Source organism: Leeia aquatica (assembly GCF_012641365.1).
GTDB lineage: Bacteria > Pseudomonadota > Gammaproteobacteria > Burkholderiales > Leeiaceae > Leeia > Leeia aquatica.
Genome location: NZ_JABAIM010000001.1, coordinates 1,119,805 through 1,175,809 on the forward strand (window position 1 = coordinate 1,119,805; position 56,005 = coordinate 1,175,809).

General features: G+C 59.6%; 58 protein-coding genes (2 of these 58 running past the window's edge). 15 read left to right on the top strand and 43 right to left on the bottom strand.

Annotation, left to right across the window (positions count from 1 at the left end; all coding sequences use genetic code 11):
* The 22 genes from lpxB to HF682_RS05890 form a co-directional block, all read right to left on the bottom strand.
* Positions 1–332: the start of a lipid-A-disaccharide synthase gene (gene lpxB / locus HF682_RS05785; protein ID WP_168876264.1), read on the bottom strand. It extends 829 nt beyond the left edge of the window; 332 of the gene's 1,161 nt are visible here — the first part of the coding sequence; it begins with the start codon at positions 330–332; the stop codon falls past the left edge of the window.
* Positions 333–386: 54 nt separating this feature from the next.
* Positions 387–1,163: an acyl-ACP--UDP-N-acetylglucosamine O-acyltransferase gene (gene lpxA, locus HF682_RS05790; protein ID WP_168876265.1), complete on the bottom strand. Its 777-nt coding sequence runs from the start codon at positions 1,161–1,163 to the stop codon at positions 387–389.
* A 2-nt stretch (positions 1,164–1,165) separates the two neighbouring features.
* Complete coding sequence (gene fabZ / locus HF682_RS05795; protein WP_168876928.1) at positions 1,166–1,618, bottom strand: 3-hydroxyacyl-ACP dehydratase FabZ; 453 nt, start codon at positions 1,616–1,618, stop codon at positions 1,166–1,168.
* Between the two features lie 5 nt (positions 1,619–1,623).
* On the bottom strand, positions 1,624–2,646 hold the full coding sequence (gene lpxD / locus HF682_RS05800) for a UDP-3-O-(3-hydroxymyristoyl)glucosamine N-acyltransferase (protein ID WP_168876266.1): 1,023 nt from the start codon (positions 2,644–2,646) through the stop codon (positions 1,624–1,626).
* 88 nt (positions 2,647–2,734) lie between these two features.
* Complete coding sequence (locus tag HF682_RS05805; protein WP_240947056.1) at positions 2,735–3,235, bottom strand: OmpH/Skp family outer membrane protein; 501 nt, start codon at positions 3,233–3,235, stop codon at positions 2,735–2,737.
* A gap of 49 nt (positions 3,236–3,284) precedes the next feature.
* On the bottom strand, positions 3,285–5,585 hold the full coding sequence (gene bamA, locus HF682_RS05810) for an outer membrane protein assembly factor BamA (protein ID WP_168876267.1): 2,301 nt from the start codon (positions 5,583–5,585) through the stop codon (positions 3,285–3,287).
* Positions 5,582–6,928, bottom strand: coding sequence for an RIP metalloprotease RseP (gene rseP / locus HF682_RS05815; protein WP_168876268.1), 1,347 nt, complete (start codon positions 6,926–6,928; stop codon positions 5,582–5,584). The genes bamA and rseP overlap by 4 nt, the downstream gene beginning before the upstream one ends.
* Positions 6,922–8,118: a 1-deoxy-D-xylulose-5-phosphate reductoisomerase gene (ispC, locus tag HF682_RS05820; protein WP_168876269.1), complete on the bottom strand. Its 1,197-nt coding sequence runs from the start codon at positions 8,116–8,118 to the stop codon at positions 6,922–6,924. The genes rseP and ispC overlap by 7 nt, the downstream gene beginning before the upstream one ends.
* Positions 8,118–8,978, bottom strand: a complete 861-nt coding sequence (locus HF682_RS05825; RefSeq protein WP_168876270.1) for a phosphatidate cytidylyltransferase — start codon at positions 8,976–8,978, stop codon at positions 8,118–8,120. The genes ispC and HF682_RS05825 overlap by 1 nt, the downstream gene beginning before the upstream one ends.
* A complete protein-coding gene (gene uppS, locus HF682_RS05830) occupies positions 8,972–9,730 on the bottom strand; it encodes a polyprenyl diphosphate synthase (RefSeq protein ID WP_168876271.1) in 759 nt (252 codons plus the stop codon). Before uppS ends, HF682_RS05825 begins: the two co-directional genes overlap by 7 nt.
* Positions 9,731–9,841: 111 nt before the next feature.
* The gene (gene frr / locus HF682_RS05835) at positions 9,842–10,399 is read right to left on the bottom strand and encodes a ribosome recycling factor (protein WP_168876272.1); all 558 of its coding nucleotides are present in this window, start codon (positions 10,397–10,399) and stop codon (positions 9,842–9,844) included.
* Between the two features lie 35 nt (positions 10,400–10,434).
* Positions 10,435–11,154, bottom strand: coding sequence for a UMP kinase (gene pyrH / locus HF682_RS05840; RefSeq protein ID WP_168876273.1), 720 nt, complete (start codon positions 11,152–11,154; stop codon positions 10,435–10,437).
* A 92-nt stretch (positions 11,155–11,246) separates the two neighbouring features.
* Positions 11,247–12,125, bottom strand: a complete 879-nt coding sequence (gene tsf / locus HF682_RS05845) for a translation elongation factor Ts (RefSeq protein WP_168876274.1) — start codon at positions 12,123–12,125, stop codon at positions 11,247–11,249.
* 148 nt (positions 12,126–12,273) lie between these two features.
* Complete coding sequence (gene rpsB / locus HF682_RS05850) at positions 12,274–13,014, bottom strand: 30S ribosomal protein S2 (protein ID WP_168876275.1); 741 nt, start codon at positions 13,012–13,014, stop codon at positions 12,274–12,276.
* A gap of 210 nt (positions 13,015–13,224) precedes the next feature.
* Positions 13,225–14,109: an NAD(P)-dependent oxidoreductase gene (locus HF682_RS05855; protein ID WP_205881913.1), complete on the bottom strand. Its 885-nt coding sequence runs from the start codon at positions 14,107–14,109 to the stop codon at positions 13,225–13,227.
* Between the two features lie 45 nt (positions 14,110–14,154).
* On the bottom strand, positions 14,155–14,949 hold the full coding sequence (locus HF682_RS05860) for a transporter substrate-binding domain-containing protein (protein ID WP_168876276.1): 795 nt from the start codon (positions 14,947–14,949) through the stop codon (positions 14,155–14,157).
* A 73-nt stretch (positions 14,950–15,022) separates the two neighbouring features.
* Entirely contained in the window at positions 15,023–15,607 is a 585-nt protein-coding gene (gene lpcA, locus HF682_RS05865; protein ID WP_168876277.1) for a D-sedoheptulose 7-phosphate isomerase, read from the bottom strand.
* 27 nt (positions 15,608–15,634) lie between these two features.
* A complete protein-coding gene (gene ltaE / locus HF682_RS05870; protein WP_168876278.1) occupies positions 15,635–16,684 on the bottom strand; it encodes a low-specificity L-threonine aldolase in 1,050 nt (349 codons plus the stop codon).
* A gap of 65 nt (positions 16,685–16,749) precedes the next feature.
* The gene (locus tag HF682_RS05875) at positions 16,750–17,196 is read right to left on the bottom strand and encodes a GNAT family N-acetyltransferase (protein ID WP_168876279.1); all 447 of its coding nucleotides are present in this window, start codon (positions 17,194–17,196) and stop codon (positions 16,750–16,752) included.
* Positions 17,197–17,203: 7 nt separating this feature from the next.
* Positions 17,204–17,533, bottom strand: coding sequence for a DHCW motif cupin fold protein (locus HF682_RS05880; RefSeq protein WP_168876280.1), 330 nt, complete (start codon positions 17,531–17,533; stop codon positions 17,204–17,206).
* Positions 17,534–17,573: 40 nt separating this feature from the next.
* Positions 17,574–18,461, bottom strand: coding sequence for a DMT family transporter (locus HF682_RS05885; RefSeq protein ID WP_168876281.1), 888 nt, complete (start codon positions 18,459–18,461; stop codon positions 17,574–17,576).
* Positions 18,458–19,372 (bottom strand): PhzF family phenazine biosynthesis protein, encoded by a 915-nt coding sequence (locus HF682_RS05890; protein ID WP_168876282.1) that lies wholly within the window; start codon positions 19,370–19,372, stop codon positions 18,458–18,460. Before HF682_RS05890 ends, HF682_RS05885 begins: the two co-directional genes overlap by 4 nt.
* A gap of 113 nt (positions 19,373–19,485) precedes the next feature.
* On the opposite strand from HF682_RS05890, the gene HF682_RS05895 reads away from it, so the two are divergent.
* The gene (locus tag HF682_RS05895) at positions 19,486–20,943 is read left to right on the top strand and encodes an aminotransferase-like domain-containing protein (protein ID WP_168876283.1); all 1,458 of its coding nucleotides are present in this window, start codon (positions 19,486–19,488) and stop codon (positions 20,941–20,943) included.
* Positions 20,944–20,954: 11 nt separating this feature from the next.
* Positions 20,955–21,425: a hypothetical protein gene (locus HF682_RS05900; RefSeq protein ID WP_168876284.1), complete on the top strand. Its 471-nt coding sequence runs from the start codon at positions 20,955–20,957 to the stop codon at positions 21,423–21,425.
* Positions 21,426–21,446: 21 nt separating this feature from the next.
* On the opposite strand, the gene alr is transcribed toward HF682_RS05900, so the two are convergent.
* On the bottom strand, positions 21,447–22,511 hold the full coding sequence (alr, locus tag HF682_RS05905) for an alanine racemase (RefSeq protein ID WP_168876285.1): 1,065 nt from the start codon (positions 22,509–22,511) through the stop codon (positions 21,447–21,449).
* Between the two features lie 99 nt (positions 22,512–22,610).
* Here alr and HF682_RS05910 point away from each other — a divergent pair, with 99 nt between their 5' ends.
* Both HF682_RS05910 and HF682_RS05915 read left to right on the top strand, forming a co-directional pair.
* A complete protein-coding gene (locus HF682_RS05910) occupies positions 22,611–23,270 on the top strand; it encodes a DedA family protein (RefSeq protein WP_168876286.1) in 660 nt (219 codons plus the stop codon).
* Between the two features lie 280 nt (positions 23,271–23,550).
* Positions 23,551–24,849, top strand: coding sequence for a hypothetical protein (locus HF682_RS05915; RefSeq protein WP_168876287.1), 1,299 nt, complete (start codon positions 23,551–23,553; stop codon positions 24,847–24,849).
* Between the two features lie 22 nt (positions 24,850–24,871).
* On the opposite strand, the gene HF682_RS05920 is transcribed toward HF682_RS05915, so the two are convergent.
* The 5 genes from HF682_RS05920 to HF682_RS05940 form a co-directional block, all read right to left on the bottom strand.
* A complete protein-coding gene (locus HF682_RS05920) occupies positions 24,872–26,302 on the bottom strand; it encodes a DNA recombination protein RmuC (protein ID WP_168876288.1) in 1,431 nt (476 codons plus the stop codon).
* Between the two features lie 60 nt (positions 26,303–26,362).
* On the bottom strand, positions 26,363–27,958 hold the full coding sequence (locus HF682_RS05925) for a cyclic-di-GMP receptor FimW-related protein (RefSeq protein WP_168876289.1): 1,596 nt from the start codon (positions 27,956–27,958) through the stop codon (positions 26,363–26,365).
* Between the two features lie 227 nt (positions 27,959–28,185).
* On the bottom strand, positions 28,186–28,755 hold the full coding sequence (locus tag HF682_RS05930) for a YceI family protein (RefSeq protein ID WP_240947060.1): 570 nt from the start codon (positions 28,753–28,755) through the stop codon (positions 28,186–28,188).
* Positions 28,756–28,820: 65 nt separating this feature from the next.
* Entirely contained in the window at positions 28,821–29,369 is a 549-nt protein-coding gene (locus HF682_RS05935) for a YceI family protein (protein WP_168876290.1), read from the bottom strand.
* Between the two features lie 3 nt (positions 29,370–29,372).
* On the bottom strand, positions 29,373–29,912 hold the full coding sequence (locus tag HF682_RS05940; RefSeq protein WP_168876291.1) for a cytochrome b: 540 nt from the start codon (positions 29,910–29,912) through the stop codon (positions 29,373–29,375).
* A 384-nt stretch (positions 29,913–30,296) separates the two neighbouring features.
* Here HF682_RS05940 and astE point away from each other — a divergent pair, with 384 nt between their 5' ends.
* Complete coding sequence (astE, locus tag HF682_RS05945) at positions 30,297–31,322, top strand: succinylglutamate desuccinylase (RefSeq protein WP_168876292.1); 1,026 nt, start codon at positions 30,297–30,299, stop codon at positions 31,320–31,322.
* A gap of 15 nt (positions 31,323–31,337) precedes the next feature.
* On the opposite strand, the gene fliR is transcribed toward astE, so the two are convergent.
* The 7 genes from fliR to HF682_RS05980 are packed head-to-tail and all read right to left on the bottom strand — an operon-like array spanning position 31,338 to position 35,631.
* The gene (gene fliR, locus HF682_RS05950) at positions 31,338–32,126 is read right to left on the bottom strand and encodes a flagellar biosynthetic protein FliR (RefSeq protein WP_168876293.1); all 789 of its coding nucleotides are present in this window, start codon (positions 32,124–32,126) and stop codon (positions 31,338–31,340) included.
* A gap of 10 nt (positions 32,127–32,136) precedes the next feature.
* Entirely contained in the window at positions 32,137–32,406 is a 270-nt protein-coding gene (gene fliQ, locus HF682_RS05955; RefSeq protein ID WP_168876294.1) for a flagellar biosynthesis protein FliQ, read from the bottom strand.
* Positions 32,407–32,415: 9 nt separating this feature from the next.
* Entirely contained in the window at positions 32,416–33,183 is a 768-nt protein-coding gene (fliP, locus tag HF682_RS05960; RefSeq protein WP_168876295.1) for a flagellar type III secretion system pore protein FliP, read from the bottom strand.
* Positions 33,164–33,601, bottom strand: coding sequence for a flagellar biosynthetic protein FliO (fliO, locus tag HF682_RS05965; protein ID WP_168876296.1), 438 nt, complete (start codon positions 33,599–33,601; stop codon positions 33,164–33,166). The genes fliP and fliO overlap by 20 nt, the downstream gene beginning before the upstream one ends.
* Entirely contained in the window at positions 33,598–34,044 is a 447-nt protein-coding gene (gene fliN, locus HF682_RS05970; RefSeq protein WP_168876297.1) for a flagellar motor switch protein FliN, read from the bottom strand. The genes fliO and fliN overlap by 4 nt, the downstream gene beginning before the upstream one ends.
* Complete coding sequence (gene fliM, locus HF682_RS05975) at positions 34,037–35,038, bottom strand: flagellar motor switch protein FliM (protein WP_168876298.1); 1,002 nt, start codon at positions 35,036–35,038, stop codon at positions 34,037–34,039. Before fliM ends, fliN begins: the two co-directional genes overlap by 8 nt.
* A 35-nt stretch (positions 35,039–35,073) precedes the next feature.
* Entirely contained in the window at positions 35,074–35,631 is a 558-nt protein-coding gene (locus HF682_RS05980; protein ID WP_168876299.1) for a flagellar basal body-associated FliL family protein, read from the bottom strand.
* A gap of 285 nt (positions 35,632–35,916) precedes the next feature.
* Here HF682_RS05980 and HF682_RS05985 point away from each other — a divergent pair, with 285 nt between their 5' ends.
* The 4 genes from HF682_RS05985 to ispH all read left to right on the top strand — a co-directional run bounded on the left by HF682_RS05985 (position 35,917) and on the right by ispH (position 41,195).
* Positions 35,917–36,891, top strand: a complete 975-nt coding sequence (locus tag HF682_RS05985) for a bifunctional riboflavin kinase/FAD synthetase (RefSeq protein ID WP_168876300.1) — start codon at positions 35,917–35,919, stop codon at positions 36,889–36,891.
* A 77-nt stretch (positions 36,892–36,968) separates the two neighbouring features.
* A complete protein-coding gene (gene ileS, locus HF682_RS05990; protein WP_168876301.1) occupies positions 36,969–39,782 on the top strand; it encodes an isoleucine--tRNA ligase in 2,814 nt (937 codons plus the stop codon).
* Positions 39,775–40,269: a signal peptidase II gene (gene lspA / locus HF682_RS05995; RefSeq protein ID WP_168876932.1), complete on the top strand. Its 495-nt coding sequence runs from the start codon at positions 39,775–39,777 to the stop codon at positions 40,267–40,269. Before ileS ends, lspA begins: the two co-directional genes overlap by 8 nt.
* Entirely contained in the window at positions 40,266–41,195 is a 930-nt protein-coding gene (gene ispH / locus HF682_RS06000; protein ID WP_168876302.1) for a 4-hydroxy-3-methylbut-2-enyl diphosphate reductase, read from the top strand. The genes lspA and ispH overlap by 4 nt, the downstream gene beginning before the upstream one ends.
* A gap of 73 nt (positions 41,196–41,268) precedes the next feature.
* On the opposite strand, the gene HF682_RS17945 is transcribed toward ispH, so the two are convergent.
* From HF682_RS17945 to acs, 7 genes are all read right to left on the bottom strand, one after another.
* Positions 41,269–41,670: a type IV pilin protein gene (locus HF682_RS17945; protein ID WP_205881914.1), complete on the bottom strand. Its 402-nt coding sequence runs from the start codon at positions 41,668–41,670 to the stop codon at positions 41,269–41,271.
* A gap of 22 nt (positions 41,671–41,692) precedes the next feature.
* The gene (locus HF682_RS06010) at positions 41,693–42,220 is read right to left on the bottom strand and encodes a pilus assembly PilX family protein (protein WP_168876304.1); all 528 of its coding nucleotides are present in this window, start codon (positions 42,218–42,220) and stop codon (positions 41,693–41,695) included.
* A gap of 2 nt (positions 42,221–42,222) precedes the next feature.
* Entirely contained in the window at positions 42,223–43,008 is a 786-nt protein-coding gene (locus HF682_RS06015) for a PilW family protein (protein ID WP_168876933.1), read from the bottom strand.
* Complete coding sequence (pilV, locus tag HF682_RS06020) at positions 43,005–43,472, bottom strand: type IV pilus modification protein PilV (protein WP_168876305.1); 468 nt, start codon at positions 43,470–43,472, stop codon at positions 43,005–43,007. The genes HF682_RS06015 and pilV overlap by 4 nt, the downstream gene beginning before the upstream one ends.
* Positions 43,466–43,978 carry a GspH/FimT family pseudopilin gene (locus HF682_RS06025; RefSeq protein ID WP_168876934.1) on the bottom strand — a complete coding sequence of 171 codons (513 nt, stop codon included), beginning with the start codon at positions 43,976–43,978 and terminating at the stop codon, positions 43,466–43,468. Before HF682_RS06025 ends, pilV begins: the two co-directional genes overlap by 7 nt.
* An 11-nt stretch (positions 43,979–43,989) precedes the next feature.
* Positions 43,990–47,232: a pilus assembly protein gene (locus HF682_RS06030; RefSeq protein ID WP_168876306.1), complete on the bottom strand. Its 3,243-nt coding sequence runs from the start codon at positions 47,230–47,232 to the stop codon at positions 43,990–43,992.
* A gap of 225 nt (positions 47,233–47,457) precedes the next feature.
* On the bottom strand, positions 47,458–49,425 hold the full coding sequence (acs, locus tag HF682_RS06035) for an acetate--CoA ligase (RefSeq protein ID WP_168876307.1): 1,968 nt from the start codon (positions 49,423–49,425) through the stop codon (positions 47,458–47,460).
* Positions 49,426–49,666: 241 nt separating this feature from the next.
* Between acs and HF682_RS06040 the strand changes: the two genes are divergently transcribed.
* Positions 49,667–50,548 (top strand): LysR family transcriptional regulator, encoded by an 882-nt coding sequence (locus HF682_RS06040; protein ID WP_168876308.1) that lies wholly within the window; start codon positions 49,667–49,669, stop codon positions 50,546–50,548.
* A 19-nt stretch (positions 50,549–50,567) separates the two neighbouring features.
* Here the strand turns inward: HF682_RS06040 and HF682_RS06045 are convergent, their stop codons facing one another.
* Positions 50,568–52,562, bottom strand: a complete 1,995-nt coding sequence (locus tag HF682_RS06045) for a methyl-accepting chemotaxis protein (protein WP_168876309.1) — start codon at positions 52,560–52,562, stop codon at positions 50,568–50,570.
* A gap of 227 nt (positions 52,563–52,789) precedes the next feature.
* Between HF682_RS06045 and HF682_RS06050 the strand changes: the two genes are divergently transcribed.
* The 5 genes from HF682_RS06050 to HF682_RS06070 form a co-directional block, all read left to right on the top strand.
* Positions 52,790–53,617, top strand: a complete 828-nt coding sequence (locus HF682_RS06050; protein ID WP_277346154.1) for an alpha/beta hydrolase — start codon at positions 52,790–52,792, stop codon at positions 53,615–53,617.
* Between the two features lie 78 nt (positions 53,618–53,695).
* The gene (locus tag HF682_RS06055) at positions 53,696–53,962 is read left to right on the top strand and encodes a PepSY domain-containing protein (RefSeq protein ID WP_168876311.1); all 267 of its coding nucleotides are present in this window, start codon (positions 53,696–53,698) and stop codon (positions 53,960–53,962) included.
* 43 nt (positions 53,963–54,005) lie between these two features.
* Entirely contained in the window at positions 54,006–54,527 is a 522-nt protein-coding gene (locus tag HF682_RS06060) for a cytochrome b/b6 domain-containing protein (RefSeq protein WP_168876312.1), read from the top strand.
* 28 nt (positions 54,528–54,555) lie between these two features.
* The gene (locus HF682_RS06065; RefSeq protein ID WP_168876313.1) at positions 54,556–55,218 is read left to right on the top strand and encodes a response regulator; all 663 of its coding nucleotides are present in this window, start codon (positions 54,556–54,558) and stop codon (positions 55,216–55,218) included.
* A protein-coding gene (locus HF682_RS06070) for an ATP-binding protein (protein ID WP_168876314.1) crosses the window boundary here: on the top strand, positions 55,215–56,005 show its 5' portion. It continues 541 nt past the right edge of the window; 791 of the gene's 1,332 nt are visible here — the first part of the coding sequence; it begins with the start codon at positions 55,215–55,217; its stop codon lies off the right edge, out of view. The genes HF682_RS06065 and HF682_RS06070 overlap by 4 nt, the downstream gene beginning before the upstream one ends.

Genomic DNA, 56,005 nt, shown 5'->3' on the forward strand with positions numbered 1-56,005 from the left:
TTCAGCGCCAGCTCCAGATCCAGGTTGAAGTCCGGCGCGTCAATGCCGATGAACACATCCGGCGGCTCACGCAGCAAGCGCTGGCGCAGGGCCTTGCGGATGCCAACGATTTCGCGGTAATGCTTCAGCACCTCTACATAACCGCGCACGGCCAGTTTTTCCTGTGGCCACCAGCTTTCCATGCCTTGGCTGATCATGCGTGGTCCACCAATGCCCACAAAACGGGCCTGCGGAAATCGCTCTTTCAGCGCCGCCAGCAGGTGACCACCGAGCAGGTCGCCCGAAGCTTCACCCGCAACCAGTGCAATGGTAAAAGGCCGTGTGTCGACCATTTACCCCTCCCTTTGTATTTTTGTTCTGTTATCCCGCATACCGCGACAAGGCGGTCAGCGGATGATGCCGCGTGTTGCCCGCAGCAGTGAATCGGCCAGCACTTGCAAGGCTGGCTCTGCTTGGGCCTGTCGCACAATCTCATCGCGTGCTTCGGCAAAGGTCAGCCCGGCTTTGTACAGCGTCTTGTACGCGCGCCGGATGGCTTGCACCTGCTCCGGACTAAAACCGCGACGCTTCAGCCCTTCGGCATTGATACCGTGCGGTTGTGACGGATTGCCGGAGGCGGTGACATAGGCCGGCACATCCTGCAGCAGGATGGTGCCCATGGCGGTCATGCAGTGCGCACCGATCTGTACAAACTGGTGTACCACGGTAAAGCCGCCCAGAATGGCATAATCACCCACCACCACATGCCCGGCCAACTGGGCATTGTTGGCAAAGGTGGTGCGGTTACCCACCTGGCAATCATGCGCCAGATGCACATAGGCCATGATCCAGTTATGGTCGCCCATGCGGGTGACACCACCATCTTGCGCAGTGCCACAGTTGAAGGTGCAGAACTCACGAATGGTATTGTCGTTGCCGATTTCCAGCCGGGTCGGCTCCCCCGCGTATTTTTTGTCTTGCGGGATGGCACCGATTGAGCTGAACTGAAAAATACGATTACGTTCGCCAATGCGGGTATGCCCCTCGACCACCACATGCGGGCCTATCCAGCTACCGGCACCGATTTCAACATGCTCACCGATCAGGCTGTATGCACCGACTTCGACATCCTCCGCCAGTCGGGCGGCCGGATGAACGATGGCGGTGGGATGGATGCGCGCCAAGGTCAGGCCTCCGCTGCGGCTGGCAGGTCACGCTGGGCACACATCAGGTCCGCCTCGGTGACCACTTGGCCATCCACCCGGGCCTCGGCCTTGTATTTCCAGACGCCGCGCTTGTGAGCCTGCACGGTGACGTGCAGGTCCAGGCGATCACCCGCCGACACCGGCTTCTTGAAGCGGGCCGCATCAATGCCCACAAAGTAATACACCGAGTCATCGGTCGGCAGCGTACCCAGGGTCTTGAAGCTGAGGATGGCCGCTGCCTGGGCCAGTGCTTCCAGAATCAGCACCCCCGGCATCACCGGGTGATGCGGGAAGTGCCCCGGAAAGAAGGGCTCATTGATGGTCACATTCTTGTAGGCGTGAATGTGTTTGCCGGCCTCCACATCCAGTACCCGGTCCACCAGCAGGAAGGGGTAGCGGTGTGGCAGGTACTTGAGGATCTGATGGATGTCCATGGTGTTCATGCGTCGTTATCTCCGGGTTGCCTCTGCTGCTCCAGCGCTTTCAGGCGACTGCTCAGCTTGTCGTATTGTTTCAGCTGCGCAGCATGTCGCAGCCAGTCTTCATGGGGTTCAAACGGGTAGGCACCGGTGTAGGTACCGGGTTGCCGTATAGATTTGGTAATCAGCGTTGCTGCCGAGACGTGAACATGGTCTGCCAGGCTGAGGTGGCCCAAAATGATGGCACCGCCCCCCACCGTACAGTGGGCACCGATTTTGGCGCTGCCCGCCACCCCCACACATCCCGCCATTGCGGTATGGTCGCCCACCTGCACGTTGTGCCCAATCTGGATCTGGTTGTCCAGCTTGACGCCGTTGCCGATCACGGTATCGGCCATGGCACCCCGGTCGATGGTGGTGTTGGCGCCGATCTCGACATCATTACCTATCCGTACAATACCAATCTGGGGGATTTTCTCCCAGCGACCGCCATCGTTGGCCACACCAAAGCCGTCGGCACCAATCACCGCACCACTGTGAACCAGGCCCCGCTCCCCGATGATGCAGCCATGCTGTATCACCACGCGCGCCATCAGCCGGGTATGCGCACCAATGCTGGCCCCTTCACCGACATAACACTGGGGGCCAATCAGGGCATGCGCGCCAACCATGGCATTGGCACCGATATACGCCAGTGCGCCCACTTCAGCACTGGGGTCCACCACCGCTCCCACTTCCACCACGGCTGAGGGATGAATACCTGGACGTATTGGCGGTACCGGGTTCAGCAGCTGTGAAACCCGGGCGAAATACAGATAGGGGTTATCCGCAACGATGCAATGGCCCGCATGGCCTGCTGCCAGATCAGCAGGCAGGATCACGGCTGTCGCCTGAGTCGTGGCCAACTGACGGGCATATTTGCGATTGGCCAGGAAACTGATCTGCCCGGCACCGGCGAGTTCGAGCGGCGCCACCTGGATGACGTCAACATCCTCGCCTTGCAAACACCCACCCAGCAGGCTTACCAGTTGGCTTAATCGCATGCTTATCCTGTAAACACGGAATGCCCCAGCGGGGCATTCCTTGATTCACCTGGCCATCGCCAAGGTGACACCTGCATGGCTGGCGGCCTTATTTGCCGCCCAGCATCTTCAGCAGTTTATCGGTGACATCCACTTGCGGACCGTAATACGGCAACTCATCGCCTTGCACAATCAGGTCATACTTCTCCGTACTGGCCAGCTGCTTGATGGCCTTGCGCAGCAACTCACCGGTACGACTCTCGTCCTCGGCCTGCTTGGCGCTGACATCTTCACGAAACTCACGCAGTTTGCGCTGGAACTGGGTGCTCAAATCACGCAAGGCTTTTTGCTTCTTGGTTTTGTCGGCCTCCGACATGGTGGCCTCGTTCTTTTCCAGATCAGCCTGCATGTCCTTGGCTTGAGACTCCATCCTCTGGAGCTCTGCCTGGCGCCGGGCAAACTCTTCCTTGACCTTCTTGTCATCTTTCTGATTCGACACCGCCTGAACGATGCGCTCCAGACTGAACACCCCGATCTTGGTTTCCGCCGCTGCGCCAGTCGCTACCGCCAAAGCCAACAGGCCGCCCATTACCTTGGAAAACTTGCTCAACTTGTACTCTCCATCACATCTGTCGCCAGCGCCAGGCTGACAAAGGAAATCAAAACACGCTGCCAATCTGGAACTGGAAACGCTGCTTGCGGTCGCCACTCTTCTTGCGAATCGGCTGCGCCATGCTGAACTTCAAGGGCCCCAGCGGGGAAATCCACGACAAACCGACCCCCACAGACGCACGCAGCTCGCCTAGGCTGAATTTGTTGCTAGCCAATCCACTGACATCATTCGGACCAAAAACGTTCCCGGCATCCAGGAAGGCACTCAGTCGCAGCGTCCGGTCATGCTTCATGCCCGGGAAAGGGAAGAACATTTCGGCATTCAGCACCAGACGCTTGTCTCCACCTATGCTGGCGCCCGTACTGTCACGCGGACCCAGTGAGCTACCGTCAAAGCCCCGCACCGAGCCAACCCCGCCCGCAAAGTAGTTGCGGTAAAACGGCAGATCCTTGCCACCGGTCGCCTTACCCATGGCGATTTCACCGTTCAGCATCAGCGTCACTTCGCGCGACAGCGGGAAGAACTGCTGGTACTGATAACCCAGCTTGTAGTATGGCACCTTGGTACCGACACCCGTTTCGAAGGTTGCACTCTGGTAACGACCCTCATTCGGTGCCACTGCACTGTCGCGGGTATCACTGGCCCAGCTGGCGCTACCAATAATGGTACGAATCCGGTTGCCGTTCTGATTGATGAAGGCATTGGCAATCGGCGAACCAGATATCGGGTCACTGGTCAGCTTGGTCTGATCGAAGGTCAGTCCGAAGTTGATCACGTCCTCTTCCGAGATCGGCATCCCCAAACGGGCGCCGATACCGGCCGTTGCCATCACATACTTGCCGGTGTCAATTTTTTCCGGCTTAGCATTATTCACATACAGGTCATAGCCCAGGCTCAAGCCATCCACCGTGAAATACGGGTCGGTATAAGACAGGTTGAGGCCACGCTGGCTCTTGCTGGTATTGATCGAGGCCGACACATACTTGCCGGTACCAAAGATATTGCTCTGCGTGATGCCGGCCTGTATCACGGCCCCCTCAGACTGGCCATAGCCGACACCAAACTGGATGTTGCCGCTCGGCTTTTCCTTGACCTTGACCTCAACGTCCACCTGGTCAGTGGTGCCTGCAACTGCTGGCGTATCCAGCCCCACCTCGGTGAAGTAGCCCAGGTTATCCACCCGGTTACGCGAGCGCTTGACCTTGTCACCATCGTACGAGGCATTTTCCATCTGCCGCATTTCCCGGCGGATCACCTCATCTTTGGTACGGGTATTGCCGCTGATATTGATACGGCGCACATACACCTTGCGGCCCGGATCCACATAGAAGGTAAACGAAGCGGTCTGCTTGTCGCGATCCAGTTGCGGTACCGCATTGACATTGGCAAAGGCGTAGCCATCGTTGGACAGCCGGTCCGCCATGGCGCTGTTGCTGCTCACCAGTTTGTCGCGGTTGAACACATCACCGGGCACCAGCTGAATCAGCTTGCGCAGTTCTTCTTCCGGCACCAGTAACTCACCAGCCAGCTTCAGCTCACCCACCTTGTACTGCTTGCCTTCCGTCACGTTGACGGTAACGTAGATGTCTTCCTTGTCCGGCGAGATGTTGACCTGGGTCGAGTCCACATTGAACTCAAGATAGCCCTGATTCTGATAGAAAGAACGCAAGGTTTCCAGGTCAGCTTCCAGCTTCTGCTTGGAGTACTGGTCTGCCTTCGACAGCCAGGTCATCCAGCCGCTGGTCGACAGGCGCATCTCGTCGATCAGGTCATCTTCCGAAAAAGCCTGGTTACCGACAATGCTGATGCGCTTGATCCGCGCCACTACGCCTTCGGAGATATCGAAGTTGACAGCGACCCGATTACGCTCCAGCGGCGTCACCGAGGTCTTGATGTCCACACTGTATTTGCCACGGTTGAAGTACTGACGCTTCAACTCCTGCTCAGCCTGTTCCAGCAAGGACTTGTCAAAGATCAGCGACTCAGCCAGACCGGCACCCTTCATCGCCTTCTTCAGCTGATCCGCGTTGAATTCCTTGGCGCCGGTGATGTTGATCTGGGCAATGGAGGGACGCTCGACCAGTGTCACCACCAGCACATTGTCTTCCACTTCCAGACGCACATCCTTGAAGAAGCCGGTGCCATAGAGCGCCTTGACAGCGGCACTGGCCTTGCTGTCATCAAAGGTCTCACCCACCTTGACCGGCAGGTAGGTAAAGATGGTACCGACCTCGGTTCGCTGCAGGCCCTCGACCCGGATGTCCTTCACCACAAAAGGCTCCAGCGCCCAGGCTGGAGCCGCAAAGGCGGCGAGTAACGCAACCGCGAGGGTTTTTTGTTTGATCATGCGTGTAGAAACAGTCGTTGAACGTCGTTATACAACGCGATGGACATCAGCATCAGCAGGACGGCAACGCCGACATACTGGCCAATCTCCTGTGCGCGCACAGATACCGGGCTGCCCTTGATCAGCTCGGCGACATAATACATGAAATGCCCACCATCCAACATCGGCACCGGCAACAAGTTAAGCACACCCAGGCCGATACTGACAAACGCAATGGTCAGCAGGTAAGGCACCCAGCCAATGGCGGCCGCCTCACCCGACACTTTGGCCACCGAACCTGGCCCACCCAGATTCTCCACCCCCACCCGTCCGGTCAGCATCTTGCCCAGCATCTGCAAGGACAAGCTCGCTGTGATGCGGGTACGCACCATCGCATGTTGCAGCGCCTGCCACGGCCCAAGCTGCAGCACCATGGCCTGCTTGCGGGTGGCTTCGACATCCCAGCCCAAGGATACTCCCAGCTTGCCGATTCGCTGACCATTCTCTTGCACGACATCAGGGGTCGCTTGCAGCGTCAGCACTTGCCCCTGACGCTGTACCTGCAACGTGATGAGCCGCCCGGCTGTCTGCTGAATCCGGTCGATCAGCATCCCGCCATCCAGCACCTTTTGCCCATTGATCGACAGGATACGGTCCCCTTCCTTCAATCCTGCTTTAAGTGCTGCCCCCTTGGGTTCTTTGCCCACCACCGTTGATCTGAACTCGGGAATCAGCCCCAACCGGTCTACCAGCCCAACATCGATCTTCTCTTGCCCTGCAGAAAAATCCAGCACCCGCGTGGCACGCGCCCCGCTCTCAGTCTGCACCTCCAGCGCTACGCGCTCATCGCCCAGCGCCGCACCGAACAAACGAAGACGAAAATCTTCCCAAGACAGGATTTCGGTGCCATTCATGGTCAGGATACGATCCCCACTCTGAAACCCGGCCTGAGCGGCGGGCGTGGATGGGAATACTGAGCCTAGACGCGGCTGGAAATCCGCCATGCCAACCAGCAGCATGCCGCTGTAGATCAGGATCGCCAGCAGAAAATTGGCAAACGGCCCGGCCAGCACCACCAGCATGCGCATCCAGACCGGTCGGCGGTTGAAGGCACGATGCACCTCATGCGGCTCGACTGGAGCCTCCCGCTCGTCCAGCATGCGCACATAGCCGCCCAAGGGCAGCATGCAGATGGCGAACTCGGTCTGGTCCTGACCAAAACGGCGCAACCAGATCGGTTTGCCAAAGCCCAGCGCAAAACGCAGCACCTTGACACCGCAACGGCGCGCCACCCAGTAATGACCGAACTCATGGATGGTCACCAGCACCGAGATCAGCCCGAGAAAGGCAAACAGGGTCAGCATGCCAAAGCCTTCATTTGCACCATTGCCTGACGGCGCGCCTCTGTGTCCACCGCCAGCGTACTCTCCATATCGCTCGGGGCAGCCGGCTGATAATGCTCCAGCGTGGTTTCCACCAGCCGCGCAATGTCGGTGAAGCGGATACGGCGTGAGAGAAAGGCGTCTACCGCCACCTCGTTGGCGGCATTGAGCACCGCGGGCATCGCCCCTGCCGCACGCAGGGCATCAAACGCCAGTCGCAGACAGGGAAAACGCTGCAGGTCGGGCGGGTAGAAATTCAGCGCACCGAACTTGCCAAACTCCAGCGGGCTGACGCCGGCTTCAATCCGCTGCGGGTAATCCAGGGCGTAAGCAATCGGCGTACGCATATCCGGGCTACCCAGCTGGGCCAGGATCGAGCCATCCAGATACTCCACCATCGAATGCACGATGCTCTGCGGGTGAATCACCACATCAATCAGTTCCACCGGCGTCGAGAACAGCCAGTGCGCTTCGATCACCTCCAGCCCCTTGTTCATCATGGTGGCGGAATCGACCGAAATTTTGCGGCCCATCGACCAGTTGGGATGCGCGCAGGCTTGCTCCGGCGTCACCTCGTGCAAGGTGGCCGGGTCACGGTCACGGAAGGGGCCACCGGATGCCGTCAGCAAAATACGCCGGATACCATGGCTGCGCGGATGTTCCCGCACCAGCGCATTGCGATAGTCACGTGGCAGGGTCTGGAAAATGGCGTTGTGTTCGGAATCAATCGGCAGCAACTGTGCACCCGATGCCTGCACGGCATCCATGAACAGCTTGCCTGCCAGCACCAGGGTTTCCTTGTTCGCCAGCAGCACCCGCTTGCCAGCCTGAGCGGCAGCAAAGCTGGATGGCAACCCCGCCGCGCCGACGATGGCCGCCATCACGGTATCGACGTCCGGATGCGAAGCCACTGCCACCAGCCCTGCCTCGCCCGCCAGCACTTCGGTGCTCAAGCCGTGCTCGCGCAACTGCTGCTGCAGCTGGGCCGCCAGCGCTTCGTCCCCCAGCACCGCATAGCGGGGATGAAACTGCAGGCATTGCTCACGCAGTTTGTCCAGTTGGCGATGCGCGGTCAGCGCAAACACCTGAAAGCGTTCCGGGTGACGTGCCACCACATCCAGCGTGGATACCCCAATCGAACCGGTCGCCCCCAGTACGGTAATCTGCCGCATTACAACCCTTTCACCAGCAACAACAGGGCGAAACTCACCGGCAATACCGCCAGCAAGGCATCCACCCGATCCAGCACACCGCCATGTCCCGGCAGCAGCTGGCTACTGTCCTTGATCCCGGCGCAGCGCTTCAGCCAGGATTCATACAAATCACCCATGATGGACAAGGGGGTCAGCAACACAGCCGCCAGGACCGCCTGCCCCAGGCTCAACTGCAACAGTCCCAGCCAGCCCCAATGCCAAGCCAGCGCGGCATACAGCGTGGTACCGGCAAACGCCCCGGCCACCCCTTCCCAGGTCTTGCCGGGGCTGATGGCAGGCGCCAGCTTGTGTTTGCCAAACGCGCGGCCCGCAAAATAGGCCGCCGAATCCGCCACCCACACCAGCGCCATCACCGCCAACGTCAGCTCCGCACCAGCCCGCCCGCTCGCCAATCCGAAACGCCAGCTGACCAGCGACCAGGCAAACGGCAGCAGCGCCAGCACACCGGCCAGCCACAAAAACCATGTTTGCTGGATTTTCAGCTGGCGCGCCAGCCACAGCGGTACGATCAGCAGCCAGAATCCCAGCACCGACACTACCAGCAGCGACTGCACCAGGCCCGGCCGAATCCCCACATGCATCCACCACAGCGGCGACTGCAGACTGAGCCAGTACCAGCCCCCCGCCAGCGCGAGACAGCAGAGGATGAACAGACTATGCTGCAGACGCCCCATCCGCGCCAACCGACCCCACTCCCAGGCGGCCAGTCCCAGCACCCCGGCGATTGCCAGCTGCCAGACGGTCATACTGGCCTCAAACAGCCCCAGCAGCACCAGCGGAATCAGGACCAGTGCGGTCAGGATACGGGTTTTCAGCATGGCGGGTCCGCCTGTTGCACTTGCTCACTGGTGCGGCCAAATCGCCGCTCGCGCTCTTGATAGGAGGCGATGGCCTCCATCAGCGAGGCACGCTGAAAATCCGGCCACAGGGTCGGGGTGAAATAGAATTCGCTATACGCCAGCTGCCACAGCAGGAAGTTGCTGATGCGCTCTTCGCCGCCGGTACGGATAAACAGGTCCGGCTCCGGCGCATAGCTCATGGAGAGGTAGGGCGTGAAATCGGCCTCGGTAAAATCCTGTGCCTTGTCCGGCTGCTCCGCCAGCATGCGGCGCATGGCGTTAAGGATGTCCCAGCGGCCGCCATAGTTGGCGGCAATGGTCAGCGTCAGCTTCTGGTTGTTCGCCGTCAGCGCTTCAGCGCGCTGGATCAGCTGCTGCAGATTGGGGGCAAAACGGCTGAGGTCGCCCACCACCTTCAGGCGCACGCCATGCTTGTGCAGCTTGCCCACCTCGCCTTCCAGCGCATGGACAAACAACTGCATCAACAGCGACACTTCATCCGCCGGGCGACGCCAGTTTTCGCTGGAGAAGGCAAACAGGGTCAGGTACGCCACCCCCTCCGCCACGCAGGCCTTCACCACCTCGCGCACCGACTCCACCCCTTTGCGGTGGCCTGCCACCCGTGGCAGGAAGCGCTTTTTGGCCCAGCGGCCATTACCGTCCATGATGATGGCGATGTGGCGCGGCACCCGACGGCAGCCGGGGATGGTCTGGGTTGAACTTTCGAACATGCAGGAGCCTGTCTCTCTGATTCCGGCTGAAACAGCCAGAAACGAAACCGCCGCTGTCGGCCTGGCCAACAGCGGCGTCTTGCAAAGGTCAGAAGGAAAACATCAGACCGCTCAAACGGCCATCAGTTCCGCTTCCTTGGCCTGCAGCAGCTTGTCTGCTTCGGCGATGTGCTTGTCGGTCAGCTTCTGCACATCGTCCTGCGCACGGCGCTCTTCGTCTTCCGAGATCGCCTTGTCCTTCAGGGCGCGCTTGAGCTGGTCGTTGGCATCACGGCGCACATTGCGGATAGCCACACGCGCGTTTTCCGCTTCCGCCCGCACCACCTTGGTCAGGTCACGGCGACGTTCTTCAGTCAGGGCCGGCATCGGCACCCGGATCAGCTCACCACTGGACACCGGGTTCAGACCAAGGTCAGAATCCCGAATCGCCTTTTCTACTGCAGCGGCCATTTTCTTTTCATACGGGGCCACACCGATGGTACGCGCATCCACCAGTGTGATGTTAGCAACCTGGTTGATGGCCGTCGGCGAACCGTAGTAATCCACCATCACATGGTCCAGCAGGCCGGTATGCGCACGCCCGGTACGTACCTTGCTGAAATCCGATTTCAGGGTTTCCAGCGTCTTCAGCATCTTCTGTTCGGCGTTTTTTTTGACATCCGCAATCATGCTTCTTGCTCCTGACAACAGCTCAGCGCCCGTCTTCAGACGTGCACCAGGGTTCCTTCGTTTTCACCCATCACCACGCGTTTCAATGCACCCGCCTTGAAAATGCTGAATACCGAAATCGGCATTTTCTGGTCGCGGCACAGGGTCAGCGCAGTCGCATCCATCACCTTCAGGTTCTTGGCAATCGCCTCATCAAACGTGATGGTCTGGTAACGCTCGGCATCCGGGTTGGTTTTCGGATCATCAGTATACACGCCATCCACCTTGGTGGCTTTCAATACGATGTTGGCCCCGATTTCCATGCCGCGCAGGGCGGCGGCGGTATCGGTGGTGAAGAAGGGGTTGCCGGTACCGGCGGCGAAAATCACCACCTTGCCTTCTTCCAGATAACGCATGGCCTTGCCCCGGATGTACGGTTCAGCCACTTGCTGCATGGTCAGCGCCGATTGTACCCGGCTGACCACACCAATATGCTTCAGGGCGTCCTGCAGGGCCAGGGCGTTCATCACGGTGGCCAGCATGCCCATGTAGTCGGCAGTGGCGCGGTCCATCCCGGCTGCTGCCGGTGCCACACCACGAAAAATATTGCCGCCGCCAATCACCACGGCGACTTGCACGCCCAGATCAACCACGTCCTTGACCTCGCGCACCATCTGCTCGATGGTGGCACGGTTGATCCCGTAGCTGTCATTACCCATCAGGGCTTCACCGGAAAGTTTCAGCAGGATGCGGGTGTAAGCAGGGTTTGTGCTCATGACTGGGCCTCTCTCGGGTTAACGGGCAATTCGGTACAGCAGGTACGACACCGCCCCCGACCAGCGGGGGCGGCTTGACGGTTGCAGCAGGATCAGACCTTGGCAGCAGCAGCCACTTCAGCGGCGTAATCCACCACCTTCTTCTCGATACCTTCGCCCACCACGTACAGGGTGAATGCGTTCACCTTGGCGCTGTTGGCCTTCAGCAATTGCTCGATGGACTGCTTGTCGTCCTTGACGAAGGGCTGGCTCAGCAGCGTCACTTCCTTCAGGAACTTCTGCACGGTACCTTCGGCAATCTTTTCCAGCATGGCTTCCGGCTTGCCGGCTTCCTTGGCACGCTCGATGGCCACGCGGCGCTCGGTTTCGATCAGCTCGGCGTCCACGCCGGATGCGTCCAGCGACTTCGGCTTGGAAGCAGCAATGTGCATGGCAATATCCTTGCCCAGCACGTCGTCACCACCGGTCAGGTCCACCATCACGCCAATACGGGCACCGTGCAGGTAAGCGGCCAGCTTGCCTTCGGTGGTGTAGCGTACGAAGCGACGGATGGTCATGTTTTCGCCCAGCTTGGCGATGGCGGCCTTGCGCACTTCTTCCACGGTTTCACCGCTGGCGGTCTTCACGTCAGACAGTGCAGCCACGTCGGCCGGGTTGGCGTTGGCAACAGCTTCAGCAGCTTGCTTGGCCAGTGCCACGAAGGTCGGGTCCTTGGCCACAAAGTCGGTTTCGCAGTTCACTTCCACCAGTGCGCCCAGCTTGCCGTCGGCGCTGATGAAGTGGCCCACGATGCCTTCAGCGGCCACGCGATCAGCCATCTTGCCAGCCTTGTTGCCCGCCTTGATGCGCAGCAGTTCTTCGGCCTTCTTCAGGTCGCCAGCGGTTTCCACCAGCGCCTTCTTGCATTCCATCATGCCCAGCCCGGTCATCTCACGCAGCTCGGACACCATCTTTGCGGTAATTTCTGCCATGGTTCTCTTCCTGAAGTTTTCTGTAGATCATTGGCGCATGCCCGCCACCCGGCGTTCATGCTACATCCTGCATATTGCAAATTGCCCCACCCGAGGCGGCAGATACGACAAGGGGGCTTACGCCCCCTTGTGTGTTCTGGCGTCCGCTTTATTCGGCGTCTGCGGCAACTTCCACCAGTTCTTCCTGGCTGGAGACCAGCTCCTTGATCACCTGGTTGCGGCCTTCGAGGATGGCATCGGCCACGCCACGGGCGTACAGGCGAATCGCACGGCTGGAATCGTCGTTACCCGGGATCACGTAGTTCACGCCTTCCGGGGAGTTGTTGGAGTCAACCACACCGATCACCGGGATGCCCAGCTTGTTGGCTTCCACGATGGTACCCTTCTGGTAGCCCACGTCCACCACGAAAATGGCGTCCGGCAGGCCACCCATTTCCTTGATGCCGCCCAGGCTCTTTTCCAGCTTTTCCTGCTCGCGACGCATGTCCAGCAGTTCTTTCTTGCCGTACTTTTCAGAGGCTTCGCTGCTCAGCATGGCTTCCATGTCTTGCAGGCGCTTGATGGATTGCTTGACGGTCTTGAAGTTGGTCAGCATGCCACCCAGCCAACGCTGGTCCACGAACGGGGCGCCAGCGCGTGCAGCTTCTTCAGCCACGATCTCGCGGGCTTGACGCTTGGTACCGACGAACAGCACCTTGCCACCGTTTGCCGACAGGGTGCGCACGAACTTCAGCGCGTCCTCGAACATCGGCAGGGTCTTTTCCAGGTTGATGATGTGAATCTTGTTGCGGTGACCGAAAATGAACGGGGCCATTTTCGGGTTCCAGAAACGGGTCTGGTGGCCGAAGTGGACACCGGCTTCCAGCATATCGCGCATGGTAACGGACATTGTAATACTCCAATGGGGTCAGGGTTAAATACCGCCATCCGCGGGACTTACACGCGCAGCCGAAGCTGGCGCACCCTTGTTCATCGCGGATGTGAGGATTCGCTGATCGCGTCTGGCGGGATGGCCAACAAAAACACGATCAAGCTAACCAAAGATTCTAGCACGGGTTCGCCCCTTCACTCAAGTCAGGAATGAACCCGCGTACGCCGATCAGGAGGCCGGTTTCGAGAAACGGTCTACCAGATGGTAGATGGCCGATGAATCCAGCTCCCCCTCCCCGCTGCCCACCAGTGCATTGAGGTATTGCAGCACCTGGGCTGACAGCGGCAGGCCCAGATTCAGGGCCAGCGCCTCGGCCATCACGATGTTCATGTCCTTCTGGTGCAGACGCCCTTTGAAGCCTGGCTTGAAGTTATCGTCCAGCATGCGCTGGCCATGCACCTCCAGCACCTTGCTCTGGGCAAAGCCCCCCAGCAGCGCTTCGCGCACCTTGGCCGCATCCACGCCTTGCCGTTTGGCAAAGGTCATGGCCTCCGCCACCGCCAGCACCGTGCCACCAATCACGATCTGATTGCAGGCTTTGGCCACCTGGCCGGCCCCACTACCCCCCACGTGGGTGATGGTCTTGCCCATGTGCTGGAACAGCGGCAACGCCCGCGCAAAGGCCTCCGCCTCGCCGCCCACCATGATGGTCAGGGTGCCATTGATGGCGCCGACCTCGCCCCCGGACACGGGCGCGTCCAGCAGCTGCACCCCTTGCTGCGCCAGTCGGGCCGCGAAGGCTTGCGTCTGTGATGGCGAGCTGGTGCCCATGTCCACCACCACCAGCCCGGGCCGGGCACCCTGGCTGATACCCTGATCGCCAAACAGCACCTGCTCGACATCCGGCGTATCCGAGACATTGATGAACAGCACATCCACACACGCCGCGAGGGCCGCGGGTGAGGATGCCACTCCGGCCCCGGCCGCCTGCAGGGGCGCAGCGGCTTCCGGGCGACGGGCATACACCGTGACCGGCACCCCGGCTTTCAACAAATTGAGAGCCATGGGTCGCCCCATGATGCCCAGTCCTACGCACCCTGCTTGCACACGCATGTCCAGCCCTTTCCAGGTTTTGTCGGGGCCGGAGCTTGGCCAGCCTCAGTTACGAATGGTAAAGAAGCGCATCATCGGCATGCTGGAGTTCGGACCAAACCAGCGATCAAAGATTCGTTTGGCTTCGCCGGTATTCTCCATGTCCAGCAAGGCATCGTTGACGGCTTTCAGCAGCTTTTTCTCACCTTTGCGCATGCCTACGCCGTACGACTCAAACGTAATGGCGGTCGACATGATCTCAAACTTGCTGCGGTTGCTCATCTTGCCCAGCAAACCGGCCAGAATCGGCTCATCGGTCGATATGGCATCCAGCTGGCCGGCTTGCAGCATGCGTACCATTTCCGGGTAATCTTCATTCGGCATCACCTGCGCTTCCGGCATCTGCTTGCGCAAGGTCTTTTCCGAAGTCGAGGCATTTACCACCCCGATGCGTGCACGGTTCAGCTCTTCCACACGCTGATACTTGCCGGCAGCCACCAGAAACTTCTGCCCGGTGACAAAGTAACCCAGGCTGAACTCCAGCAAGCGCTCCCGCTCCGGTGATTTGGTAAAGGTGGCAATCACCAGGTCCACCTTGCGCTCTTGCAGGAAAGGGACGCGATCGTCCGGGTTCACCGTCCGGAACACCGGCTTGACGCCCAGCCGCTTGGCAATACCCAGCGCGAAGTCGATGTCGTAACCGCTGACGGTGCCCTTGGCCTTGTCATACACCCCAAATGGTGGCGAGGCGTCTTTCACACCAATCACCACCTCCTGCTTCTGCAAGATGCTATCCAGATCATCGGCCCGCGCCACCAGACCCAGGCACAGCAGCAAAACCGCCCACAAACGCATTTTCATGGCAAACCCCCTGTCGGTGTGTAGCAGCAACCACACCTTCCCACCCCTGAGGGATTACCGGTGCAGCTGTCTGCTATTGACTATAGTCCATACCGTGCTCAACCCAGTCGATCAGACTGTGAATGACCTTGATATGGATCTCCTGGGTGCGATCCGCATAGCCAAAGTGCGGCACGATGACTTCTACATCGCAACGCCCCTTCAGCTTGCCGCCATCCTTGCCCAGCAGGCCGATTACCCGCATCCCGCGGGCCTGTGCGGCCTCCACCGCCCGCAGCACATTGGCTGAATTGCCGCTGGTAGTGATCGCCAGCAGCACATCCCCCGCGCGGCCAAACGCCTCGACATGTCGCGAAAAAATGTGCTCAAAGCCGTAATCATTGCCCACGCAGGTAATGTGTGACACATCCGATATCGCCATGGCGGGCAGGCCTGGTCGATTATCCCGGTAGCGCCCGCTCAGCTCTTCGGCAAAGTGCATGGCATCACAATGCGAGCCGCCGTTACCGCAGGCAATCACCTTGCCACCGGCGCGGAAGCAGTCCACCAGCAGGTCGCCCGCTTGCTCCACCGAGCGGATGAAGGCGGGGTCTTCCAGTACCTGGGTCAATAGCGCATGCGCTTCAGCCAGGTGGGACACAATACGGGATGCAGTCATCAAACAACCTCAACAAACAATTCAGGCTCAGGCCCGGGATTCAAAAAACTGGCGGGCAATGCGAATGGCCGCATCCACCTGGCTGCGGTCCACATCCAGATGGGTCACCCAGCGTTGCAAGGTGGTACCGGTAATCAGGATGCCATGCTGCAGCAGATGAGAGGCAAACGCTTCGGCCACTGCCGGAGGCACCCGCACGAAGACAATATTGGTTTGCGGTGGCGTCACCTGCAGGCCAGACAGGCTGCCCAAACCTTCGGCCAGCCGCTCAGCGTGGTAGTGATCCTCACTCAGGCGTTCGACATGGTGTCGCAGCACATATTCACCCGCCGCCGCCAGGATGCCCGCTTGCCGCATGCCACCGCCCAGCATCTTACGCCAGCGACGGGCCTCGCCAATAAAGTCACGCGACCCCAGCAACAGGGAACCCACCGGCGCCCCCAGTCCTTTGGAGAGGCAGATCGACACCGAGTCGAAATGCCCGGCAATCTCGGCAGCAGGCACACCCAGCTTCACCGATGCATTGAACAGGCGCGCGCCATCCAGATGCAGGGACAGGCGACGTTGCCGCGCCAGCGCCTCCACCTCGGCCAGATAAGACATCGGCAACACCCGCCCGCCGATAGTATTTTCCAGTGCCAGCAGGCGGCTGCGGGCAAAGTGGTAATCATCCGGTTTGATGGCGGCCGCGATGTCCGCCAGCGCCAGTGTGCCATCCGGCTGATTGAGAATGGGCTGCGGCTGGATGCTGCCCAGCACCGCAGCACCGCCGCCTTCGTAACGATAGGTGTGCGCTTCCTGCCCCACCAGATACTCGTCGCCGCGCTGGCAGTGTGTCAGCAGGCCGATCAGGTTGGTTTGCGTTCCCGAGGGGGCAAACAGGGCAGACTCAAAACCCAGCATGTCGGCAGCAAACGCCTCCAGCCGGTTGACAGCGGGATCATCGTGGAAGACATCATCCCCCACCTCCGCATCGTGCATGACCTTGCGCAAAGTCGCTCCGGGCCGGGTGACGGTATCACTGCGGAAATCGGCCACGATGGCATGTTGGGAAGCGGTATTGGACTGCGGGTACATGCAAGGCTCCTGATCAGATGCGGCATGGAAGGATCAATTGTACGGCAAGCGGGCAGCATTATTGATCACGCTTGTCGATAAAGGCTCAGGTCACGCTTTTCCATGACATTGGCGGGTGCGGCTGTCGCCTCAAAACCAAAGCGCCGATACAGCGTGTGCGCATCGCGTGTGACCAACATCATGCGGCGTAGCTGTTGCAGCCGTGGATGGGCCAGAACCCCCTGCATCATCCATTGCCCAAGCCCTTGCCCTCGACACTCGGCCCTCACCACCACGTCGGCCAGGTAGGCAAAGGTGGCGTAATCGGTAACTGCACGGGCAAAGCCCAGCTGCACACCATTGCGATACAGGCCAAAGCAGAGCGAGTGCTGCAGCATGCTGTCAAACCGTTCAGCAGGCAGCCCCGGTGACCAGTAAGCCTCTTCGGACAATTCATGGAAGAGCCAGGCCCGGTCAAGCTGCGCGGGGTCTGTACTCAGCAACAAGCCATCTTGCTCGACAACATAGTGCATATGGGGCTCAATCCACAATAAACAAGGTCGCACCCACCGCCGTACTGGAGCGGTGCGCTTCTGCCTGGTCGGCCACCTGATAGCTCATGCCGGGGCGCAGCACAAACCGGCGGCCGTCCTCCAGCTCGGTTTCCAGCTCGCCCTGCAGACACAGCAGGATATGCCCCTTGCTGCACCAGTGGTCGGCCAGATAGCCGGGGGTATAGCGCACCATGCGCACCCGGATCTCACCGAAGCGGCAGGTTTTCCACCAGGCCTCGCCTTGTTCGCCCGGATGCCGGGTTTCCTCGATAGCGGACCAGTCTGTTACACCAAACGGAATATCATGCATCTGCATCCGTACTCTCCCAAGCCTTGTGTGACAACCCCACACCCCGTCAGGCGGAGCGGCGCCCCAGCGCCACACACACCACCACCGCCAGCGCCACCAGCCACATCACCGGCGGCACATGCTCCCTTAACATCAACGCCGCCAGCAGCAAGCTGAAGAAAGGCTGTAACAACTGTACCTGCCCCACCCGGGCAATACCCCCCACCGCCAGACCACGATACCAGGCAAAAAACGCAAGGAACATGCTGATCAGGCTGACATAGGCGAAGCCGCCCCAGGCCACACCGGACACGGCGTGCAACGGGCGGGTATACCATACCGGCCACAACAGAAAGGGTAATGACATCACCAGCGCCCAGCAAATGGTTTGCCAACTCCCCAGCGTGCGCGCCACCCGGCCACCTGCCACATAGCCCAGTGCACCGATCCCGACCGCCAGCAACATCAGGCCATCCCCCCAGCTCAAACGCCAACCCGCACCACTGTGCGCGCTACGCCACAGGGCAAAGCCGACCACCAGACCACTCCCCAGAATCGACCACCACCAGAACGCCCTGCGCGGACGCTCTCCGGTCAGCCAAGCCGCAAGGACCGCCGTCGCCAGTGGCAAGGTGCCATTGATGACCGAAGCCTGCGATGAGGTCACATATTGCAGCGCCAGTGTAGAGAACACCGGAAAACCCAGCACCACACCGATCACCACTCCGGCCAGCCATCCCCATTCGCGGCCCTGTGGCCAGCGGCTGCGATGCCACAACAGCAACAGGATGGACAGCACCGCTGCAACCAGCGCACGCCCGAGACTGATGAACCACGGATTCAGGTCCACCACCGCCAGCTTGGTCATCGGCAATGAACCGGCAAAGCCGATCACCCCCAGCAGACCCCAGCCCATACCACCCCAGCCTTGGGTGGATGGTTGTTGTGTACTCATCGTAATTGCCCCTGCATGATCGGCACCGCTCCGCCACCCACCATCGGCGGCAACACCCTGCCCTGTTGTTTTCGTCCGGTCAGGTGCAGCACGCTGAAGCGGCCCATGTCCTCGCCCTGATGCAAGGTCCAGCGCCATTCACCGTCCGCTACCTCCTGCTGGCTTGCCAGCCAGCCGGCCAAGCTGGACGCAGCCCCACCGGTGGCGGGGTCTTCCATAGGCACATCCCGTTCCATCCACATCATTCGTGCCGCGTAGACCCCATCCTGCTGCGGGACATAGCCCAGCACCCCATCCGGCGCAAACGCAAACAGCTTGCGCCATGCCGGATCGTAATACCGATGCCAGGCATCGGCCTGCAAGCGCAGGCGTGACAAGGCCTCGCGGCTGCTCAAGGCCACCAGCAGGTAAGGCATGCCACAGGACACCATGACCGGCGCCACGCCCGGCGGGAAATCCCCCTCATCCAGTGCCAGCAGTTCAGCCAATTGTGCGGGTGTCAGCGAGACCGGCAGCACCGTCGGCACCTCGGGTGCCGTCAGCCGTGCGGACTGCACCTGTCCGTTCTGAACCGAGAACTGTACCGGTACAGGCCCTGCCATCGTCTGCAAGGTACGGGTAGCCCCGTCCTCCAGAGTCCCTAACAGCCCTTGCCAGGCCAGGTGCAGGGCGGCCCCAATAGTGGGGTGTCCCGCAAAGCGCATTTCCAGGCTGGGGGTGAAAATGCGCAAACACCAGGCGCAGCCCGCTTCCGTGGCGGCTTGCAAGAACACGGTTTCCGAGTAATTGAACTCACGGGCAATCTGCTGCATGGTGGCCTCATCCAGCCCGTCGGCAGCAGACACCACCGCCAGCGGATTGCCGCCAAAACGTCGGTCGGTAAACACATCGTAAGTATGAAACGTCTGCATGGCGCCTGCCTTCGAGGTACATTTGGCTTCATGGTAGGTGAAAGCAACTTGACGGTGTCAGGTACAGTTGGCCTACAATCAAGGTTAACTGTACCGGTAAAGTGACCCTGCCAATGTTTGCCCTGCCTGAAGTCAGCTCCGAGCGTGATACGCCTCTGGTCGAGCAGATCGTGGACCAGATCACCCGCAATATCGACCAGAAGACCTGGCATGCCGGCATGCGGCTGCCGTCGATCCGGCAGCTGGCGCAATCGCTGACAGTGAGCAAATTCACCGTAGTCGAGGCCTACGACCGGCTGGTGGCGCGTGGCTATCTGGATTCCCGCCGTGGTGCGGGGTTTTTTGTGGCTCACCGCAGCAAGCCGGTGCAGCAGCCGGAAGCCGAATCTCCGGTAGAACGTGCAGTGGATACCGTGTGGCTGATGCGGCAAATGCTGCTGTCTGATAACGACATGCTGAAAGCGGGCTGCGGCTGGCTGCCAACCGACTGGCTGATGACCGAAGACATCCGCCGCGCACTGCGCACCTTGTCACGCACGCCGATGCTGCGCCCCACCTGCTACGGCCTGCCGGCAGGCTATTTGCCGCTGCGGCAGCAATTGCAGCAGAAGCTGGCTGACATCAATATCGACGCCCGCCCCTCGCAGATTCTGCTCACCGCAGGCGCGATGCCAGCCATCGACCTGATCCTGCGCTACTTTCTGCGCCCCGGCGATACAGCACTGCTGGACGACCCCAGCTACTTCAATTTCCGTGGCAACCTCAAACTGCACGGCGTGACCTTGCTGCCGGTACCGCGCACCCCACAAGGGCCAGACCTGCAGGTACTGGAGCGTCTGGTGCTGGAGCACCGCCCGCGCATCTACCTGACCAACAGTGTGCTGCAAAACCCGATGGGGACCAATATCAGCCCCGGCGTCGCGTTCAAGCTGCTGAATCTGGCGCATGCGCATGATTTCTACATCATCGAAGACGATATCTACGCCGACCTGCTTAATGAGCCCAGCTCGCGGCTGGCCGCGCTGGACCAGCTGCAGCGGGTCATTTACGTTGGCAGCTTCTCCAAAACGTTGTCGGCCAATTTCCGGGTCGGTTTCATCACCGCCCAGCGTGACCTGATCCAGGAGCTGGCCGACCTCAAGCTGCTGACTGGCATCACCAGTTCGGAAGGCGTCGAGCAAGTGGTCTACCAGCTGCTGACCGAAGGCTTCTACCGCAAGCATGTGGACCGGGTGCGCGGCAAGCTGGCGCAGGCGATGTCGCGGGTACGGCCTGCGCTGGCACGGCTGGGCTGTGAGGCCGTGGCCGAGCCCGCAGGCGGCATGTTCATCTGGGCCAGCCTGCCACCGGGGGTGAATGCCTGCGATCTGGCGGCCAGCGCGCTGCAATCCCACATCGTACTGGCGCCGGGTAACCTGATGAGTGTGGCCAGCAATGCCAATCGCTTCATGCGCTTTAACATTGCCCACTGCAATGACATGGTGTTTGACCGGCTGGGACGGCTGCTGGAGGGCTGCACCACACCGCAGCCGGTGCTGCACGGTGCTACAATGCAGGCAGTCCTTGCCTGAACGGAGTTGCCATGCGCCTGCCAGCCCTGTTGCTGATGCTCACCAGCCTGCCCACGCTGGCCGTAGACCTGCGCAACAATCTGATCGACCTGCCGCCCAAGAGCAAGCTGGTACTGACCCTGCCGGTGGAGATCAAGGCGGACCTCGCCTTCACCATCCTGGGGCGCAACGAAAACAACAACTGCTATCTCGGCTCCGCCCCCGAGCGCCCGGTTGCCGGACAGGCGCCGCGCTTTCAGGCCAGCAGCAGCGACCGTAAATTCAAGGTCGGCAGCAAGTTCACGGTGCGCAAGGTCAGCGGCTTTCGCTCTGGCAAGTCCTACCAGGGCTACACCGTCACCCTGGGCAACACCAAGAACGACGGGGTGATGGTATTGTATCTGGAGCAGACCGGACCATCGGTTGGTTTTACCTCCATCCAGAGCATGCTGCGTGAATGTGGCAACAAGCTCACGGTAGAAGACCCGGCACCCGGGCAGTAAGTTTCAAACAGGAACGCACCCCTAGACCGGGCAGCGCGGCACCCGGGCAGACACCGCGGTGAGCAGCTCATAGCCCAGGGTGCCTGCCGCCACCGCCACCTCATCCACCGGCAACTGCGTCCCCCACAGCTCGACCTCAGTGCCCACATCGGCGTCCGGGCAGCCGCTCAGGTCCACCGTCAGCATGTCCATCGACACCCGGCCCACCAGCTGGCAGCGACGCCCCCCCACCAGCACTGGCGTACCCGTGGGGGCATGGCGCGGGTAGCCATCGGCATAGCCGCACGCCACCACACCAATGCGCATCGGGTACTCCGCCACCACGGTTGCGCCATAGCCAATGCTGCCGCCGGGCTCAACATGCTGCACGGCAATCAGCCGACTGAGCAGGCTCATCACTGGCCGCAAGCCCTGGCTGGCCGCAGAAGCAGCTCCGGAGCGTGCGCCATACAGCATGATGCCGGGCCGTACCCAGTCTGCATGGGTGTCCGGATGTGCAAGGATGGCAGCCGAATTGGCCAGGCTCACCGGCAGCTGCATACCCTCGGTTTCCATCAGGAAGGTCACCAGCTGGGCCGCCACCCCGTCCGTTTCGTCCGCCGTTGCAAAATGGCTCATCAGCGTGACCCGGCCCACCTGCGGCCAGCGGGACAACTGCTGCACCACCTCACGGTATGGCCCCGGCGGAAACCCCAGCCGGTTCATGCCGGAGTTCAGTTTCACCCACACATCCAGCCGCAGCGGCAACCAGGCCTGCTGCAGCCAGGCCAGCTGCTGTGTACTGTGAATCACCGGCGTCAGCTGGTGTTCGGCCAGCAGGGGCAGTTCATCTGCGGTGAAGTACCCCTCCATCAGCACGATGGGGCGGCGCTCCCCTGCCGCTCGCAAGGCCAGCGCCTGCTCCAGCTCCAGCACCCCCAGCGCATCGGCCTCTTGCAGTGCGCTTGCCACGGTCTGTACGCCATGGCCATAGGCATCGGCCTTCAACACCGCCAGCACCTTGCTGGCTGGCGCCAGCGCGCGCACCTGCCGCAGGTTGTGCTGCAAGGCAGCGGTATCAATCCGGGCAAACAGGGGACGGTACATCAACAGGTTTCCTCAAAAAACAGCGCTGTCATACGGCTGTGCTATTATACGCCGACCTGTGACCGCAGCCGGAATCAACTGTTCCGGCATGACCCTTGAATGGATATTCTGCAAACCCTGCTGGACCTGTTTTCTGGCGTCAGCTCTCACCCTTACTTTGCTTATATCGCGGTGTTTTCCGTGCTGCTGCTGTGCGGCTTCGGGGTGCCGATCCCGGAAGACATCTCGCTGGTTGCCGGTGGGGTGATGGCCGGTTTGGACATGGCCAATGTGCACATCATGTTTCTGGTCGGGCTGGCTGGCGTACTGGCAGGTGACACCATCATGTTCGTGGTCGGCCGCATCTATGGCGAACGCGTGCGCCGCTTCCGCATCGTGGCCCGCTATCTGACACCGGAACGCTACGAGGCCGTACAGGACAAATTCCACAAGTATGGCAACCGGGTGATGTTTGTCGCCCGCTTCCTGCCGGGCTTGCGCTCCCCCATCTTCCTCACCGCCGGCATGACCCGCCGCATTTCCTTCTGGCGCTTTATTGCGGCAGACGGCTTTGCCGCGCTCATCAGCGTGCCGATCTGGGTCTACCTCGGCTACTACGGCGCCGACAACCGCGCCTGGCTGATGGAGCAAGTCCATGCTGGGCAGCGCGGCATCCTGCTGGTTCTCGCCGTACTGCTGGTAGCGGTCGCTTGCCTGTGGTGGCGCAAACGCAGCAAAGCACGCGCCACCCTGCCCGATGGTACAGCCGGTACCGACTAAGCCAAATTTCGGCCTTGCATTCCCATACCGGGGGAGCTATACCCAAACCTGAGTAGGCTTGTGTCTCCTCATTCCCCCTGAAACCCGCCGCCAAGGCGGGTCTTTTTTTGGGGATAGCATCATGTCACATCACGCGATAGCTCACATTCGGCTGTTGCGTACTGAGACTACAGTTGATTAAATACGAAACATCCACATACTCGACAGAAATTTTCTAACTAAATTGTCATGGCATGTGCTTTCTTATAAGCACAGCAAAACAACATCTTTCGGGGCCGCAATGAAACGCACACAAGATGTCTTTGGAATGTCAAGCTTGATTCTTCCAGATTCATACGTGGATCGCGGAAGCCTTGATGGCATACTTACACTCCTGACCAAGAGAAATATTCACGTAGCGATTCGAGGACCATCAAAATGCGGGAAGTCATGGCTTCGCCAAAAAGTGACACCTAATGCCTTAGTTGTTCAATGCAGGCACGGATTCACCAACATCAATATATATGAGACAGCACTAGCTCAATTAGGCATTGAACTTCCAAAAGAATCAATAATCAGGCATGGATCAAAAGAACAAAAAGAAGGGAGTATCACCGCAGGCAACGACCTTATAGGCAAACTCTCCGCAAAAGCCACGATAGATACCCAGACTGAGTCCTCAAGAAAGACCGAGGCGGTTGGACTAGACGTTAATAACTTGCAGTTGGTTGCGAAAGAAATAGTCAAATCTGGCAGAAGACTGATCATTGAAGATGTTCATTATCTCTCAACTGAGCAAAGAGAAGCCTTATCTTTTGACTTAAAAGCCTTATGGGATCTAAATTGCTTTGCAACAATAGTAGGCGTCTGGGGAGACGCCAACATGTTTGTAAGCTTGAACACTGACCTGAGCGGAAGGCTAGAAGAAATTTCCATAGAATGGTCTATCGAAGAGTTGTTCTCTATTATCGAAAACGGATCTAGGTCATTAAATATTCAAATTTCAAAGAAAATACAAACATCATTAGTTGGTGATGCTTTTGGAAATGCGGGTCTACTCCAAATCTTGCTTTTAAAAACCCTTGACGAATTCAAAATCACTCAGACCCAACCGCACTCCAAAAGACTTGAGGACACCTCTAAATACAAAGATGCGGCAATGCATGTAGCCGAGCAACTAAATGCAGTTTACCTAACATTTGGAGAAAGGGTTGCCAAAGGTATTAGGCATAGGAATGATTCGACCGGCATATATGCTCACGCCATGGAGGCAATTATCAAAGCCCCTGATAAACTCCATATGAGCGGAATCCCCGTTGATTATATATACGAAAATTCCATTAAACGGCAACCTAGAATACAAAAGTCAAATTTGAAAACAATTCTATCAAAAATAGATAGTCTTCAAGTTGACAATCACGGACGAGGATTGGTCGTCACTTATGATCGTGACAAAGAATGGGTTTTAAATGTAGATAGGCAATTATTGTTCTACAGAAAATACCAGACTGCTCAATGGCCTTGGGAAAATTTAATTTCAGCAACCGTTCAGCAGCAATTAACATCAAACAATGATCCACAATTAGATTTAGATTTTTAGCTCGATAACATAAGCTATATGCCTACTCCTCCAGCTCCGGCAGCTCATCCCCCTCCAGCTGCACATGCTCGATGGCGGCGAAGCGTTTGCTGATTTTCTGGCTGGTGATGTGCACTTCCTGTACATCACGATGCGCCTGCCCAATGTGGGTGGCGAGGTTTTGCATGCGTTTGTCGAAGCGGCCAAATTCTTCGGCCAGTTTGACCAGCTCATGCTGCATCACGTGCAGCTGTTCGCGCATCTGGGCATCACGCAGCACGGCGCGGGCGGTATTGAGCACCGCCATCAAGGTGGTGGGGGAAACAATCCATACCCGCTTTTGCTGGGCGTAGGCCACCACGTCGTCGTGGTAGGCGTGCACTTCGGCAAACACGGCCTCGGCGGGCACAAACATCACCGCGCCATCGGCGGTTTCACCGGGCAGGATGTATTTGCTGGCAATGTCGTCGATGTGCTTTTTCACATCACGGACAAACTGGCTGCGGGCCAGCTTGCGCTCGCCTTCTTCGGCGGCGTCGAACATGCGGCGGTAGTTTTCCAGCGGGAACTTGGCGTCCACCGCCACTCGCCCAGTCGGCGGTGGCAGCTCCAGCACGCAGTCGGCCCGCACGCCTGAAGAGAGCGTGACCTGGAAGCCAAATACCGCTTCCGGCAACACATTGCGCACCAGATGCTCCAGCTGCACTTCGCCAAACGCGCCCCGTGAGCGCTTGTCCCCCAGCAGCTCCTGCAGGCTGACCACATTGCTGGCGAGGCCGTCGATCTTCTTTTGCGCTTCGTCGATGGTGGCGAGCCGGGCCATCACGTTGACAAAGGTTTCATTGGTTTTCTTGAAGCCTTCGTCCAGCCGCTCGCTGACCTTGCCGGAAATCTGCTCCAGCCGCTCGCCAACGGTCTGATTGAGTTTGTCGATGGTCTGGGTGAGGGATTGGCTGACGTGCTGCAATGTCGCCAGCAAGGTGTCCTGTGCCTGCTTGCCTTGTCCGCTGAGAGTGGTGCTGACTTTTTCCAGCAGCTCGGTACGCAGGGCATCCAGCCGCTGCTGCAGGTTGACGGTAAGCTGGCCCAGCTCACGCTGCAGCATTTCCTGGTTCTGCCCCAGTCGTTCTTGCTGGTTGTGCTGCAGTTGGGTGAGGGCCTGCCGGGTTTGCAGCAGCTCGGTCGATACCGCCTGGCGCAGGGTTTCACCGCTGCCCGCCACCATTTGCCGCAGGCGCTCACCAGTATCGAGCAACGCACGCTGCTGGCGTTCGCTGGCATCTTGCAGGGCATGCGCCGTACGCTCGGCTTGCTGCTGCAGGCCTTGATGCAGGTCACGCAGCATGTCGCGGTGGCGCTGCTCGAGTTGCTCCGGGGTAATGGCCTGCTGCTGCGAGCGCAACAGGCGGGTGAGCTGCCAGCCCAGGCCGGCCATCCCCAGCAGCAATGCCCCTACCAGCACCCAATCCAGCATGCCCGCCTCCTTGTCTGCAAAGCCTGATTGTAGCGCGGCTGCAGGCAGGGCGGGGCTGAATCAGGCGGCCTTCTGCTCCACCACCGAGAAGGGGAACAGGTTGCCACCGCTGTAAAAGCGGACATCGGCCGACAGGGTGACCTGATATTCGCGCCCCTTGTAGAGCAGGGTGTAAGGGTCCGGGCGCGGCTCGAACTGGCTGGGCAGCAGCAAGGTACGGAAGCGCTGGCCTTCATCCTGCCCCACGGCAAAGATGGCCTCCAGCGTGACGCCGCTAACGCTGCGCAGTTGCACCATTTGCGGCTCTTCGGCCACGATCTCGACGCCAATGTACTGGCGGCCGTCTTCCATGGCGATGCGTCGAACCACGCCAATGCGCAGTTTTTGCTGGTAGCGGACAGCCAGCAGATCGTTGATCACCGGGCGCTTGGCCACCGTATTATGCTGACGCAGGCCAATGCCCTGGCTGCTGATGTCTTCCAGTAGCCACATGCTGGAGGAAGCGGTATCCGACAGCATGCTTTCATCCACCATCACCGTACTGACACCGGCGCGGCTGTGGACACGGGTGCTGAACGAGGCCTGACTCTGGCTGGGCTCTGGCGGCGACTTGATCGTTTCCAGAATGGTAGGCACGCCTTGGTACAGCAGCACCAGCTCGGGTGTGGCTTGCCGTTCGTCCCGGCGTTTCGGATAGTGGCTGCGTGACCAGCAGCGGCTGACGCGGTCAAACATGGCCAGTGCATCGCGCGGGGTCATGGCGGTGGGCAAGGACAATGCCTTGCAATCCTGCCCCTGCTGCAGCTGCTTGACCATGTTCTGAGCACGGGCAATCAGCGGGCGGGTATTCAGGTAGCGCTTGTCTGCGCCCTCTTCACGCTTCTTGAGCTGGGTGGGTGGACGGAAGCCTTCCAGCCCCAGCACAAAGCTTTGTGCCTCTGGTGCCAGCTCCATGTCCACCTGCATCACGGTCAGGTTACGTTGCAGCCAGTCATTCAGGGTGGCAATCTGCAGTGGGGTCAGGCATTCCGGCTGGGACAGGTAGAGCAGCTGCATGCGCAGGAATTCCTGCTCAATGCTCCGCTCACCTTCTTTGCCACCATAAGGGGCAACAGCAACGCGCTGCAGCCCTAATTGCTCCGCTTGGGCGTAGAGTCGATTGACCTGCCCCCACTGTGCGGTTTCCAGCGCCTCGTAACGCAGCATGCGCACCATGGCTGAATCCGCAATCAGCGCCAGGGTGCGGCAGAAAATCTGGGGGGCGACGCCCTTGCCCAGCGAACGCTCCAGCGCACTATCTGCGCTCAGCAGCGACTGATAACAGGTGATCAAGGCATCCTGATAGCCCAGCACCATATGATAGAGGTTATGTGCAGACAGCTCCTGCCGCTCCAGCAGGCGAACCAGCTGGGCCAGCAACTGGTGATAGTAACGGCGGGAGGTATCCTCGGCATACAGGAAGGCCTTGGCCCGCTTTTTCGGGTTGCTGCGCTCTTGATTGTCGATCTGGCGCAGTGCCTGCACCATCGTGGCGAAAGCCGCGTTGAAATCTTTGGCGGCATAGCCCGCCAGCATGGTGGTTGCGCCTTCCAGCGCCTCCAGCTCTTTGCGCGACTTGCCGCCACCCAGCAAACGCGACACCAACAAATCCAGCATGCCCTGCACCTTCCCCGGTATCAGCGACGGCCCGCATGGCACCGTCAGCCCCGACCCTTATTCAGCGTTGATTGTATCCAGACTTCACTTATAACTCGTCTCTGCGTGTAACACAATCCAAATAAAAGCGGGGAAACAAGAATTTGCATATCATGCCCTGAATGGAAAAACCCACCTCTGGCCATGGCCTCAGGTGGGTTCATTCGGGTCTGTACGGTGTGCAGCGCTTACGACTTGCTGGCTTCCACCTGCACCATGATCTTCACTTCATCGCCAATGGCAGGCAGGAAGGTGGTCATGCCGAAATCCGAGCGCTTGATGGTGGTGCGCACTTCGGCGCCACACATCGCCTTCTTGCTCATCGGGTGAGCACCGCACTTGAAGTTGCTGACATCCAGCTTCACCGGCTTGGTCACGCCCAGCAGGGTCAGCGTCCCCTCCGCAGCCACCACGGCATCGCCGTCAAACACGAACTTGCTGGCCTTCACCGTCATGGTCGGGAATTTTTCAACGTTGAAAAAATCCGGGCTCTTCACGTGGGCATCACGCTTGTCAAAACCGGTGTTCAACGATGCGGTCTGAATGGTGGCCTCCAGGCTGCCGGTGCGGGCGGCCATGTCCAGCATGATCTTGCCTTCGGTTTTGTCAAAACGACCACGGGTAATGGAATAACCCAGGTGATTGATTTCAAAGCTGGGGTAGGTGTGGGTCGAATCCAGCACATAGGTATCCGCTGCAAAGCTGCTTGCAGCCACGCCCAAGGCCAGTGCGGCCACCATCAGTTTGGTTTTCATCATGCTATGCTCTCCTGCCTCTATGTTGTTGCGGGCAACATGCCCGGTCTACAGGGTCTTGCCTGTCTTTATGGGTTCACCAACAGCTTGAACTGCACCTGCACCGCATCCGCCACCGAATCGGTATCTGCCCAGACACCATCGCCTACCGCAAATGCCAGCCGGTTGACCGTCGTGCTGCCAGTCAACAGCAGGCCCTTGCCTTCCGGCTTGCTGGTAAAGGTCACGGTCACCGGCAAAGTCTTGCCTTTGAGGCTCAGCTTGCCGGGCGCCTGAAATTTGCCGCCACCCAGCGCCTTGAAGCCACTGGCGCTGAATTTGGCTTGCGGGAAGTGGGCACTGTCGAACCAGCTTTTCTTGCCCAGCTCACCCGTGGCATCCGGGCTGCCCCCATCCACGGAGGAGAGCTCAACACTGACCTCCGCCTTGCCGGCCTCCGGCTTGGCCGGGTCAAAGCTGACCTGCGCCGCAAACTTGCGGAATTGCCCTTCTACCGGCACTTCTTCCTGCTTGAAAGTGAACTTCAGCTGGCTCTTCGCCAGATCCACCGTTTGCGCCTGAGCCGCCAACCCCGCACTCAACAGCAGGCCAGCCAGGCCATAACGTAATGCACCCATTGCTTACTCCCCTACCTTGGCGAACGGCAGCATGCGACGCAGCACCGTATCGCGATTCACAAAATGATGTTTCAGGGCGGCCAGCACATGCACCACGATCAAGGCGACCATCAGCCAGGCCAGTGTTTCGTGCACTTCCGCCAATTGCTCACCCAGCGCCTTGTCGGGGCCGATCAGGTCGGGCAGGCGCACCAGCTTGAAGTAGACCACCGGCACCCCTTTGGCGGAGCTCATCAGCCATCCCACCAGCGGCACGCCGATCATCAGCAGATACAGACCCAGATGCCCGAGGTGGGCCGCCAGTTTTTCCCACGGCTTCATGCTGTCCGGCATGGCGGGCACCCCTTTGAGCAGACGCCAGAGCAGGCGCAATGCCACCAGCGCCAGTACGGTGATGCCGATCCATTTGTGGTAACTGAATTGCGCCAGCACCTTGGGCGACAGCGGTGCGTCTGCCATGGCGAGGCCAATACCGAAAGCGACCAGGATCAGTACAGCCATCAGCCAGTGCAACAGCTTCGACAATGGGTGGTAACGGTTCATCTCTACATGCTCCTTGCATTGCACGACGGCACAATCGCCCCTTGAGAGTATGCCGACCGATCATTGGTTCCCGAAAAAATCAAAAAAACTGAATTAATTTTGCGAGGAGCTTCCAAGCATTTGCCCACCAGCCCATCCATCCAAGCACATATAAATGCCCAAAAAAGCGCACCATAGATAGACAAGGCTCAATGCACACATTGCAAGGCCCTCATTTTGACAGAGAGAACAAGAATTACTACTAAAATAACCTGAATTATTAATCAAAAAAAATGAACATTAAGGCAACTGCGCCATCATTGGTCGAACATGCGGCATACCGGCTGCACGCTGCGACGACCAACACTACAATGTCTTCAAGCTCACCCGTATTCACCATACCTCATGATCGCCCCTTTTACGCCTGACCTTCTGACCCGGGATTTCCTGACCGCGCTGTTACAGCAGCAAGCGCATCAAGCACAACGCTGGGCGGGACACGGCGGCCACTGGCAGTGGCTGGGCGAAGGCGCGCTGCAATGGGAGCCTGCAGATCTGGCACATCGGCACGCCGACCTGGTACTCTCCTGCGGCATCCATGGCGATGAGACGGCACCGGTAGAGGTCTGCAATCACCTGATCAGGGATCTGGCCGCCGGCCACTTGTCGTGCCGCGCCCGCGTGCTGTTCCTGTTTGGCAACCCGGAAGCCTTGCGCCAGCACCGTCGCTATCTGGACGATGACCTCAACCGGATGTTTGATGGTCGCCACCAGCAGCACCCCGGCAGCCGTGAGGCCACCCGCGCCGCCCAGCTGGAGCGCTGGCTCAGCGCCTTTTTCATGGCGGCCCCTGCAGCTGCCCATGCGGTGCCGCGTCTGCACTACGACCTGCACACCGCCATCCGCGGCTCCCGCTTCGGGCGTTTTGCCCTCTACCCCTACCGGGCGGATCTGCAGTGGAACGAGCAACAGATGGCCTGGCTGCAGCGCTGTGGGGTGGATGCCGTCCTGCTGAACGAAAAACCGGCTGGCACCTTCTCCTATTTCAGCAGCAGCCGCTTCGGGGCTGATGCGTTTACGCTGGAGCTGGGCAAGGTCCGACGCTTTGGAGAAAACGATCTCAGTCGCTTCAGTGGCATGGATCAAGGTCTGCGCACCTTGCTGGCGGCCCCGGCGGACAGCACCACTACCCCGCTACCGCGACGTTTCCGGGTGGCCGGTGAGATCGTTCGCCAGAGCGAGGCGGGTTTTCAATTGCACATCCCGGATGACGTGGAGAATTTCACGGCATTTCCACGGGGGACGGTGCTCGCAACTGATGGCGACTACCGCTATGTGGTGGGGCATGATGAGGAATGCATTGTGTTCCCCAACCCCAAGGTCAAACCCGGCCTGCGTGCCGGGCTGCTGGTGGTGGAAATCAAGCCCTGACCGCAGGGCAAGGGCTCAGACAGGACGCAAGGCGCGAAGCAGATCCAGCATCATGTGCACCTGCATGTCGAATACCCGCGACAGCACGCCCTGCATGGAAGGCAGCGAAAAGTACAAGGCCGCCAAGCCAATCACCAGTGTAATGGGGAAGCCCACTGCAAACAGGTTCATCTGGGGCGAGGCGCGCGCCACCACACCGATGACCAGGTTGGTCAACAACAAACTGGCCACCACCGGCAGCGATAACCACAAGCCGATACTGAAAATGCGAGCGCCAAACAGGGCGATGTCTTTCATGCCTGCCAGCTGCAAGGGCTGTGCGCTGACCGGCAGCAGGTGAAAACTCTCCACCAGCACCGACAGCATCAGCAAATGGCCATTGAGGGCCAGAAACAGCAAGGTGGCAAACAAGCTCATCCACTGTGCCACCACCGGCGTCTGTGAGCCATGCACCGGGTCCACTTGAGCCGCAAACGACAAGCCCATCTGCAAACCCGCCAAGCTGCCCGCCATTTCAATGGCGGTGAACACCAGCCGGGCGACAAAACCCATACCCACACCGATCAGGATCTGCTGCACCAGCAACAGCATGGCAACCGGCCCACTGGGCAGGCTGGTGGGGGTCGTTTCCAGCAGTGGGACCACCACCACCGTCAAGGCGAGCCCCAGTCCCAACCGGACCCGGCGCGGCACCGCCCGCACCGACAGCAGGGGCTCCACCGCCATGAAGGCCAGAATCCGGGCCAGCGGCCAGAAATAGAGGTTGATCAGGTGGTAGAGCTGCTCCTGCGTGATGTGGATCACCGCAGCATCCTTAGCCGATCAGCCCCGGAATGTCGTTGAACAGCCGGATGGTGTAATCGGTAATGACCGACAGCATCCACGGCCCGGCCAGCACAATCACCAGAAAGGTGACGATCAGCTTGGGGATGAAGGTCAGCGTCATCTCGTTGATTTGGGTGGCCGCCTGGAAAATGGACACGATCAGGCCAGTAATCAACCCTGCCAGCAGCATGGGGGCAGCGACCATGATCAGTACCAGCAATGCGCGCTCGATGATGGTAATCACCATTTCTGGCGTCATGGCAGCCCCCTAGACATAAAAGCTCTTCACCAGCGCGCCAATCAGCAGCGGCCAGCCATCCACCAGCACAAACAGCATCAGCTTGAACGGCAGCGAGATCACCACCGGCGAGATCATCATCATCCCCATCGACATCAGCACCGAGGCCACCACCATGTCGATGATCAGGAAAGGGATATAGATCAGGAAACCGATCTGGAACGCTGTCTTCAGCTCACTGGTGACATAGGCGGGGACCAGCGCCTTGAAGCCGACATCTTCCGGCCCATTGGGGCGCGCGCTGCCGGACAGCTCAATGAACAGTGCCAGGTCTTTCTCACGGGTATGCTTGAGCATGAAGGCCTTGAGCGGCTTGCCCCCCGCCTCCAAGGCCTGATTGAAATTGATCTGATCCTGCGAAAACGGCACATAGGCGTCGGTATACACCTTCTCCAGCGTCGGTGCCATCACGAACAAGGTCAGAAACAGGCTCATGCCGACAATCACCTGATTGGGCGGTGACTGGATGGTACCCATCGCCTGCCGCAGCAGCGACAGCACGATCACGATACGGGTAAACGCCGTCATCATCAGCAAGATGGCGGGCAGGAAGGTCAGCGAGGTGAGCAGCAGCAGGGTCTGGATCGACAGACTGTATTCGGTACCGCCATCCGGTGTGGGCTGGCTGGTGAACGCCGGCAGGGTGTTGGCCGCCAAGGCCAGCCCGCCTGTCAGGGCCAGTGCCACCGGCAGCCCCCAGCGCCGTATCCGGCCCCAGTCAAGCAGACGGTGGCGCATGGTGCTCCTTGTTGCGATTGAGGGCGCGTTGCAGCCATTGCTGAAACGGTGGCGACGATTCTGCCTGTGGTGGCACGCCTTCCGGGCGTGGCTGCTCGGTCAGCAGCTGAACAGACTGGGCGGTGACACCCAGCACCAGCCAGCGATCCCCAAGCTCCACCACCACCACCCGTTCGCGGGTACCCAAGCTCAGCAATCCCACCATCTTCAGCGGAGACTGCCGCCCCGGCAAGCCATGCGAAAAGCGCTTCATCAACAGCAAGGTGCCGAACAGCAGCGCCAATACCAGCACCAGACTGATCAGCACCTGGAAGAAATAGCCAAAGGAGAGTGGCTCGGCCGAGCCCGGTGCAGCCATCACCATGACAGGCATGACGAGACCCAACGCCGCCCAGCGGCGCAGCACGCTGGCGGTCATTTGTGCAACCGGCGGATGCGCTCGGCGGGGGTGATGATATCGGTCAGGCGGATACCAAACTTGTCATTCACCACCACCACTTCACCCTGCGCAATCAGGCAGCCATTCACCAGCACATCCATCGGCTCACCCGCCAAGCCATCCAGCTCCACCACCGAGCCCTGCGCCAGTTGCAACAGGCTGCGGATGGCGATCTTGGTGCGACCCAGCTCCACCGTCAGCGCGACCGGGATGTCCAGGATCATGTCCAGATTGCTGGGCGCACCCGCCGGGGGCGCACCCTCACCAAACTGCTGGAAAATCTGCGCGGCGGCGGCAGGTGCTGCAGCCAGCGCATCCCCCCCGTCCGAGGGCTGTTGTGCCGCATCGAAGGCTTCCTGCTCGGCCAGCGCCGCCGCCCAGTCGTCGAGACCGGTTTCTTCGCTGTCGTTTGCTTCAGCCATGTTCATCCCCTGCACCCAGCACCTGATCCGCGCCGGCTAAAATCTTGTCCACTTTCAAGGCATACTGCCCGTTCAGGATACCATACTGGCATTCCAGCACCGGAACACCATCCACTTCGGCCACAATGGCCTCCGGAATGTCGAGCGAAATCACATCGCCGACTTTCAGGTTGAGAATCTCGCCCAACGTCACCGGCGCCGACCCCAGATTCGCCACCAGATCCACTTCCGCCACCTGAATCTGCTTGGACAGCAGCTTCACCCAGCGGTCATCGGCCTCAGCCCGGTCGGCCTGCATCGAACTGTACAGCACATCCCGAATCGGCTCGATCATGGAATACGGCAGGCACACGTGAAAATCACCCCCGCCGGAGCCCAGCTCGATCTTGAAGGTCACCGCCACCACCACCTCGGTCGGCGTGGCGATGTTGGCAAACTGGGTATTCATCTCCGAGCGCACATACTCGAATTCCACCGGGAACACGGGCGTCCAGGCACGCTGGTATTCCTCAAACACCACTTCCAGCATGCGGTGGATCACCCGCTGTTCGGTCGAGGTGAAGTCACGCCCTTCCACCCGCATGTGGAAACGGCCATCCCCGCCGAACAGGTTATCGACCACCAGAAACACCAGATCGGGGTCGAAGATGAACAGCCCGGTACCGCGCAGAGGCTTCACATGCACCAGGTTCAGGTTGGTTGGCACCACCAGGTTACGAATGAACTCGCTGTACTTCAGCACCCGCACCGGCCCGACCGAGATTTCAGCATTGCGGCGCAGGAAGTTGAAAATGCCAATGCGGAAATAACGGGCAAAGCGCTCGTTGAGGATTTCGTAGGTCGGCATGCGCCCACGGACGATCCGCTCCTGACGACCAATGTCGTAGGAGCGAACGCCCGCGCCGTCGCCACCCTCCTCCGGCGCGTCCTCTTCTCCGGTCACCCCGCGCAGTAGCGCGTCGACCTCTTCCTGGGAGAGGATATCGTCTGCCATGTCCGCTTGCCGGGCACCTGCCTATTGGCCGGCGCTCAGCGCTCCTCCAGAATCAGGGAGGTAAAGGCAATGCTCTTCACCCCTTTTTTCGCCGATTTGACACCAATCACTTCGTTCACCTTGTCCTGCAGAGCCTTCTGCAGCTTCTTCTTGCCTTCCGGCGTGGACAGTTCGTCAAACTTCTGACTGCCCAGCATCAGAATGATTTCACTCTGAATCTTGGGCTTGTAGGCATTGAGCGTTTCCTTGGCGTGCGGGTCACCCAATTCAGCCTGGATTTCCACCGACATCACGCCACGCTTTTCCGGATTGCCATCCACATTGACGACAAAGCGATCAATCTTTTCAAACACAGGCGGCTTCTTGTGCTCTTCGTCGGCAGCTTCCTCTTCCTCAGCAGGGGCTTCTTCGCCACCATGCGCTTCGCCGCCGCCCTCTTCACCGGCATCCGCCTCTTCACTGGCCGCATGCTGTTCAGTTTTGGGCTTGCCCTTGGTCGGCTTGTGCTTGGAAGACAGGTAGAACCAGACCCCGCCGCCAACGCCACCCAGCAGCAATACAACCGCAACCACAATGATGATGATTTTTTTCATGCGCCCTCGCCCGCCTGGAATGCAGACACCCTTTTTGCCTCTAATAATCGAATTCTAATTAAAAAACAAATGTTTTCAAAAATTTGTTGATGTCATTTATCAGGATTGTGGCGGGGATACATCGAAACTCCTCTGCTTACGCCACAAGTGGGGTACCACATCTGCTGAAGCCAACTATACAGCAAGCCTGCATTGAATCCTAAGCCCACTCATGCGTTGCCAGACTGCATGCCTGCTGGACCGGCTGCCTGCCGCCCGTTAAAATGACTGTTTTTTGAACTGCTTATGCGCGTTTTCAGAGGCCTGACCACTCGCCTGCCTGACCCAGCGGCCATCACCATCGGCAATTTTGATGGCGTACACCAGGGGCACCAAGCGCTGCTTGCCCGCCTGATGCAACAGGCTTGGGCACGCGGTCTGCCATCCACCGTGGTGACGTTTGAGCCGCACCCCCGCGAGTTTTTCACCCCACAAGCCGCGCCTGTTCGCCTGACCAGCCTGCGCGAAAAGCTGGAGCTGCTGGCAGCCTGTGGTGTGGCACAGACCGTGGTGCTGCCCTTCAATCACACGCTGGCAAGCCAGACCGCTGAGCAGTTCATGTATGACACGCTGCGTGATCAGCTGCAGTGCCGCTATCTGTTGATCGGCGATGATTTCCGCTTCGGCCAGCGCCGCAGTGGTGATTTTCAGACCCTGCAACAGCATGCCGCGCAGCTGGGGCTGGCGCTGGAGGCCATGACCACCATCGAGCACGCGGGCCTGCGCGCCTCCAGTACCGCCGTGCGCGCAGCGCTGGCTCAAGGTGAGTTGGCCAGCGCCACTGCCCTGCTGGGCAGGCCGTACCGCATCAGCGGGCGGGTAATGCATGGCAACAAGCTGGGCCGTACCATTGGCTACCCGACCGCCAACGTGCAGATCAAACACAATCGCCCGCCCCTCTCCGGCATCTTTGCGGTCAGTGTGGATGGACTGGGCGACCGCCCCTGGCCGGGTGCGGCCAGCCTGGGGGTACGCCCTACGGTGACGAATGACGGGCTGGTCACGCTGGAAGTGTATCTGTTCAACTTTGACCGGCAGATCTATGGCCAACACCTCGGTGTTCGCTTTCATCACAAGCTGCGCGATGAAGCCCGCTTCCCCGATCTGCCCACGCTGGTGGAACGCATTGGGCAGGATGTGACCGAGGCCCAAGCCTACTTCGCACAACACCCCGCACTGCTGCAGCCAGAAGCACTCGCACTGGCACAGCCACTGATTTGACCACCGGATTGCATTTTTCGATTAAAGTTAAGGGTTTACAGGCCCCGCGCCTGCCCCGTCAGCCAACAGGATAAACCATGAGCACCACCCCACCGGGCGACAAGCCGGACTACAAGCCCACCCTGAACCTGCTGGATACGCCCTTTCCGATGCGGGGCGATCTGGCCAAGCGGGAGCCGGGCATGCTGCAGCAGTGGCTGGAGCGGCAGACCTATCAGCGCATCCGCAAGGTCGCAGCGGGTCGCCCCAAGTTCATCCTGCACGATGGCCCGCCGTACGCCAATGGTGAAATCCATATGGGTCATGCCGTCAACAAGGTGTTGAAGGACATGATCGTCAAATCCAAGACCCTGGCCGGCTTTGATGCCCCCTACGTGCCGGGCTGGGATTGCCACGGCCTGCCGATTGAGCACAAGGTGGAAAAGGAGCACGGCAAGCTGGCGGACAAGGCGGCTTTCCGCGCGCTGTGCCGTAGCTATGCAGAATCGCAGATCGAGCTGCAAAAGCGGGATTTCGTGCGACTGGGCATCTTGGGCGACTGGGACAACCCCTATAAGACCATGAATTTTGCCACCGAGGCGGCCATCATCCGCACGCTGGGCAAGATCTATCAAAACGGCTATCTGGTCGCGGGCAAGAAGCCGGTGCACTGGTGTGTGGACTGCGGTTCGTCACTGGCAGACGCCGAAGTGGAATACGAAGACCGCACCTCACCGGCCATCGACGTGGCGTTCCGCGTGGTGGACGAGGACCGTGCCAAACTGGCCGCGGCCTTTGGTACCTCGTTGGGTGACGAAGCAGCCTACGCTGTGATCTGGACCACCACGCCGTGGACCCTGCCCGCCAACCAAGCCGTGAGTGTGCACCCGGAACTGACCTATGACCTGATTGCCACGCCGGCGGGTCTGCTGATTCTGGTGCGTGAACTGGCTGAAGCCGCCATCAAGCGCTATGGTTTTGAATCGGTGGAAGTGGTGGGGCAAGCCAAGGGACAGGCGCTGGAGCTCATCCGCCTGCAACACCCTTTCCTTGACCGCACCGTACCGCTGATCCTGGGCGACCACGTCACCACCGACGCGGGTACCGGCTTGGTGCATACTGCACCCGCACATGGTCAGGAAGACTATGTGGTGGGCCTGCGCTACCAGTTGCCAATTGACAACCCGGTGGGTGGCGATGGCCGCTTCCTGGACGGCACTTGGCTGGTGGAAGGCCGCAGCGTGATGGAGGCCAACCCGCTGATTGTGGATGTGCTGAGCGAGAAGCAGGCACTGCTGTGCCACGCGAAGCTGCGCCATAGCTACCCGCATTGCTGGCGGCACAAGACACCGATCATCTTCCGCGCCACCAACCAGTGGTTCATCGCCATGGACAAGCCGGTAGCCGATGGCAAGACCCTGCGTGACAAGGCGCTGGCCGCCGTGGACGAAACCGAGTTCTTCCCCGGCTGGGGCCGCGCTCGGCTGGAGGCGATGCAGAAGAATCGCCCGGACTGGTGTGTATCCCGGCAGCGCTTCTGGGGCGTGCCGATGGCCATGTTTGCCCACAAGCAAACCGGTGAGCTGCACCCACGCACTCCGGAGCTGCTGGAACAAGTCGCACAGCGGGTGGAACAGCAAGGTATCGAGGCCTGGTGGGCGCTGGACCCGGTAGAGCTGCTGGGCAGCGATGCTGAGCACTACAGCCGGCTGCCAGACACATTGGATGTGTGGTTCGACTCTGGCTCGACCCACGCCGCCGTGTTACGCACTCGCCCGGAGCTGCAACGCAGCGAGCGCCACCCGGCGGATCTGTATCTGGAAGGCTCCGACCAGCATCGTGGCTGGTTTATGTCGTCGATGCTGACCGGCTGCGCCACCGATGGTCACGCCCCTTATCGCCAGCTGTTGACCCACGGCTTTCTGGTGGACGGGCAAGGCCGCAAGATGTCCAAATCACTGGGCAACGGTATCCTGCCGCAGGAGGTGTTCGATACGCTGGGTGCCGACGTGCTGCGACTGTGGATTGCCTCTACCGACTATTCGGGCGAGATGTCGCTGTCGAACGAGATCCTGAAGCGGGTGACAGAAACCTATCGTCGCCTGCGCAATACCCTGCGCTTCCTGCTGGCCAATCTGACCGACTTTGACGCCAGCCAGCACAGCGTGCCGGTAGCGCAGATGCTGGAGATCGACCGCTATGCGCTGGCGCTGGCCGAGCGTTTCCAGAACCAGCAGATCCTGCCGGATTATGAGCGCTATGTGTTCCACCATGCTGTATCAGCCATCTCGGTATGGTGCTCGGAGGACCTCGGCGGCTTCTATCTGGACATCCTGAAAGACCGGCTGTACACCAGCGCGCCGACATCGCTGGCACGTCGCTCGGCGCAGACCGTGCTGTGGCATCTGGCGCATAGCCTCACCAAGCTGCTGGCGCCCATCACCAGCTTCACCAGCGAAGAAGTGTGGCAATCGCTAGGCTATCGCGACAGCGTGTTCGAACACCTGCACCACGCCTTCCCGGAAGTCGCCGATGCCGAGCCTCTGCTGCAGCGCTGGGAGCGCGTGCGTCAGGTGCGGGGACAGGTCAGCAAGGAGCTGGAACAGCTGCGCATGGATGGCAAGATCGGCGCCTCCTTGCAGGCTGAAGTGACCTTGCACGCCAGCGGTGACACCTACGCCGCGCTGGCGGCACTGGGCGACGACCTGCGCTTTGTACTGATCACCTCCAGTGCGCAGGTGCTACAAGCCGAGGGTGAGCTGCGCATTGAGGCGCACGCCACCCGCGAGCACAAGTGCGAGCGGTGCTGGCATTACCGCAAGGATGTCGGCCAGCAGGCCGCCCATCCGCACCTGTGCGGGCGTTGCTTCAGCAATCTGTACGGTCAGGGAGAAACCCGTGAGCATGCCTAAACCACGCCGCTTTGTGGCCTGGCTGGCATTGTCCCTGCTGGTCATCGTGCTGGACCGCTGGAGCAAAAGTGCCATCCTGGCCCACTTTGTCGATTATGAGCGGGTGACTTATACCTCGTTCTTCAATCTGCACCTGATGCATAACCCGGGTGCGGCCTTTGGTTTGCTGGACGATGCCGGTGGCTGGCAGGTGGTCTTTTTCACAGTGCTGGCTCTGGCCGCTGCAGGCTTGATCCTGTGGCAGCTATGGCTGCATGCCGATCGCTTCCGCTACAGCCTGGCATTAGCCTGGATCATGGGTGGCGCGCTGGGCAATGCCTACGACCGGGTAACCCGGGGGCAGGTGGTGGACTTTCTGGAATTCCATTGGGGCCCGCATTACTGGCCTGCGTTCAATATCGCTGACTGTGCCATCGTCGGTGGCGCGGGGCTGCTGATCCTGGACAGCTTTCTGCACAAGCCCAAGGCACAAGGGGCGTCTTCATGAGTGAAACCCGACAGATCATCCTGGCCAACCCACGAGGCTTCTGTGCCGGGGTGGATCGCGCCATCAGCATTGTGGAGCGGGCGCTGGAAAAGTTCGGCGCGCCGATCTATGTCAAGCATGAAGTGGTACACAACCGCTTTGTGGTGGATGGCTTGCGGGCCAAGGGGGCCATCTTCATTGAGGAGCTGGATGATGTGCCGCCCGGCAGCACGCTGATTTACAGCGCGCACGGGGTGTCACAGCAGGTACGCCGCGATGCTGAGGCACGCGGCCTGACCATTTTTGATGCCACCTGCCCGCTGGTCACCAAGGTGCATCTGGAAGTCCGCCGACTGCGTGAGCAGGGCTTTGAGATCGTGATGATCGGCCACGCCGGCCACCCGGAAGTGGAAGGCACCATGGGCCAAAGCCAGGGCGGCATGTATCTGGTGGAAACGCCGGCAGATGTGGCACAGCTGCAGGTGGGCACCCCTGACAAACTGGCTTATGTCACCCAGACCACCCTCTCGGTGGACGACGCCCGTATCATGGTACAAGCCCTGACCGCACGCTTCCCTGGCATCGTTGGCCCCAAGAAGGACGACATCTGCTACGCCACACAAAACCGGCAGGATGCCGTCAAACAGCTGGCCAGCCAGAGTGACCTGATCATTGTGATTGGCTCACGCACCAGCTCCAACTCCAACCGGCTGCGTGAAGTGGCGGTGCAACTCGGCGTACCCGCTTATATGGTCGACAATGCCACGGAGTTGCAAGCCGAGTGGCTAGCGGGCAAGGCTCGCATTGGCGTGACGGCTGGCGCATCGGCACCGGAAGTGCTGGTCGAAGGCGTGGTTACCCGCTTGCAGGCGCTGGGCGCCAGCGCGGTCGACACCCTGCGCACGGTGGAAGAGAATGTGGTGTTCAATCTGCCGAAGGGTTTGTAGGTCCAAACGGCTATTCGCAATAATAAACGCGGGCTTTTGCCCGCGTTTATTATCATACAAGCACAGCGAAGGCTTAACTACCCCAACGCCCGCTGGCCACCGTACCACTCTTGAAACCCGTATTATTCAGCGTCAAATCCCCATCCCCATCCTGGGATTTCCCCGCCACGGGGGCCGCGGTAAGCGTAAAGCTGGTAGGCCCGCTCGCCACGCAGGATATTGTGTAATACAAGGTGCTGGAAGCACTCGCTGCACAGGTTGTAGACGAACCTGCTGTGTCATAGCGGCCATTCACAGAGTAAGCGCGTTCCATTCTAGCCGCATAATCCACCAGTAACTGTTGCGCATCCGTACGGCGGCTTTTCACCACATGCCGGGTATACGCCGGATACGCCACTGCCGCCAGAATACCAATAATGGCCACCACGATCATCAACTCCACCAAGGTGAACCCAGCGTGACGTACTTTCTGCATAGTATTCAACTCCTGTAGCCTGTTAGCTAACGGGACACACAATGACCTGACTTTGTACCACGGCGCCTTCATTGGCGTCCAGCGTGCCGGCTGATGCATTGAGAGAGCTGTATGCCTTGGCAGTAACCGCCCAGCGGTAGCAGGAGGTAAGGGGGAGGATGCGCCCCGAAGCCGTAAACGTTCCAAGCGGTTGCACCACATACCGTCCAGCGTTCGCCACTGCGACAGCGGTAGTTCCTGAAGCGACTGACCATGCTGTGATCGGATTACTCGCCGGGCCAGAAGACTCATTCAAACCTTGAGCATTGGTCAGGCAGTTCCATGCCGTAGCACAACTTGGCTGACGCAAGGCCAGTTCGCCTTGGCGCAATGCTTGTTCGGCACGCTGAATGGTCTGACTGCGTTCACGGTAATCCCCCGCAGCTCGCTCCCCCACCACCACCCCGCGCATGCTTCCCATCACCAGCAAGGTCACCACCAGCAGCATGATCAGCGTCACCGCCATGGTAAAGCCCCGGGCTGCGCGTAACTGTGTTTGACGATTCTGCATGTTCAGCTCCGGTTACGCATGGCCACGGTGGTGCGGAAGATCCGGTACACCTTACGGTCCGTGGTCGATGCCGCAATATTGGCACCCGTACAATTCGTAAATGCGGCCGGACGGGAAACTGCCATTGCACTCTGCTCACTACGCAACACCGCACAGACTCGCACAGCCACAATCCGTGCCCCCGTCCCCGGTGTGGAAGTGTATCTATCCGGAATACAGTCCCTGCTGGGCGCACACTGATAGGCCGATGCGACGGTAGACACATTGTCGTCTATGCCATATTGCAGATTGAAATCCACCACCTCCACACCGCGGCTGGTACCTGATGCTGCGGCCACTACCCAGTTGGTTATTGTTGAGCCTGATGCATTGGTAAATCTACAGTCCAACCCAGAGCCTGATTGAAAGATGGTAACGCGCAGGTTGACTTCGCTTGCTACAGCCACACCATTACAGCCAACCTGGTTGATACCATCAGCATCAAACACAATTGCCACAGAGCTCGCGGTGGACACAGCACCACTGACCGACTGGAAAGGCGCGCTCCCATAACCAGGATTTTGCTTGTAACCCGCTTGCAATAGCAAACGACTACTGATCCCCATCACAAACCGCCCGTCTTCCGCCAAACGGGATTGCATCTCCTGCACCCGGCGGCTGGCACTGGTGGAGCTGTAGATCTGGCCCAAGGCCAGGATGACCAAGGAACCCAAGGTCAACGACACCATCAATTCCACCAGAGAGAAGCCAAACTGCTGTGCTCTTTGTTTCATGTCCGCCCCCCTCATTCCACCACCGCAGCGTAGCTTTGCGATGCAATGTTATTACTCCAGGTCATGGTAACGGTATAGCGTCCATAATTATCTGCCGTTGCTGTCCTTGTAATGACAATATTGGCAGTAGGCGCCAGTTGATTCCGCGCGTCATTTAATGCCTGCGTATAATCTGAAGCCGCAAGTGCATTGCCTGTAATGGGTGTCGTGTAGTCCGGCAAAGTAGGTCCCGTCGTCACTCCCGACTGTGCCACAATCGGTGAGCGGTTGGCGCGGATACTGTCAGCCAGGCTATTGACCACGTCCGCTGCAATGCCCTGCTCATAGGCATTGCGTGCACTGTTCAGCGCACGGGTCTGCGCCCCTGCCAAGCCAAGAATGCCGACCGCCAGAATCAGGATGGATACCATCACCTCGAGGATGGTAACACCCGACTGCCGGGATACCGGGGGACGGTGTAAATGACGTGCACTCAGCATGCGGCACCTCCTGTCGAGCGCGTTACCCTACCCGTTGTCAGGACAATGACGCGGCGAATCTCTGTGCCCTTCGAAAAACAAAGCGTGACAGTATTGTCTGTACCACCTAATACGCCCGAAAATGTAACACCACTGGCAGCACTGGCAAGCCCCGGGGGGGCAACCGCACCCACCATAGTCAGCCCCTTGTTGGCAGTATGGCGCGACACTACGGCCCCCGTTGCTCTATTCAATACAATCCAGCCATTGCCCCAGCCGTTGGCATTATTACTGCAGGTGGTTGCCGTATCCGGGTTTGTGACCGCACATACCGTGTATTGACGACGATAGCGGATGGCATCCAGCCGGGCCGCGACCAGATCATTGGTCAGCACCTCGGCGGTAGATGACACCCGCGAGCCATTGATGAGGCCGATCATGCTGGGTACGGCGATGGCGGCGATTATCGCCGCCACCGCCAGCACGATCAGCAACTCGACCAGACTAAAACCGGTCTGACGTTTCATGCCCTATCCTTTTACTGAATCAGTTCCCGCCAAGTGACCCGCTCGACCGACACCGTTGACGGCGGTTTACCCCCTGTAGGGATATCCTTAACGCACAACGAGCCTTGGCACGGTATCATGATTGAGCCGCCGGTCGGGATGGAATATGGCACCGAAGCCCCCGTCGTTACCCCACTTGCGGCCCCCACCTTGGCCATCCGGAAAATCCCAGACGAATTACCTTCTCGCACCCCAACCGGTGCAGTGATGCCACTCAGTTGAGACGACACGGTGGAAGGTAATCCAGGAGCAATTGTAGACTCTGTTGAGCCTCGGGTCAGCTCCCCAGGAAATACCGTCAAGTGATAGGCGCTGGCAGGTCGTGTCACTGCCGTAGGCGTCGTATTGAAAGTCAGGTCATCACCCGCATCAAAGTAACCGCTCAGGTTGACGTCAATGAATCCCCGTTTCGGTTGCCCGCTCTGTGGGTCGACACCGTATAACCATCCATCCCCGCCTGCAGAACACTGCGAAGTCGACACCGGGATGGCAGAAGCGAACAGCACCACGTCCGCCTCCTGATTAAAGTATGGAGCACTGGCATTCCGCTCACCGGTATTGGGGAGGTCGATTACCCATCCCTTGTTGGCACCACTCAGGCTAACTGCGTTCATGGTGCTGGTCCGATACTCACCAGGGAATTTACCAACGGCACTGACGGTTGTCGTAGCAGCGCCCGTATGGATGGTTTGGGCTTGCAAATCGGCTCTTGTGAGTGTGCTGCTGTTATTCAGGGCATCAATACGGTCCAGCACCCCGTACAAAGACTGAACTGTATTGTCCGTCTTGTCTGAGGCATACAAAAAGCGCCCAGTCCCAAACACCACCATATTGCCAACTGGCGAATTGTAATCAATATTGCCATCGACATCCTTGTCGAAAACCGGGGTCAGCGTGGGACGCTGCACAATAGGTTGATTCTGGTTAGACCCATTCTTAGCCTTGAAGAATGGCGCACTGCCACTGGACCATTGACTACTGTCATCACTGGTCAGGTTAAAACGCCACAAATTGCCTTGGTTGTCCCCAACATAGACAAAATCGATAATCCCATCCCAACCTATGTCACCACCAGCTGGAGCACTCAGGGTCAGATTCTTGCTGTAGTCTGTTGGACTGCTGGGCAGGGTAATCTTGCGAATCAATGCACCGGTGGTCTGGTTAACCACAAACAGGGCTGGGCTGTTGTTGCTATCTACCCGAGAGGTCTGTTGCGCCGGGTCAGCCGTATGATTATCAAATCCAGAGGTAAAAATAGCGGCTTGTACCACCTTGTCAGTGGTGTTGGTACGCACTGCAGTCATCAAGGGGCGGCCAAACTGATAGCCCACAGAAGGATCGTGGCGATCCGTGAACTCCCACTTGATGGTAGTACTCGGGGCGCCCTCGCTGAACTGGCTCATGGACGTCACGTCCAGCGTAAAGACGCCCTGCCCCCCTTGACCCATGCTGCCCATGAGATAAGTGTGCCAATTGCCTGCACTTTCCCTCACATCATTCATTTGCAGAGGGCCATTCACAAAATAGGTATGTGGGTGCGCACTGGCAACCTGACCATATGTCGGTTCTACCAGGGTTCTCAAATTGTAATAGGACTTGGAAGGCACGTAGGCCATCACTTCATCCATGGGCTTGATGCTACCCGAATTCACGTCCCCACCATAAAAGCCATGCAGCATGCCATCGTTCGCGCCAACGAAAAGCATGCTCCGACTGGCATGGGTAGACAGGAAGCCATTAAAATCAGGATCCAGTGACTGGCTATCCGGTTTGGCCACAATCTGTGCTGTAGAGCCAATGATATCGCCCAACAAATTGAAATTGCTACCATTACTGCGGCTTCGCAGGCCCGCCACGCCCTCCTTGCCACGTACAAAATTCACTACGTTGGTACGCGCAGTATTATCCGCACCCAGCACATTCCAGTACTGCTCACCTGAAGCGTTGGTCTGAATCGCTGCATCACGGAATGCAAACTTCCGAGTGGTCGCTGCACCATCATCGCCAGCCACAACGCTACTCAGCACAACGCGAGAGCTATCCCACCAGTTGCTATTGGACACAGCCCTGTTTTCCAGCCGACCCAGCGCGCCAGGCCCGGTAACCGGCGTCGTGTTCCCAGTCAAGGGGTTTTTGACATATGCCGTCACATCTCCGGACCACCGATCAAATCCATCTGCTTTCGGGTTATAGGTGGGCTTGTACAGCATCAGTTTGCTACTGCTACTGGCTGAAGCTGCCATCGATTGCGAGTTTGATGCCTGGCGGTTAATGTCATTCACTGCATTGGTCAGTGCAGCCGTCAATTCAGACTGCGACTGGGCAGAGTACACCTGGCCCCCCGCATCCAGAGCGGTTTTTTCCAGCCGTTTGTATGCAGTTGAGCTTGGGTTACTAAACTCAACGCCAAAACCGACGGTATACGTCACCAGATTCTGTTTCAAATAATTTGGATCGTTAAAGGAAACCCCATCGGCATCCGTCGCCGTGGTATTGAGGATATCCTCGGTGTACATCATCTTGCTGTAGTCATACAGCTCATTGCCGGGATAGCCTGTCTTCAGGCTGTCCTGACCAGATGTGGGGAAAGTGGCATCCTGGGTTGGTTCACCATCGGTCAGCACAATGGTGAAATTCTTCTGACAGCGCAGGGTAATCGGTCGGGTATAAGGCGAAATCGGCGTAATACTGGTAGCTGGCGTACCACCCGTCCAGTAAAAGGTGTTCATACCCCGCCAGTAGCGGGTCATTTCATAGTAGGCTTCAGCCAGCGGCGTCCAGGTGTCTGGATTCAAACCGTCGATAGAATTGTTGATCGCCGTCTGATCAGCGGCCACCGAGCGCGATTTTATAACCTGCCGGATCACACCCGCCGTTGTGTTATTGCTCGGGTTGAATGCGGCCAGACCCCAGTTAAGGGTCTTGTTATTGTTGATCAGGTCTTTGGCCACCGTCTTTGCCACCGACATCCGGGTCCCCGTCCCCCCACCGGATAGCGGGATATCGTTTGCTGCCATACTCCCGGAGTTGTCGATAAACAGCATGATGTTCGGCGTCACACTGGTCGCCGAGTACTGTGGCAGGCTGGGGTATGGCGTAGGTGCCAGTGCAGCGTGGCTGGCGGTGCCCAGCGCAGTCAGCAGAACAGCCGTCACACAGCGGGACAGCACGGTAGGCTGGAAGCGGGCAGGAAAAGTGGCGTGGACGGCTTTCATCTCGGGCCTCATCGGTCTGGAGGGGTCGGCAGATAGTGTCTGGACTATCCCGGTTTTCTCATAACCTGCAGCTTAACCGAAAGCCGAGCTCATGACACCTGATTACCGACAAGCGTACCGTTCATCAGAATGAGCGGTAAAGTGTTCCGCTCATCGCTCACACCTGCATGAAAAAGCCCTGCGGACACTCGGCTCGCAGGGCTTCTGGTCTGACGCGTGAACTGCTCAGACGCTTTCTTGCAATTGCTGCAAGATGGCCGGGTTTTCCAGCGTGGACACGTCCTGGGTAATTTCCTCACCCTTGGCAATGGCGCGCAGCAGGCGGCGCATGATCTTGCCGGAGCGGGTTTTCGGCAGGTTGTCACCAAAGCGGATCTCATCCGGCTTGGCCAGCGCGCCGATTTCACTGCCTACCCACTCCCGCAGGTTGGCAATGATCTGCCGTGCCTCATCGCCACTGGGGCGCGGGCCCTTCAGCACCACAAAGGCCACAATGGATTCACCCTTGATCTCGTGCGGCTTGCCCACCACCGCCGCCTCGGCGACCAGCGGGTTGGCGACCAATGCCGACTCAATCTCCATGGTGCCCAGCCGGTGGCCGGATACATTGAGCACATCGTCAATCCGGCCCATGATCCAGAAGTAGCCCTGCTCGTCACGGTGCGCCGAGTCTCCCGCCAGATAATACTTGCCGTTGTACTCTTCCGGGAAATAGGCTTTCTTGAAGCGCTCCGGGTCGTTCCACAGGGTGCGCACCTGCGACGGGAACGGACGCTTGATGACAAGGAAGCCGCCTTTACCGTTCTCCACCGGGAAACCGGCTTCATCGACAATATCTGCCTGGATGCCCGGCAGTGGCAAGGTGCAGGAGCCCGGCTTGGTCGCCACCGCGCCCGGCAGCGGGGTGATCATGTGGCTGCCGGTCTCGGTCTGCCACCAGGTGTCCACAATCGGGCAACGGCCACCACCCACTTTCTCGTGGTACCACACCCAGGCTTCCGGGTTGATCGGCTCGCCGACGGTACCTAACAGACGCAGACTGCTGAGGTCATATTGCGCCGGCAAATCGCCACCCAGCTTGATCAGTGAGCGGATGGCGGTCGGTGCCGTGTAGAAGGTGGTGACCTTGTGTTGCTCGATCATCTGCCAGAAGCGCCCCGCGTCCGGATAGGTCGGCACCCCTTCAAAGATCAGCTGGGTCGCCCCGACCGCCAGCGGTCCGTACGCCACGTAGCTGTGGCCAGTAATCCAGCCCACATCCGCCGTACACCAGAAGATGTCTGCCGGTTTGTAGTCGAAGGTCCAGCGCATGGTGTTGATCGCACCGAGCAGGTAGCCCGCACTGCTGTGTTGCACGCCCTTCGGTTTGCCGGTGGAGCCGGAGGTATACAGGATGAACAGCGGGTCTTCTGCATTCACCCAGGTCGGCTCGCAGTGCTCCGGCTTGCCTTTCACCAGATCATGCCACCAGATGTCTCGGCCAATCTGCCACGGACCATCTTCATGCACTGCACGCTTGTAGACGACCACGCGCTCCACGCTATCGCAACCGCCTGCCGCCAGCGCCTCGTCCACCGTCGCCTTGAGCGGCACCAGTTTGCCACCCCGCACGCCTTCGTTGGCCGTCACCACCAGCCGCGCCTTGGCGTCGATGATGCGTTCCTGCAGGCTCTTGCTGGAGAAGCCGCCGAACACCACCGAGTGGATGGCACCGATACGGGCGCAGCCCTGCATCGCCACCACCGCTTCGATGCTCATCGGCATGTAGATCACCACACGGTCGCCCTTGGTGATGCCGAGCGACTTCAGGCCATTGGCAAACTGGCAGACCCGACGGTACAGCTCGGCATAGGTGACACGGGTCACGGTGCCATTGTCCGATTCAAAAATGATGGCCAGCTTGTTGGCCAGCAAGGGCAGATGCCGGTCCAGACAGTTGTAGGAGACATTCAGCTCGCCATCGCCAAACCAGCGATAAAACGGCGGGTTACGCTCATCCAGCACCTGGGTGAACGGCTTGTGCCAGCTCAGCTGCTCACGCGCGAGCTGGCCCCAGAAGCCTTCGTAATCGTTGTTGGCCTGCTCGCACAGGGTATGGTAAGCCTCCAGCCCGGAGACATTGGCTTGCAGGCGGAAGGCGTCCGATGGCGGAAAGACGCGGGTTTCAGTCAGGACAGAATCAATGCTGCTCATTACCGTGCAACTCCCAGGTCAGAAAGATAGGAAAGCGAATCAGTGGCATGAAACTGGTGCTATTGCATTGTGCGCATGCAGCCCATGCGCTGCAATCGGATTTCATGATGACCGACTGTGGGTCACATTGATAAGCATGCAGTATGGCCGCCTGCGGCTTGGTTGGGCGGGCTCGGGCTTCCAGCAAAGCCGCTTCGCCTGCTAAGATGGTCACTTACACACCTTTTACGCCCTGCCCGCCGTGGAGCTATACCAGTTACGCACCTTTGTAACCGTCGCCCGCCATGGCCACCTGACCAAGGCGGCGGAAGCACTGCATCTGTCGCAACCCGCCGTCACCGCCCAGATCAAGGCACTGGAGGAGGAATGGGGCAGCCCCCTATTTGCCCGCACCTCCACAGGCGTGGTGCTGACTGCGGCAGGCAAGGTGCTGCTGCCAGACGCTGAACAGTTGCTACAAGCGGCCCATCTGCTACGCAGCAAAGCCCGGCAGTTGTGCCACGAAACCGCCGTGACCTTACGCATCGGCGTCCCCCTGCCCCCCTCCCAGTTGCAGCTGGGTCTGCTGCTGCAGCAATTGCGTCAGCAGCAACCGCTGCTGGAAATCCAGGTCAAGCAGCTACCGGCTGGGCTGATCCTGAACCAGGTCAGAAAGAAAGAGCTGGAATGCGGCTTCTATTTGGGTGAGAACCCTTACAGCTCCCTGCATGTGCTGCCCTTGACCAGCATCGCCATGAGCGTGATTGCCCCTGCAGACGCAACGCAACACCCTTGGGAGCAATTACGCGATGTCCCTGCAGATCGCTGGATTGGCTATGGGCCATTCAGCGGCTATGACATGCTGCTGCAGCAATGCTGCCGTCAGCACAATCTGACGCCACATCCCAGGCTGGAAGTGGACCATGAAGCCGCCGCGCTGGAGCTGGTGATGGCAGGAGAAGGCGTGGCGCTGGTCCAGCATGCGCTGGCCGAACAAGCCGCACAAGCGGGTCAGGTGCGCCTGCTGCAGATACAGGCCACAGCAGCGCCCTTGCAGTTCATCTATCCGGCAGAGCTGGAGCACAGCCCATTGAACATCCGCCTGTGCAATATCTTGCGGCAACACTGGCCACCTCCGGCTTGACCGGAGGTGGCCAGCAGCCTCACACCTTGAAGCGGCCCACCAAGCCTTGCAGCTGATCGGCCATCCCTTGCAGATTGGACACCGCGCTGACGCTGTCCTGCACCGATACATCATTTTCCTGCGCCATGCTGCTGATGTGCTCCAGACTGCGCGCGATGTCATTGCCAGCCGCCTTCTGCTCTTCGGCTGCGTGAGCGATCTCGCCAATCTGCGCCACCAGGCGGCGAGACGCCTGCTGAATGCCATCAATCGAGGCTGCGGCTTCCTGTGACAGGCTCACCCCGCGATCGACCTGCTCAACGGCACGGTCCACCCCCCCGACCGCCTGTGCGGTTTCCTGCTGGATGGCGGCCAGCTTCTCGCTGATCTCGATGGTGGCCTGCGTGGTGCGCTCAGCCAGCTTGCGCACCTCATCGGCCACCACCGCAAAGCCGCGACCTTGCTCCCCGGCTCGCGCGGCTTCAATGGCAGCATTCAGGGCCAGCAGATTGGTCTGACCGGCAATTTCCTTGATCACATTGGCAATCGAGCTGATGTCACGAGCACGACCATCCAGCTTCTCAACCAGCTGCGCCACCAGTTGCATGCCTTCGTTGATACGACTGATTTCATGCACCGTATCACCAAGCTGACGATGCGCCGTTTGCGTCAAGCGATCCGCCTCATCCACAGCAGAGCGGGCCTCACCGGCACTTTCTGCCACATGGGCGATGCTGACAGCGATTTCTTCCATGGCCGCAGCGGTGGCGGTAGACGCGTCGGATTGCTGGTGCGAGCGTTGCGCCACCTCCCGGCTACTGCCCGCCAGCCCGCCAGCCGCGCTGTCCAGTTGGCTGCTCTGGTTGGCCACCTCACTCACCAGATCACGCAGCTTGCGCATGAAGGCGTTGAATGCACTGGAAATCTGCCCGATTTCGTCGCCGGAGGTCACCGGCAGCTGGCGGGTCAGGTCACCCTGCCCTTCCGCCAGCTCACGCATGGTACCGGTCAGGGAGACGATCGGTTGCGTCATCCGGCGCAGCAGCGGCAGCAGGATCACGGCCAGGATGGCAATACTGGCCAGGGCCAGCACCACCGACACCCACATGATCTGGTTGGCCCCACCCATCACGGCTGACAGCGGGAAGCTGACCTTCAACGACCAGAAACTGTCAGACTGGCCAATCCGCACCGGCTGGAAAACATGCACCATGCCGGCATCGTCAATATACTGCGCTGGCTTGCCTTGCTTGATCTGTGCCAGGATATCCGCCGACACATCCTTGGCCGGCTTGTTCATCATCGCAGCCTGCGGATGGCTGGCGTAAGCTCCACCCGCGCTGATCAGTGCGGCATAGCCACTGCCATAGGGCTTCACCTTGCTGAGGATGTCCTGCAGGGTCGCCAGCGGATAGTCTGCACCAGACACCCCGACGAACTTGCCGTCCTTCAGGATGGGGGCCATCAAGGACGCCATCAGAACGTCCTTGCCTCCCACCGAGAAAGCGTAGGGTTCCGTAACATAGAATTGTCCAGTCTTGCGCGGTGTGTAGTACCACTCGTTGCCTGCTTCCGTCTCGTAGCCTTTTACCACCTCCACCGCCAGCTGACCCGCACCACGGTTCCAGTAGGTCATAAAGCGGCCTGAAGCATCGTGCGCAGGCTTGTTGGCCCACTCACTGTCCTTGCCATCAAATCCATTGGGCTCCCAGTAGCTGGAGAGACCGATAAGCTGAGTATTTTGCTCCAGCAGCGACTTGGCCACCTCTTGCGCCAGCATGCGGTCGGTGTGGCCATTCTTCAGCATGGCCTCCAGTGAACGCGACAAGCCATTGACCGTGGAATAGGTCTGCATGAAGCCAGTTTCCACATCATTGGCATAACTGCGCGCCATGTCCTGCGCCGCCTGCAGTGCTGAGGTTTTGGCCTGGTCCCGCGCCAGCCAGGAGATCAGCGAAAACGCGATCACAAAGGTGATGGCAGCAACCCCGATGGCCGTGCCGGATATTTTGGTACGCAGCGATGTGTGTCGCATTGAAACTCTCCACGCGGTTTCTTGTGTTCTGGATATCTTCCCTGTACGCCCATGTCTTATCCTGACGGGTCATACCGACCTCGGGAAGCCCCCTGAGGTCTCGTGAAGATATCCTGTGCTTGCCACCAGCCCCTTGCTGCACGCACAATCAAAAGGCTGGCGACTGTCCTGCTCGTTTTACTCTAGGCGTTGACCGGCTGCCCTGCAAACCCGTTTTCGTCCACCTCATGCCTTTCCACGACCCAGACCATCCCGCAACCGATTTAGCCCTGCATCACCAGCCGGCCTCACACGCAACGGCCGCGCCCCCTTTGCTGTTCATTCATGGCGCCTACACCTCAGCCGCCTGCTGGCAGCCCCACCTGATGCCGTGGCTGTCGAACCATGGACATGACTGCTGGGCGCTCAGCCTGCCCGGGCATGGCGATAGCCCGGACAAGGCTCGCCTGCATCAATACAGCCTGGAAGACTATGTCGCGGCAGTGGAAGCGACGGTGCCACGCTTGCCTGCGCCCCCCATCCTGATTGGCCACTCCCTGGGAGGCACCGTCGTACTGCGCCTGCTGGAACGGATCAGCGTCCCTGGCGCCGTACTACTGGCTCCGGTACCGCCACATGGGGTGGTACCTTCCGCCAGCCGTCTGTTCTGGCAGCGCCCACCCTTGCTGCAGGCGCTGGGTCATGTGGTGCAGGGGCAGCTGCAAGCAGCAGATGCCCCCCAACTGGGGGCCGCGTTGTTCAGTCCCAGGTATCCGCCGCCTGCACTGGCCGAGATGGCGACGCTGTTCCAGCCCGAATCCATGCGGGCGTTGTTCGACCTGAGCTGGCAAGGCTGGCGCAGCGCGCCGACCTTGCCACAGCTGCCCGCTTTGATTCTGGCCGCGGAAGATGACGCCCTGTTTACGGTGGAGGAAGTCGACGCTTGTGCCCGCTTGCTGCACACCCATGCCCACGTCCTGCCGGGGCTGGGGCACGCGATGATGCTGGATCACAACTGGACATTGCTGGCACAAGCGCTGCATACCTGGTTGCAGACACACTTTCCAGCACGGTAAGCGTGCGGTAAGCCAGACGCGGTTGAATACCCCCATGCCAGCAGCGGCTGGCACATTCAACCTCAAGGAGCTTTCACCATGCGTACCGTTCTGTCCCTGCTGGCCTTGCTGACCGTGACCTCCCTTGCCCACGCCGACCCCAAGTGCCCGACCCACCCCAAGTCCCAATGGATGCCGCAAGACACCTTGCGCAAGCAACTGGAAGGCCAGGGCTACCAGATCAAGACCTTCAAGGTTTCCGGACAGTGCTATGAAATCTATGGCAAGGACAAGGCCGGCAAGAAAGTGGAAATTTACTTTGACACCGTCAGCGGCCAGCCAGTCAAGAGCAAGGTAGAAAGCTGAGCCGGTAGTACGGCGGGTTTCATCCGGGAAGGAGGATCGAATCATGAATGCGTCCCCAATCACTTGGGACCGGCTGGTCCGGACGGCACACTGGAGTCTGGTCAGTTGCGTGGCCGCCAACCTGTTTCTGCTGGAAGAGGGCGACCCGCCGCATCGCTGGGCAGGTTATCTGGCAAGCGGCATTGTGCTGGTGCGCTTGCTGTGGGGGTTCATCGGCAGCGCTCATGCCCGCTTCAGCGACTTCTTCCCGACCCCTTCCCGCCTGTTGCAACAGTGGCAAGCCTGGCGTAAGGGAGACTTTACACCGCACGCGGGCCACAACCCCTTCGGCGCGGTGATGATGCTCAGCCTGCTGACGCTGGTGCTGGCGCTGGGCCTGACGGGCTGGCTGATGGGTACCGACCGTTTCTGGGGCGAAGAATGGCTGGAGGAACTGCACGAAGGCCTTGCCAATCTGCTGATGGGCTTGGTCGGGCTGCACGCGCTGGCGGCCATCATCATGAGTCGGCTGGAACGGGTTCGTTTGATCCGGGCCATGTTCACCGGCCGGAAAGAGCCGCTATAGTGCAACCATCCCTTGTCAGGCTTGAACCATGCGCATCCTGTTGATCGAAGATGACCCGCTGATCGGGGACGGCCTGCATGTGGGGCTCAGCCAGCTGGGTTTCACTGTGGACTGGTTTCAGGACGGACACACAGGTCAGGCTGCGCTGGCGCAAGCCCCGTTCGACGCGGTGGTACTGGACCTGAACCTGCCCGACGAAGACGGCATCGCCATTCTCAAAGGCTGGCGGGAGCAGGGACTGGACACGCCGGTGCTGATCCTGACCGCGCGCGATACGCTGGCACAGCGGGTCAGCGGCCTGCATGTCGGTGCCGACGATTACCTGGGCAAGCCCTTCGCACTGGCCGAAGTGGCCGCCCGGCTTCATGCCTTGATCCGTCGCCGCAACGGTCACACCCGGGCCACCCTGCAGCATGGCGCATTACGGATGGACCCGGTTGGCAGACAGGTCTGGCTGGGTGAACACACCATTACCCTGAGTGCCCGCGAATTCAGCCTGCTGGAACTCTTTCTGCAAAACCGGCAGCGCTGGTGGACCCGTGAGCAGCTGGAAGAAAAGCTCTATAGCTGGGACAGCGATGTGGAGAGCAATGCGGTGGAAGTACACGTCCACCGGCTGCGCCGCAAACTGGGGAACGACATCATCGTGACCCAGCGCGGGCTGGGCTATCAGCTGGGCAAGGCCCCATGAGCATTCAGCGGCGCCTGTTGCTGTCTGCCTTGCTGGCCACCCTGCTGGTGTGGGGATTGGCTGTCCTTGCGGCCTGGTCCCAGGCCCGTCGGGAAGCCGATGAGCTGTTTGATGCCGAGCAGATCCAGTTTGCCCATCAATTGCTGGATGCCTATGCCCGCCTGCCGGTATCACAGATTCAACCCGCCCCTCAGGCCGGGTCGGCGCAGCGGCAGCATGGCAAGGAACACGACGGACTGGGCTTTGCCTTATGGAATGCACAGCAACAGTTGATCTTGAGTGATGGCTCTGACGGCGCGTTTCCCTTTCCCGCCCATGAGGGCTTCCGCAATGTAACCCTGCACGGTGAGCAATGGCGACTGTACAGTGCGCGGGACCAGCATAGCGGCCTCCGTGTCACCGTTGGGCAAGAGCATGAATTCCGGCTGGAGGTCGCCGGTGAATTGACTGGCAGCATGCAGCTGGCCTGGCTGCTGGCCCTGCCGCTGCTGTTATTGGCCCTCATCTGGGCCATCCGCACCGGCCTGCGCCCCCTGCGCGACCTGACCTTGCTATTACAGCGACGACAACCCGAAGACACTGCCCCCCTGCCCGACGACGCCCCCCAGGAGGTGCGGCCCTTGGTGCAAGCCCTCAATCAGTTATTGAACCGCTATCAGGATCTGCTCGACCGCGAGCGCCGCTTTATCGGGGATGCCGCCCATGAACTGAAGACCCCGCTAGCCGCCTTGCGGGTGCAGGCAGAGGTCGCCAGCCTGGCGCAGGAGCCTGCGGTACAGCAGCGCGC

What these genes read in the sequence shown, in the direction of transcription:
- HF682_RS05825 (WP_168876270.1), bottom strand. Translation starts at nt 8,978, where the DNA reads ATGCTGAAAACCCGTATCCTGACCGCACTGGTCCTGATTCCGCTGGTG.
- HF682_RS17945 (WP_205881914.1), bottom strand. Translation starts at nt 41,670, where the DNA reads ATGCAGAAAGTACGTCACGCTGGGTTCACCTTGGTGGAGTTGATGATC.
- rpsB (WP_168876275.1), bottom strand. Translation starts at nt 13,014, where the DNA reads ATGTCCGTTACCATGCGCGATATGCTGGAAGCCGGTGTCCACTTCGGC.
- lpcA (WP_168876277.1), bottom strand. Translation starts at nt 15,607, where the DNA reads ATGACTGCATCCCGTATTGTGTCCCACCTGGCTGAAGCGCATGCGCTA.
- ispC (WP_168876269.1), bottom strand. Translation starts at nt 8,118, where the DNA reads ATGCGGCAGATTACCGTACTGGGGGCGACCGGTTCGATTGGGGTATCC.
- HF682_RS05940 (WP_168876291.1), bottom strand. Translation starts at nt 29,912, where the DNA reads ATGAACCGTTACCACCCATTGTCGAAGCTGTTGCACTGGCTGATGGCT.
- HF682_RS06050 (WP_277346154.1), top strand. Translation starts at nt 52,790, where the DNA reads ATGCCTTTCCACGACCCAGACCATCCCGCAACCGATTTAGCCCTGCAT.
- tsf (WP_168876274.1), bottom strand. Translation starts at nt 12,125, where the DNA reads ATGGCAGAAATTACCGCAAAGATGGTGTCCGAGCTGCGTGAGATGACC.
- frr (WP_168876272.1), bottom strand. Translation starts at nt 10,399, where the DNA reads ATGATTGCGGATGTCAAAAAAAACGCCGAACAGAAGATGCTGAAGACG.
- HF682_RS06025 (WP_168876934.1), bottom strand. Translation starts at nt 43,978, where the DNA reads ATGAAACGTCAGACCGGTTTTAGTCTGGTCGAGTTGCTGATCGTGCTG.
- HF682_RS05890 (WP_168876282.1), bottom strand. Translation starts at nt 19,372, where the DNA reads ATGCAGACGTTTCATACTTACGATGTGTTTACCGACCGACGTTTTGGC.
- HF682_RS05930 (WP_240947060.1), bottom strand. Translation starts at nt 28,755, where the DNA reads ATGATGAAAACCAAACTGATGGTGGCCGCACTGGCCTTGGGCGTGGCT.
- ltaE (WP_168876278.1), bottom strand. Translation starts at nt 16,684, where the DNA reads ATGTACCCGCAGTCCAATACCGCTTCCCAACATGCCATCGTGGCCGAT.
- rseP (WP_168876268.1), bottom strand. Translation starts at nt 6,928, where the DNA reads ATGCTGACCCTGTTTGCCTTTCTCGGGCTGATCTCGGTGCTGGTGACC.
- HF682_RS05885 (WP_168876281.1), bottom strand. Translation starts at nt 18,461, where the DNA reads ATGAGTACACAACAACCATCCACCCAAGGCTGGGGTGGTATGGGCTGG.
- HF682_RS06045 (WP_168876309.1), bottom strand. Translation starts at nt 52,562, where the DNA reads ATGCGACACACATCGCTGCGTACCAAAATATCCGGCACGGCCATCGGG.
- lspA (WP_168876932.1), top strand. Translation starts at nt 39,775, where the DNA reads ATGCCTAAACCACGCCGCTTTGTGGCCTGGCTGGCATTGTCCCTGCTG.
- HF682_RS06015 (WP_168876933.1), bottom strand. Translation starts at nt 43,008, where the DNA reads ATGAGGGGGGCGGACATGAAACAAAGAGCACAGCAGTTTGGCTTCTCT.
- alr (WP_168876285.1), bottom strand. Translation starts at nt 22,511, where the DNA reads ATGTACCGTCCCCTGTTTGCCCGGATTGATACCGCTGCCTTGCAGCAC.
- HF682_RS05855 (WP_205881913.1), bottom strand. Translation starts at nt 14,109, where the DNA reads ATGCGTGTGCAAGCAGGGTGCGTAGGACTGGGCATCATGGGGCGACCC.
- HF682_RS05910 (WP_168876286.1), top strand. Translation starts at nt 22,611, where the DNA reads ATGGATATTCTGCAAACCCTGCTGGACCTGTTTTCTGGCGTCAGCTCT.
- HF682_RS05980 (WP_168876299.1), bottom strand. Translation starts at nt 35,631, where the DNA reads ATGAAAAAAATCATCATCATTGTGGTTGCGGTTGTATTGCTGCTGGGT.
- fliN (WP_168876297.1), bottom strand. Translation starts at nt 34,044, where the DNA reads ATGGCTGAAGCAAACGACAGCGAAGAAACCGGTCTCGACGACTGGGCG.
- HF682_RS06065 (WP_168876313.1), top strand. Translation starts at nt 54,556, where the DNA reads ATGCGCATCCTGTTGATCGAAGATGACCCGCTGATCGGGGACGGCCTG.
- HF682_RS05875 (WP_168876279.1), bottom strand. Translation starts at nt 17,196, where the DNA reads ATGCACTATGTTGTCGAGCAAGATGGCTTGTTGCTGAGTACAGACCCC.
- lpxD (WP_168876266.1), bottom strand. Translation starts at nt 2,646, where the DNA reads ATGCGATTAAGCCAACTGGTAAGCCTGCTGGGTGGGTGTTTGCAAGGC.
- astE (WP_168876292.1), top strand. Translation starts at nt 30,297, where the DNA reads ATGATCGCCCCTTTTACGCCTGACCTTCTGACCCGGGATTTCCTGACC.
- HF682_RS05985 (WP_168876300.1), top strand. Translation starts at nt 35,917, where the DNA reads ATGCGCGTTTTCAGAGGCCTGACCACTCGCCTGCCTGACCCAGCGGCC.
- acs (WP_168876307.1), bottom strand. Translation starts at nt 49,425, where the DNA reads ATGAGCAGCATTGATTCTGTCCTGACTGAAACCCGCGTCTTTCCGCCA.
- HF682_RS05880 (WP_168876280.1), bottom strand. Translation starts at nt 17,533, where the DNA reads ATGCAGATGCATGATATTCCGTTTGGTGTAACAGACTGGTCCGCTATC.
- HF682_RS06055 (WP_168876311.1), top strand. Translation starts at nt 53,696, where the DNA reads ATGCGTACCGTTCTGTCCCTGCTGGCCTTGCTGACCGTGACCTCCCTT.
- HF682_RS05915 (WP_168876287.1), top strand. Translation starts at nt 23,551, where the DNA reads ATGAAACGCACACAAGATGTCTTTGGAATGTCAAGCTTGATTCTTCCA.
- fliP (WP_168876295.1), bottom strand. Translation starts at nt 33,183, where the DNA reads ATGCGCCACCGTCTGCTTGACTGGGGCCGGATACGGCGCTGGGGGCTG.
- HF682_RS05935 (WP_168876290.1), bottom strand. Translation starts at nt 29,369, where the DNA reads ATGGGTGCATTACGTTATGGCCTGGCTGGCCTGCTGTTGAGTGCGGGG.
- HF682_RS05860 (WP_168876276.1), bottom strand. Translation starts at nt 14,949, where the DNA reads ATGAAAATGCGTTTGTGGGCGGTTTTGCTGCTGTGCCTGGGTCTGGTG.
- bamA (WP_168876267.1), bottom strand. Translation starts at nt 5,585, where the DNA reads ATGATCAAACAAAAAACCCTCGCGGTTGCGTTACTCGCCGCCTTTGCG.
- ileS (WP_168876301.1), top strand. Translation starts at nt 36,969, where the DNA reads ATGAGCACCACCCCACCGGGCGACAAGCCGGACTACAAGCCCACCCTG.
- HF682_RS05900 (WP_168876284.1), top strand. Translation starts at nt 20,955, where the DNA reads ATGCGCCTGCCAGCCCTGTTGCTGATGCTCACCAGCCTGCCCACGCTG.
- fliO (WP_168876296.1), bottom strand. Translation starts at nt 33,601, where the DNA reads ATGACCGCCAGCGTGCTGCGCCGCTGGGCGGCGTTGGGTCTCGTCATG.
- fliQ (WP_168876294.1), bottom strand. Translation starts at nt 32,406, where the DNA reads ATGACGCCAGAAATGGTGATTACCATCATCGAGCGCGCATTGCTGGTA.
- fabZ (WP_168876928.1), bottom strand. Translation starts at nt 1,618, where the DNA reads ATGGACATCCATCAGATCCTCAAGTACCTGCCACACCGCTACCCCTTC.
- HF682_RS06030 (WP_168876306.1), bottom strand. Translation starts at nt 47,232, where the DNA reads ATGAAAGCCGTCCACGCCACTTTTCCTGCCCGCTTCCAGCCTACCGTG.
- HF682_RS06060 (WP_168876312.1), top strand. Translation starts at nt 54,006, where the DNA reads ATGAATGCGTCCCCAATCACTTGGGACCGGCTGGTCCGGACGGCACAC.
- HF682_RS05925 (WP_168876289.1), bottom strand. Translation starts at nt 27,958, where the DNA reads ATGCTGGATTTGTTGGTGTCGCGTTTGCTGGGTGGCGGCAAGTCGCGC.
- pyrH (WP_168876273.1), bottom strand. Translation starts at nt 11,154, where the DNA reads ATGAGCACAAACCCTGCTTACACCCGCATCCTGCTGAAACTTTCCGGT.
- ispH (WP_168876302.1), top strand. Translation starts at nt 40,266, where the DNA reads ATGAGTGAAACCCGACAGATCATCCTGGCCAACCCACGAGGCTTCTGT.
- uppS (WP_168876271.1), bottom strand. Translation starts at nt 9,730, where the DNA reads ATGTTCGAAAGTTCAACCCAGACCATCCCCGGCTGCCGTCGGGTGCCG.
- HF682_RS06010 (WP_168876304.1), bottom strand. Translation starts at nt 42,220, where the DNA reads ATGCAGAATCGTCAAACACAGTTACGCGCAGCCCGGGGCTTTACCATG.
- HF682_RS05895 (WP_168876283.1), top strand. Translation starts at nt 19,486, where the DNA reads ATGTTTGCCCTGCCTGAAGTCAGCTCCGAGCGTGATACGCCTCTGGTC.
- fliM (WP_168876298.1), bottom strand. Translation starts at nt 35,038, where the DNA reads ATGGCAGACGATATCCTCTCCCAGGAAGAGGTCGACGCGCTACTGCGC.
- pilV (WP_168876305.1), bottom strand. Translation starts at nt 43,472, where the DNA reads ATGCTGAGTGCACGTCATTTACACCGTCCCCCGGTATCCCGGCAGTCG.
- HF682_RS05920 (WP_168876288.1), bottom strand. Translation starts at nt 26,302, where the DNA reads ATGCTGGATTGGGTGCTGGTAGGGGCATTGCTGCTGGGGATGGCCGGC.